60 protein-coding genes and 1 riboswitch (1 of these 61 only partly in view) are annotated in these 54,696 nt (G+C 66.1%); of the genes, 22 read left to right on the top strand and 38 right to left on the bottom strand.

Going from position 1 to position 54,696, the window contains the following annotated elements:
* Positions 1 to 398, top strand: the 3' portion of a protein-coding gene (locus A9W95_RS22110) for a VOC family protein (protein ID WP_067417913.1). The gene continues 61 nt to the left of window position 1, outside the view; only the last 398 of its 459 coding nucleotides appear in the window; the start codon falls outside the window, past its left edge; the stop codon is at positions 396 to 398.
* Here A9W95_RS22110 and A9W95_RS22105 read toward each other — a convergent pair.
* Positions 395 to 2,086 (bottom strand): FAD-dependent oxidoreductase, encoded by a 1,692-nt coding sequence (locus A9W95_RS22105; protein WP_067417794.1) that lies wholly within the window; start codon positions 2,084 to 2,086, stop codon positions 395 to 397. The two genes, A9W95_RS22110 and A9W95_RS22105, sit on opposite strands and share 4 nt — an antisense overlap.
* Before the next feature lie 6 nt (positions 2,087 to 2,092).
* Positions 2,093 to 3,115, bottom strand: coding sequence for a diiron oxygenase (locus A9W95_RS22100; protein ID WP_067417791.1), 1,023 nt, complete (start codon positions 3,113 to 3,115; stop codon positions 2,093 to 2,095).
* A 183-nt stretch (positions 3,116 to 3,298) separates the two neighbouring features.
* On the opposite strand from A9W95_RS22100, the gene serC reads away from it, so the two are divergent.
* Together serC and sepH are read left to right on the top strand one after the other, a co-directional pair.
* Positions 3,299 to 4,417: a phosphoserine transaminase gene (gene serC, locus A9W95_RS22095; protein WP_067417788.1), complete on the top strand. Its 1,119-nt coding sequence runs from the start codon at positions 3,299 to 3,301 to the stop codon at positions 4,415 to 4,417.
* A 115-nt stretch (positions 4,418 to 4,532) separates the two neighbouring features.
* Positions 4,533 to 5,285, top strand: a complete 753-nt coding sequence (gene sepH, locus A9W95_RS22090; protein ID WP_067417785.1) for a septation protein SepH — start codon at positions 4,533 to 4,535, stop codon at positions 5,283 to 5,285.
* Positions 5,286 to 5,288: 3 nt separating this feature from the next.
* Here sepH and A9W95_RS22085 read toward each other — a convergent pair whose 3' ends face one another.
* The 3 genes from A9W95_RS22085 to A9W95_RS22075 are packed head-to-tail and all read right to left on the bottom strand — an operon-like array spanning position 5,289 to position 6,827.
* Positions 5,289 to 5,555 (bottom strand): DUF2537 domain-containing protein, encoded by a 267-nt coding sequence (locus A9W95_RS22085; protein WP_067417782.1) that lies wholly within the window; start codon positions 5,553 to 5,555, stop codon positions 5,289 to 5,291.
* Positions 5,548 to 6,399: an RNA methyltransferase gene (locus A9W95_RS22080; protein WP_067417780.1), complete on the bottom strand. Its 852-nt coding sequence runs from the start codon at positions 6,397 to 6,399 to the stop codon at positions 5,548 to 5,550. The genes A9W95_RS22085 and A9W95_RS22080 overlap by 8 nt, the downstream gene beginning before the upstream one ends.
* The gene (locus tag A9W95_RS22075) at positions 6,396 to 6,827 is read right to left on the bottom strand and encodes a MarR family transcriptional regulator (protein WP_067417778.1); all 432 of its coding nucleotides are present in this window, start codon (positions 6,825 to 6,827) and stop codon (positions 6,396 to 6,398) included. The genes A9W95_RS22080 and A9W95_RS22075 overlap by 4 nt, the downstream gene beginning before the upstream one ends.
* A gap of 240 nt (positions 6,828 to 7,067) precedes the next feature.
* Here A9W95_RS22075 and A9W95_RS22070 point away from each other — a divergent pair, with 240 nt between their 5' ends.
* Both A9W95_RS22070 and A9W95_RS22065 read left to right on the top strand, forming a co-directional pair.
* Entirely contained in the window at positions 7,068 to 7,343 is a 276-nt protein-coding gene (locus A9W95_RS22070) for a DUF2530 domain-containing protein (protein ID WP_067417775.1), read from the top strand.
* Positions 7,344 to 7,366: 23 nt separating this feature from the next.
* Positions 7,367 to 7,822, top strand: a complete 456-nt coding sequence (locus tag A9W95_RS22065) for an SRPBCC family protein (protein WP_067417772.1) — start codon at positions 7,367 to 7,369, stop codon at positions 7,820 to 7,822.
* Here A9W95_RS22065 and A9W95_RS22060 read toward each other — a convergent pair.
* Positions 7,819 to 8,604, bottom strand: coding sequence for a DUF3027 domain-containing protein (locus A9W95_RS22060; RefSeq protein WP_067417769.1), 786 nt, complete (start codon positions 8,602 to 8,604; stop codon positions 7,819 to 7,821). The genes A9W95_RS22065 and A9W95_RS22060 overlap by 4 nt on opposite strands.
* Before the next feature lie 172 nt (positions 8,605 to 8,776).
* Between A9W95_RS22060 and A9W95_RS22055 the strand changes: the two genes are divergently transcribed.
* The gene (locus A9W95_RS22055) at positions 8,777 to 10,372 is read left to right on the top strand and encodes an MFS transporter (protein ID WP_156746344.1); all 1,596 of its coding nucleotides are present in this window, start codon (positions 8,777 to 8,779) and stop codon (positions 10,370 to 10,372) included.
* A gap of 50 nt (positions 10,373 to 10,422) precedes the next feature.
* Entirely contained in the window at positions 10,423 to 10,869 is a 447-nt protein-coding gene (locus tag A9W95_RS22050; protein WP_067417910.1) for a DUF2771 domain-containing protein, read from the top strand.
* Positions 10,870 to 10,872: 3 nt separating this feature from the next.
* On the opposite strand, the gene A9W95_RS22045 is transcribed toward A9W95_RS22050, so the two are convergent.
* From A9W95_RS22045 to A9W95_RS22035, 3 genes are all read right to left on the bottom strand, one after another.
* Complete coding sequence (locus A9W95_RS22045; protein WP_067417763.1) at positions 10,873 to 11,877, bottom strand: glutathione S-transferase family protein; 1,005 nt, start codon at positions 11,875 to 11,877, stop codon at positions 10,873 to 10,875.
* Between the two features lie 10 nt (positions 11,878 to 11,887).
* Positions 11,888 to 13,840: an acyl-CoA dehydrogenase family protein gene (locus A9W95_RS22040; RefSeq protein ID WP_067417907.1), complete on the bottom strand. Its 1,953-nt coding sequence runs from the start codon at positions 13,838 to 13,840 to the stop codon at positions 11,888 to 11,890.
* A gap of 143 nt (positions 13,841 to 13,983) precedes the next feature.
* Complete coding sequence (locus A9W95_RS22035; protein WP_067417760.1) at positions 13,984 to 14,394, bottom strand: cold-shock protein; 411 nt, start codon at positions 14,392 to 14,394, stop codon at positions 13,984 to 13,986.
* Positions 14,395 to 14,556: 162 nt separating this feature from the next.
* Between A9W95_RS22035 and A9W95_RS22030 the strand changes: the two genes are divergently transcribed.
* The 4 genes from A9W95_RS22030 (at position 14,557) to A9W95_RS22015 (ending at position 17,632) form a co-directional block, all read left to right on the top strand.
* The gene (locus tag A9W95_RS22030) at positions 14,557 to 14,964 is read left to right on the top strand and encodes a YccF domain-containing protein (RefSeq protein ID WP_067417758.1); all 408 of its coding nucleotides are present in this window, start codon (positions 14,557 to 14,559) and stop codon (positions 14,962 to 14,964) included.
* On the top strand, positions 14,961 to 16,055 hold the full coding sequence (moaA, locus tag A9W95_RS22025) for a GTP 3',8-cyclase MoaA (RefSeq protein ID WP_067417755.1): 1,095 nt from the start codon (positions 14,961 to 14,963) through the stop codon (positions 16,053 to 16,055). Before A9W95_RS22030 ends, moaA begins: the two co-directional genes overlap by 4 nt.
* On the top strand, positions 16,048 to 16,338 hold the full coding sequence (locus A9W95_RS22020) for a MoaD/ThiS family protein (RefSeq protein ID WP_082983261.1): 291 nt from the start codon (positions 16,048 to 16,050) through the stop codon (positions 16,336 to 16,338). The genes moaA and A9W95_RS22020 overlap by 8 nt, the downstream gene beginning before the upstream one ends.
* 213 nt (positions 16,339 to 16,551) lie before the next feature.
* A riboswitch (cyclic di-AMP (ydaO/yuaA leader) is annotated at positions 16,552 to 16,755 on the top strand.
* 10 nt (positions 16,756 to 16,765) lie between these two features.
* Positions 16,766 to 17,632 carry a transglycosylase family protein gene (locus tag A9W95_RS22015; RefSeq protein WP_067417752.1) on the top strand — a complete coding sequence of 289 codons (867 nt, stop codon included), beginning with the start codon at positions 16,766 to 16,768 and terminating at the stop codon, positions 17,630 to 17,632.
* 83 nt (positions 17,633 to 17,715) lie between these two features.
* On the opposite strand, the gene A9W95_RS22010 is transcribed toward A9W95_RS22015, so the two are convergent.
* The 4 genes from A9W95_RS22010 to A9W95_RS21995 are packed head-to-tail and all read right to left on the bottom strand — an operon-like array spanning position 17,716 to position 19,336.
* Positions 17,716 to 18,141 carry a molybdenum cofactor biosynthesis protein MoaE gene (locus A9W95_RS22010; RefSeq protein WP_067417749.1) on the bottom strand — a complete coding sequence of 142 codons (426 nt, stop codon included), beginning with the start codon at positions 18,139 to 18,141 and terminating at the stop codon, positions 17,716 to 17,718.
* The gene (locus A9W95_RS22005; protein ID WP_067417746.1) at positions 18,138 to 18,617 is read right to left on the bottom strand and encodes a molybdenum cofactor biosynthesis protein B; all 480 of its coding nucleotides are present in this window, start codon (positions 18,615 to 18,617) and stop codon (positions 18,138 to 18,140) included. The genes A9W95_RS22010 and A9W95_RS22005 overlap by 4 nt, the downstream gene beginning before the upstream one ends.
* On the bottom strand, positions 18,614 to 19,129 hold the full coding sequence (gene moaC / locus A9W95_RS22000; protein WP_067417743.1) for a cyclic pyranopterin monophosphate synthase MoaC: 516 nt from the start codon (positions 19,127 to 19,129) through the stop codon (positions 18,614 to 18,616). The genes A9W95_RS22005 and moaC overlap by 4 nt, the downstream gene beginning before the upstream one ends.
* Before the next feature lie 9 nt (positions 19,130 to 19,138).
* The gene (locus A9W95_RS21995) at positions 19,139 to 19,336 is read right to left on the bottom strand and encodes a hypothetical protein (protein ID WP_067417740.1); all 198 of its coding nucleotides are present in this window, start codon (positions 19,334 to 19,336) and stop codon (positions 19,139 to 19,141) included.
* A 70-nt stretch (positions 19,337 to 19,406) separates the two neighbouring features.
* Between A9W95_RS21995 and A9W95_RS21990 the strand changes: the two genes are divergently transcribed.
* Together A9W95_RS21990 and A9W95_RS21985 are read left to right on the top strand one after the other, a co-directional pair.
* Positions 19,407 to 21,668 carry a helicase-associated domain-containing protein gene (locus A9W95_RS21990; protein WP_067417738.1) on the top strand — a complete coding sequence of 754 codons (2,262 nt, stop codon included), beginning with the start codon at positions 19,407 to 19,409 and terminating at the stop codon, positions 21,666 to 21,668.
* Between the two features lie 8 nt (positions 21,669 to 21,676).
* Entirely contained in the window at positions 21,677 to 23,326 is a 1,650-nt protein-coding gene (locus A9W95_RS21985) for a DNA repair helicase XPB (RefSeq protein ID WP_067417901.1), read from the top strand.
* Positions 23,327 to 23,341: 15 nt separating this feature from the next.
* On the opposite strand, the gene A9W95_RS21980 is transcribed toward A9W95_RS21985, so the two are convergent.
* Together A9W95_RS21980 and A9W95_RS21975 are read right to left on the bottom strand one after the other, a co-directional pair.
* Positions 23,342 to 24,487, bottom strand: a complete 1,146-nt coding sequence (locus A9W95_RS21980) for a thiolase family protein (RefSeq protein WP_067417735.1) — start codon at positions 24,485 to 24,487, stop codon at positions 23,342 to 23,344.
* Positions 24,488 to 24,533: 46 nt separating this feature from the next.
* Complete coding sequence (locus A9W95_RS21975) at positions 24,534 to 24,947, bottom strand: Zn-ribbon domain-containing OB-fold protein (protein ID WP_067417732.1); 414 nt, start codon at positions 24,945 to 24,947, stop codon at positions 24,534 to 24,536.
* 132 nt (positions 24,948 to 25,079) lie between these two features.
* On the opposite strand from A9W95_RS21975, the gene A9W95_RS21970 reads away from it, so the two are divergent.
* From A9W95_RS21970 to A9W95_RS21960, 3 genes are all read left to right on the top strand, one after another.
* Positions 25,080 to 26,978: a serine/threonine-protein kinase gene (locus tag A9W95_RS21970; protein WP_067417729.1), complete on the top strand. Its 1,899-nt coding sequence runs from the start codon at positions 25,080 to 25,082 to the stop codon at positions 26,976 to 26,978.
* Positions 26,979 to 27,052: 74 nt separating this feature from the next.
* A complete protein-coding gene (locus A9W95_RS28330; protein WP_067417726.1) occupies positions 27,053 to 28,969 on the top strand; it encodes a serine/threonine-protein kinase in 1,917 nt (638 codons plus the stop codon).
* Positions 28,970 to 29,006: 37 nt separating this feature from the next.
* Positions 29,007 to 29,300 (top strand): putative quinol monooxygenase, encoded by a 294-nt coding sequence (locus A9W95_RS21960; protein ID WP_067417723.1) that lies wholly within the window; start codon positions 29,007 to 29,009, stop codon positions 29,298 to 29,300.
* A 115-nt stretch (positions 29,301 to 29,415) separates the two neighbouring features.
* On the opposite strand, the gene A9W95_RS21955 is transcribed toward A9W95_RS21960, so the two are convergent.
* The gene (locus A9W95_RS21955) at positions 29,416 to 30,405 is read right to left on the bottom strand and encodes an LLM class F420-dependent oxidoreductase (protein WP_067417719.1); all 990 of its coding nucleotides are present in this window, start codon (positions 30,403 to 30,405) and stop codon (positions 29,416 to 29,418) included.
* Between the two features lie 21 nt (positions 30,406 to 30,426).
* Positions 30,427 to 30,963 carry a TetR/AcrR family transcriptional regulator gene (locus tag A9W95_RS21950; protein WP_067417716.1) on the bottom strand — a complete coding sequence of 179 codons (537 nt, stop codon included), beginning with the start codon at positions 30,961 to 30,963 and terminating at the stop codon, positions 30,427 to 30,429.
* A gap of 74 nt (positions 30,964 to 31,037) precedes the next feature.
* Here A9W95_RS21950 and A9W95_RS21945 point away from each other — a divergent pair, with 74 nt between their 5' ends.
* Positions 31,038 to 32,246, top strand: coding sequence for an FAD-dependent monooxygenase (locus tag A9W95_RS21945; RefSeq protein WP_067417713.1), 1,209 nt, complete (start codon positions 31,038 to 31,040; stop codon positions 32,244 to 32,246).
* Between the two features lie 58 nt (positions 32,247 to 32,304).
* On the opposite strand, the gene A9W95_RS21940 is transcribed toward A9W95_RS21945, so the two are convergent.
* Both A9W95_RS21940 and A9W95_RS21935 read right to left on the bottom strand, forming a co-directional pair.
* Positions 32,305 to 34,449 (bottom strand): 3-hydroxyacyl-CoA dehydrogenase NAD-binding domain-containing protein, encoded by a 2,145-nt coding sequence (locus A9W95_RS21940; RefSeq protein ID WP_067417711.1) that lies wholly within the window; start codon positions 34,447 to 34,449, stop codon positions 32,305 to 32,307.
* A gap of 4 nt (positions 34,450 to 34,453) precedes the next feature.
* Complete coding sequence (locus tag A9W95_RS21935) at positions 34,454 to 35,665, bottom strand: acetyl-CoA C-acetyltransferase (RefSeq protein ID WP_067417708.1); 1,212 nt, start codon at positions 35,663 to 35,665, stop codon at positions 34,454 to 34,456.
* Positions 35,666 to 35,973: 308 nt separating this feature from the next.
* Between A9W95_RS21935 and A9W95_RS21930 the strand changes: the two genes are divergently transcribed.
* On the top strand, positions 35,974 to 37,149 hold the full coding sequence (locus tag A9W95_RS21930) for a pyridoxal phosphate-dependent aminotransferase (RefSeq protein ID WP_067417705.1): 1,176 nt from the start codon (positions 35,974 to 35,976) through the stop codon (positions 37,147 to 37,149).
* Here the strand turns inward: A9W95_RS21930 and A9W95_RS21925 are convergent.
* The 6 genes from A9W95_RS21925 to A9W95_RS21905 form a co-directional block, all read right to left on the bottom strand.
* Positions 37,142 to 37,582, bottom strand: a complete 441-nt coding sequence (locus tag A9W95_RS21925) for an SRPBCC family protein (RefSeq protein WP_067417702.1) — start codon at positions 37,580 to 37,582, stop codon at positions 37,142 to 37,144. The genes A9W95_RS21930 and A9W95_RS21925 overlap by 8 nt on opposite strands.
* An 83-nt stretch (positions 37,583 to 37,665) precedes the next feature.
* Positions 37,666 to 37,803 carry a hypothetical protein gene (locus A9W95_RS27355; protein ID WP_172826681.1) on the bottom strand — a complete coding sequence of 46 codons (138 nt, stop codon included), beginning with the start codon at positions 37,801 to 37,803 and terminating at the stop codon, positions 37,666 to 37,668.
* A gap of 61 nt (positions 37,804 to 37,864) precedes the next feature.
* Positions 37,865 to 38,206: a DUF3140 domain-containing protein gene (locus A9W95_RS21920; RefSeq protein WP_082983259.1), complete on the bottom strand. Its 342-nt coding sequence runs from the start codon at positions 38,204 to 38,206 to the stop codon at positions 37,865 to 37,867.
* 55 nt (positions 38,207 to 38,261) lie between these two features.
* Positions 38,262 to 38,717: an SRPBCC family protein gene (locus tag A9W95_RS21915; protein ID WP_082983258.1), complete on the bottom strand. Its 456-nt coding sequence runs from the start codon at positions 38,715 to 38,717 to the stop codon at positions 38,262 to 38,264.
* Between the two features lie 57 nt (positions 38,718 to 38,774).
* Positions 38,775 to 39,854, bottom strand: coding sequence for a CaiB/BaiF CoA-transferase family protein (locus tag A9W95_RS21910; RefSeq protein WP_067417699.1), 1,080 nt, complete (start codon positions 39,852 to 39,854; stop codon positions 38,775 to 38,777).
* Between the two features lie 4 nt (positions 39,855 to 39,858).
* On the bottom strand, positions 39,859 to 40,302 hold the full coding sequence (locus A9W95_RS21905) for an SRPBCC family protein (protein ID WP_067417892.1): 444 nt from the start codon (positions 40,300 to 40,302) through the stop codon (positions 39,859 to 39,861).
* Positions 40,303 to 40,364: 62 nt separating this feature from the next.
* Here A9W95_RS21905 and A9W95_RS21900 point away from each other — a divergent pair, with 62 nt between their 5' ends.
* Positions 40,365 to 42,059 carry an alpha-keto acid decarboxylase family protein gene (locus tag A9W95_RS21900; RefSeq protein ID WP_067417696.1) on the top strand — a complete coding sequence of 565 codons (1,695 nt, stop codon included), beginning with the start codon at positions 40,365 to 40,367 and terminating at the stop codon, positions 42,057 to 42,059.
* Positions 42,060 to 42,062: 3 nt separating this feature from the next.
* Here the strand turns inward: A9W95_RS21900 and A9W95_RS21895 are convergent, their stop codons facing one another.
* The 8 genes from A9W95_RS21895 to A9W95_RS21860 all read right to left on the bottom strand — a co-directional run bounded on the left by A9W95_RS21895 (position 42,063) and on the right by A9W95_RS21860 (position 48,757).
* On the bottom strand, positions 42,063 to 42,536 hold the full coding sequence (locus A9W95_RS21895) for a hypothetical protein (RefSeq protein ID WP_253851733.1): 474 nt from the start codon (positions 42,534 to 42,536) through the stop codon (positions 42,063 to 42,065).
* A 251-nt stretch (positions 42,537 to 42,787) separates the two neighbouring features.
* On the bottom strand, positions 42,788 to 42,967 hold the full coding sequence (locus tag A9W95_RS21890) for a bacterioferritin-associated ferredoxin (protein ID WP_067417692.1): 180 nt from the start codon (positions 42,965 to 42,967) through the stop codon (positions 42,788 to 42,790).
* A gap of 11 nt (positions 42,968 to 42,978) precedes the next feature.
* Entirely contained in the window at positions 42,979 to 43,608 is a 630-nt protein-coding gene (locus A9W95_RS21885; RefSeq protein ID WP_067417689.1) for a fatty-acid--CoA ligase, read from the bottom strand.
* Between the two features lie 22 nt (positions 43,609 to 43,630).
* Complete coding sequence (locus tag A9W95_RS21880) at positions 43,631 to 44,293, bottom strand: twin-arginine translocation pathway signal (RefSeq protein ID WP_253851732.1); 663 nt, start codon at positions 44,291 to 44,293, stop codon at positions 43,631 to 43,633.
* The gene (locus A9W95_RS21875) at positions 44,290 to 45,177 is read right to left on the bottom strand and encodes a hypothetical protein (protein ID WP_067417686.1); all 888 of its coding nucleotides are present in this window, start codon (positions 45,175 to 45,177) and stop codon (positions 44,290 to 44,292) included. Before A9W95_RS21875 ends, A9W95_RS21880 begins: the two co-directional genes overlap by 4 nt.
* A 425-nt stretch (positions 45,178 to 45,602) precedes the next feature.
* Complete coding sequence (locus A9W95_RS21870) at positions 45,603 to 47,051, bottom strand: FadD3 family acyl-CoA ligase (protein WP_256388925.1); 1,449 nt, start codon at positions 47,049 to 47,051, stop codon at positions 45,603 to 45,605.
* Positions 47,048 to 48,238 (bottom strand): amidohydrolase family protein, encoded by a 1,191-nt coding sequence (locus A9W95_RS21865; RefSeq protein ID WP_067417683.1) that lies wholly within the window; start codon positions 48,236 to 48,238, stop codon positions 47,048 to 47,050. Before A9W95_RS21865 ends, A9W95_RS21870 begins: the two co-directional genes overlap by 4 nt.
* 93 nt (positions 48,239 to 48,331) lie before the next feature.
* Complete coding sequence (locus tag A9W95_RS21860) at positions 48,332 to 48,757, bottom strand: lipoprotein LpqH (protein WP_067417681.1); 426 nt, start codon at positions 48,755 to 48,757, stop codon at positions 48,332 to 48,334.
* Between the two features lie 142 nt (positions 48,758 to 48,899).
* On the opposite strand from A9W95_RS21860, the gene A9W95_RS21855 reads away from it, so the two are divergent.
* The gene (locus tag A9W95_RS21855) at positions 48,900 to 49,655 is read left to right on the top strand and encodes an enoyl-CoA hydratase/isomerase family protein (RefSeq protein ID WP_067417678.1); all 756 of its coding nucleotides are present in this window, start codon (positions 48,900 to 48,902) and stop codon (positions 49,653 to 49,655) included.
* Positions 49,655 to 50,074, top strand: coding sequence for a hypothetical protein (locus A9W95_RS26550; protein WP_156746343.1), 420 nt, complete (start codon positions 49,655 to 49,657; stop codon positions 50,072 to 50,074). The genes A9W95_RS21855 and A9W95_RS26550 overlap by 1 nt, the downstream gene beginning before the upstream one ends.
* Here the strand turns inward: A9W95_RS26550 and A9W95_RS21850 are convergent.
* Positions 49,990 to 50,682 (bottom strand): TetR/AcrR family transcriptional regulator, encoded by a 693-nt coding sequence (locus A9W95_RS21850; RefSeq protein ID WP_067417676.1) that lies wholly within the window; start codon positions 50,680 to 50,682, stop codon positions 49,990 to 49,992. The genes A9W95_RS26550 and A9W95_RS21850 overlap by 85 nt on opposite strands.
* A gap of 233 nt (positions 50,683 to 50,915) precedes the next feature.
* On the opposite strand from A9W95_RS21850, the gene A9W95_RS21845 reads away from it, so the two are divergent.
* On the top strand, positions 50,916 to 52,199 hold the full coding sequence (locus A9W95_RS21845; protein ID WP_067417673.1) for a cytochrome P450: 1,284 nt from the start codon (positions 50,916 to 50,918) through the stop codon (positions 52,197 to 52,199).
* Between the two features lie 7 nt (positions 52,200 to 52,206).
* Here A9W95_RS21845 and A9W95_RS21840 read toward each other — a convergent pair whose 3' ends face one another.
* The 4 genes from A9W95_RS21840 to A9W95_RS21825 all read right to left on the bottom strand — a co-directional run bounded on the left by A9W95_RS21840 (position 52,207) and on the right by A9W95_RS21825 (position 54,565).
* Entirely contained in the window at positions 52,207 to 52,503 is a 297-nt protein-coding gene (locus A9W95_RS21840) for a cytochrome C oxidase subunit IV family protein (RefSeq protein ID WP_067417670.1), read from the bottom strand.
* Positions 52,504 to 52,506: 3 nt separating this feature from the next.
* Positions 52,507 to 53,037, bottom strand: a complete 531-nt coding sequence (locus A9W95_RS21835; protein WP_082983264.1) for a cytochrome c oxidase subunit 3 family protein — start codon at positions 53,035 to 53,037, stop codon at positions 52,507 to 52,509.
* Positions 53,038 to 53,114: 77 nt separating this feature from the next.
* Positions 53,115 to 53,903, bottom strand: a complete 789-nt coding sequence (locus A9W95_RS21830) for a hypothetical protein (RefSeq protein WP_067417664.1) — start codon at positions 53,901 to 53,903, stop codon at positions 53,115 to 53,117.
* On the bottom strand, positions 53,900 to 54,565 hold the full coding sequence (locus A9W95_RS21825) for a hypothetical protein (RefSeq protein ID WP_371328104.1): 666 nt from the start codon (positions 54,563 to 54,565) through the stop codon (positions 53,900 to 53,902). Before A9W95_RS21825 ends, A9W95_RS21830 begins: the two co-directional genes overlap by 4 nt.
* Positions 54,566 to 54,696: the final 131 nt, after the last annotated feature.

The following is a 54,696-nucleotide window of genomic DNA, read 5'->3' as shown; positions in this document are numbered from 1 at the left end:
CAATCGACTTCTACGTCAAGGCGTTCGACGCCGTCGAACTCGGCCGGGTCCCTGGTCCGCAGGGCAAGCTGGTCCATGCCGCACTGCGTATCAACGGCTTCATGGTGATGCTCAACGACGACTTCCCGGAAATGTGCGGCGGCAAGTCGATGACGCCGAAATCGCTGGGCGGCACGCCGGTCACCATTCACCTGACCGTCACCGACGTCGATGCCAAGTTCCAGCGAGCCCTCGACGCCGGCGCCACCGTGGTGGCCCCGCTCGGCGACCAATTCTGGGGTGACCGTTACGGAGTGGTGCAAGATCCGTTCGGCCACCACTGGTCGCTGGGCCAGCCCGTGCGTGAGGTCAGCATGGAGGAGTTGCAGGCCGCGATGTCGGCACAGGCCAACGGCTAGGCACGCAGCCGGGCCAGCAGGCGGCGCCCCAGCGGCGTCGCCTGCTGCGGCGCGCTCGCGGCCGCCGCGAGCAGGTCACCGATGTCGGTGAACTTCTTGCGGGGGCGGTCTTCGGTGCTGCCGGCGGCGATCTCGGCGGCGTCGATGGCCCGCCATCCGGCGGAGTCGACGGCGTCGGGCTGGCGGCTGTGTACCAGCTTGTCCAGCGCCGCGGGCCGAGCGTCCGGGTCGGCCAATCTGCCCGCGTTGAAGTCGGCGACCAACGCCTGCACGGTTTGCAGCGAGCAGGACTTGTTGGTGCCGATGAAGCCGGTGGGTCCCCGCTTGATCCAGCCCGCGACGTACGCGCCGGTCACCGTTTGCCCGGTGCGCGGATCGATCACTCGCCCGGCATCATTGGGGACGACGGCGGCCGCCTCGTCGAACGGCAGGTCGGCAATTGCCTTGCCGCGGTAGCCGATTGAGGTCAGGACGAGGCCGGCCTCCAGCTGGTACACATCGTCGCCGCCGGTGCGGGTGAACTCCACCCCGCTGGCGCGGTCTTGACCCACAACGCGCCGGGGCGTCAGTTGATAGGCCAACCGGATGCGTGGGCGCGACGGCGCAGCCGAACCGTCACCCAGCGTGCTGAGAACGTCGAGCTTCTGGCGCACCAGCGGGTCGGCGGCGGTGGCCAGCGCGTCGATCACCAGCTGCCGATCGGCGGCGTCGAGCACCACCTCGGATGCGGCGGTGAGCCCGATCAACTCCGGCAGGGTGAAGGCGGAGTGGGCGGGTCCGCGGCGGGCGGCGATCACCACCTCCCGGACCGACGACTTGCGGAATGCTTGCAGCGCATGGTCGGCGATATCGGTGCGCGCGAGTTCGTCGGGATCGGCCGTCAGTAGCCGGGCCACGTCCAGCGCGACGTTGCCGTTGCCGATGATGACCGCGCGCTCGTGACGCAAATCGATGGGCAACGCGGCGAAGTCGGGATGCCCGTTGATCCAGGCGACCAGTTCCGTCGCCGTCGCGGTGCCCGGCAGTCCCATGCCGTCGATATCCAGACGACGGTCATCAGGCGCGCCGACGGCATACAACACGGCGTGGTGGTGGGCCAACAGTTCGGCGTGGCTGAGGTGCTTGCCCACTTCGACGTTGAGGTAGAACCGGAACCGCCGGTGCCGGGTTACCCGGTCGAAGAGTCGGGTGACCCGTTTGGTGTTCTGATGATCCGGCGCAACCCCGGCGCGCACCAGCCCGTACGGCGTGGGCAGTTTCTCGAAGACGTTGACCCGCACCCCGTGTTGGGTCAGCAGTTCGTCGGCGGCATACATCGCCGCGGGCCCGGAACCGACGATGGCCACGGTGAGCGGCTGGCGCCGGGGCCGCACTTCCGGCGCCGGCAGCACCGGCGCGAGTTTCGAAGTGGGCGGCAGCTTTTCGTCGGCGGGCCGTTCGGGGTAGAACGACGCGTTGATTTCGATGAACGGCAACTGCTTGGCATCCAGGCGGCTGTCGGGCGCGATGGCTCCGACCGGGCAGGCGCTGACGCAGGCGCCGCAGTCGACGCAGGCCACCGGGTCGATATAGAGCATCTCCGAGGTCGCAAAACCCGGCTCATCCGGTGAAGGGTGAATGCAGTTGACGGGGCACGCGAAGACGCAGGACCCGTCGTTGCAACACGACTGAGTGATGACGTGCGGCATAGAGGCTTACGCGGCGGGGGCGGGCAGGTGCTGACGTTGCGGCTCGCTGCGGTAGCGCGACGGCTTGCCGTTGATCTTGCAGATCCGCCACATCAGCCGCGCCGACCGGGTTTCCATCAGCCCGGTGTCGTAAGCGAGCATTCGGACGTCGGCGAACATGTCGCGCAACCACTTTCGCGATTCCGGTGACCGGAAGAACAATTCCTTCTTGACTTCGCGCGGAATGTCGAACTCGCGCCAGAACTGCTTGGGCGGCACGGTAATGGCATTACACAGCAATCGCATGGTCAGCGGGTAATACAGAGACACCCAGAAGCGTTGCCGCTTGGTCAATTTCGGCAATCGCTTGCGCAGGAACTCGTGCGCGAACGAGATGTGGCGGGCTTCCTCGGCCACGTGAATGGCCATCACTCGCTCCATGATGGGGTGCAGCGACTTACCTTCGCGTAGAACGTTTTTCTGTGTGTGGTCGATCGGCTCCTCACCGGCGAGCACGCCGATGAAGAATGCCACCGGCAACGGGCCGGCGACCAGCGGCACCAAGGGCGAAACCCAGCGCAGCGCCCGAGGCATCCCCGGAACGTCGGCTCCGACGCGGTTGACCATTTCCTGGAACATCATGGTGTGGTTGCACTCTTCGACCGATTCGTGCAGGCAGTAGCGGTATTCCGGGGATCCGTTTGGCACCCAGAACGTGTAGTTCATCAGGCCGCGAATCAAGATGGACTCGAAGTGCAGGCCCACTTTGGCCACGTTGGCCTGCCGCCACATGCCGATCTGGATCTTGCGTTCCTGGGACTGCGCCTGATACCAGGGATGCCGTCCCAGCGGGTCGGTCGCCGGCAGAATCCACCGCGGGTCGTTGTCGGTGACCGCGAATTCCGGTGAATTCCAGTCGATGTCGGTGTAGGGGTTGAAGTTTCGCCGCACCGAGCCGTCGGACAGGGTGGCGAGCATCTCCACATACTCGGCGTCGTCGCGCACTTCCATGTTGTTGCGCCAACGCCGGACCATTCGCGTCCTTGCCATGAGCAGCCTCCTGACGAGGTATACATCGGACGAGTAAAGAACACGGTACCGCCGGTACTGGGAATTATCCAGGGCTGCCGAGCACACTGTGGCCTAGCCCGCAAGCAGCGCGGGGCTGTGACCGGACTCACACCCCTGGGCCGTTCAGCTGCACCGCAGGTTGGCTCACTACCCTTGACTGCCATGGCTGACCAGCTCGAGATTCCCGCAGACCTCAAACCCCGCGACGGCCGATTCGGTTCCGGTCCGTCCAAGGTGCGACCGGAGCAATTGCAGGCGCTGAGCACCACAGCGGCGGCCCTGTTCGGCACCTCGCACCGGCAGGCGCCGGTCAAGAACCTGGTGGGTCGGGTCCGATCCGGACTGGCCGAGCTGTTCTCGCTGCCCGACGGGTATGAGGTCATCCTGGGCAACGGCGGCGCGACGGCATTCTGGGACGCCGCGGCCTTCGGGCTGATCGACCAGCGCTCGTTGCACCTGGCCTACGGGGAGTTCAGCTCGAAATTCGCCTCCGCCGTCGCCAAGAACCCGTTCGTCGGCGACCCGATCATCGTCAAGTCGGACCCGGGCAGCGCGCCGGAACCGCAGACCGATCCGTCCGTCGATGTGATCGCGTGGGCCCACAACGAGACGTCGACCGGGGTGGCCGTGCCGGTGCGCCGTCCGGCCGACTCGGGTGAGGCACTGGTGGTCATCGACGCCACCTCCGGGGCCGGCGGACTGCCCGTCGACATCGCCGAGACCGACGCCTATTACTTCGCGCCGCAGAAGAACTTCGCCAGCGACGGCGGCCTGTGGCTGGCGATCATGAGCCCGGCCGCGCTCTCGCGGGTGGAGGCGATCGCCGGATCCGGCCGCTGGGTGCCCGATTTCCTGTCGCTGCCGATCGCGATCGAGAACAGCGTCAAGAACCAGACCTACAACACCCCGGCGATCGGCACCCTGGTGTTGCTGGCCGAGCAGATCGACTGGCTGCTGGGCAACGGCGGGCTGGACTGGGCGGTCAAGCGCACCGCCGATTCCTCGCAGCGGCTGTATTCCTGGGCCGAGGAGCGCCCTTACACCACCCCGTTTGTCAGCGATCCCGCGTTGCGCTCCCAGGTGGTGGGCACGATCGACTTCGCCGACGAGGTCGACGCCTCCGCCGTCGCCAAGACGCTGCGGGCAAACGGCATCGTCGACACCGAGCCCTACCGCAAACTGGGCCGCAACCAGTTGCGCGTGGCGATGTTCCCCGCGGTGGAACCCGATGACGTCAGTGCGCTGACCCAATGCATCGACTGGGTGGTCGAGCGGCTCTAGCGAAGCCGGGCGGGTCCTCGTCCCGCGTGTCAGCGAGGTTAACGGCGTTTGTCGGTCTAGAGTGCGCACGTATCGGCTCCAGTGCCGACCTGCACGGAGCCTGCGAGGAGAAGCCATGCGGGAACTCAAGGTGGTTGGGCTCGATGCCGACGGCAAATACCTCATCTGCGAGGACGCCGGCGCCGCAGAGCAGTTCAAGTTGCCCGCAAACGACCGACTGCGGTCCTTGCTGAAAGACGCGACAATGCCCGAACAGCCGCCGCTGGACATCAAGGTCACCAACATGCTCAGCCCCAAGGAGATCCAGGCCCGGATCCGTGCGGGCGCCTCGGTCGAGCAAGTGGCCGCCGCCTCCGGCTCGGACATAGCCCGCGTTGAGCGGTTCGCCCACCCGGTGTTGCTGGAACGTTCCCGCGCGGCCGAGCTGGCCTCCGCATCTCACCCAGTGCTGGCCGACGGCCCTTCGGTGCTCACCCTGCTCGAGACCGTCACCGCCGCCCTGGTGGCCCGGGGACTCAACCCGGACCACCTCAACTGGGACGCATGGCGCAACGAAGACGGCCGCTGGACGGTACAACTGGGGTGGCAGGCCGGCCGCTCGGACAACGTCGCGCATTTCCGGTTCACGCCCGGCGCGCACGGCGGCACCGCGACCGCCATCGACGACGCCGCCAGTGAGCTGATCGATCCGGAATTCAAATCTGCGCTACGCCCGCTGGCCCCAGTGGCCCACCTCGCCTTCGACGAGCCGGCGCCACCGACACCCGCCGCCCCGCCCGAGCCACCAACGAGCAGCCGCCGCGGTAAGCCGGCCATCCCGGCCTGGGAAGACGTGCTTCTCGGAGTTCGTTCCAGCGGCCAGCGTTAGTCGCTACACAACGAAGCTGAGCAGCGTCAGCCACGCGCCGGCCACGCCCACGCCGGCACCCAGCACGAACCAGCGCAGCACCGGAGTGCGCCGCCACCCCCACAACGTCGGCGCCAGGCCGCCGGCGGCCACGATGTTGAGACCTGCCGACAGCAGCGGATGCACGCGAATCAGGCCCAGGCTCAACATGACGATGCTGACGCCGGTGATAGCGGCCACGAATCCGGCCACCGCCAAACCCGTGCCCCAGGGAGCGGGCTCGTCAGTCACGGGGCGAGCCTAGCCGGACAGAGCGCTCGTAAAACGCCAGCGCCGCCGCGGTCGCGACATTGAGCGAGTCGGTGCCGCGCGACATCGGAATGCGTACGCGCATGTCGCTGGCCCGCAGGGCCGCCGGGCTCAGGCCCGGCCCCTCGGCTCCGACCAGCACCGCGACCCGCTCGTGTGGCGCGGCGGCCATCGCCTCGGGCAACGGCACTGCGTCGGATTGGGGTGTCATCGCCAGCAGCCGGATGCCCGCGCGCTTCAGCGAGAACAGGTCGACGGGCCATTCGGCGGCGCGGGCATAGGGCACCAACAGGGCATGACCCATTGAGACCCGCACCGCGCGACGATAGAGCGGATCGGCACAGCCGCTGCCGAAGATCACCGCGTCCACGGCCAGACCCGCCGCGTTGCGGAAGATCGAGCCCAGGTTTTCGTGGTCGTTGACGCCTTCGAGCACCGCGATCGTTCTGGCGCCGTCGATGACGTCGGCGACGGCTGGCTCTGGCACCCGGCGGGCAGCGGCCAGCACGCCCCGGTTGAGGTGGAATCCCACCACCTGGGCCATGACGTCGGCCGAGGCACGGTAGTAGGGCACCGCGATGCCGGCCAGGTCGCCTTTGAGCTCGTTCAATCGGCGGTCCGTGCCGAGCAGCGCGTGCGGGGCGAAGCGGGAAGCCAGCATCCGCTGGACCACCAGTACGCCCTCGGCGATCACCAAACCCTTGCCCGTCGGCAGGTCAGGCCGGCGATCGACGCTGTTCAGGTCGCGGAAATCGTCGACGCGGGGATCGTCGGGATCGGTGACATCGTGCACCTCGATGCCGGAAAGGGAGTCCGGAGCGCTCACGGGCTTTCGTCGACCAGCGCCGACATGAGGTCGGCGGCGTGGCGCAGGGTGTCGCGCTGTTCGCTGGTCAATGTCGCCAGGCGCTCGGCCAGCCACTCCTGGCGGGCCCGGCGGGCCGCCTTGACCAACTCGGCGCCGCGCTCTGAGACGGACACCAACACTTGCCGACCGTCGACGGGGTGCGGAGCGCGGTCCACGAAGCCCTCCTCAGCGAGGGAGGCGATGACCCGCGTCATCGAGGGCGGGCGGACCCGTTCCCGAATCGCCAACGCGCCGGGCGTCATCGCGCCCTCGTTGGCCAACGTGGTCAGCGCCGACAGTTGCGACAGCGAGACCGGCGCGGACGGGTTGCGGAACCGCAGTTGCCGAGCCAGCCGCATGACCGCCAATGACAAGTCAGCGGCCAGCCGCGCTTCGCTGTCAGGCACAGCGCGAGGTTACATCGGAACGTTAGCGCGGGTCATTAGAAACGCGAAGGAAAGCCGCTCGGCGACGCGCATACCTCATGCGTCACAGCCGTCTCTCTGGGAGGTGACCCACGTTGTGCCCACCTCCGAGCGACAATTCCCGTGCATTGAGCGGCTCCCTGCGACTTGTCGAGGCGGGCACAACGAACATGTCGAGGGTGCACCCCGGTCCGCCATCTGATCGGGCTAGGTTAAGACTCAATGAGCGCCGAACCACCCCAGCCGCCCGAACCGCCGCCGCTGCCCCCTGCCCTGTTGCAGGTCTGGCCGGTCATCGGCGTCGGAGCACTCGGTTGGGTCATCGCTGCGGTGGCGGCGTTTGTGGTGCCCAGCCTGCACACCTGGCGTCCGCTCACCGTGGCCGGGTTGGGCGTCTCCGCGCTGGGCACCAGCATCTTCTTGTGGCAGCTCGCGGCCGCCCGCCGCGGCTCACGCGGCGCCCAGTCGGGGCTGGAAGCTTATCTGAACCGCAATTAACCGCCGCCTATTTGGGAGGACCGATGGTAGCCCCGCTTCTGCAAGCTCACGTCGACATCAACGCGCCGGCCGCCAAGGTATGGTCACTGATCTCCGACTTCCGGCGCATGCCGCAGTGGAGTCTGCAGTGTCGCTTGATGAAGCCGTTGGGCCCGTTCCGCCAGGGCACCCGCACGCTGAACCTCAACCGGCGCAATCGCCTCATCTGGCCGACCACCTCGACGATCGTCGAGGTCATCCCTGAGAAGAAGTTGGCGTTTCGCGTCAACACCAACGGCACCATCTGGTCCTACGAGCTGGAAGACAACGGCCAGACCACCCGAGTGACCGAGAGCCGCCACGCCGAGAACGGGGTCAAGGCCTTCTCCAACATGACGGTCAACGCGCTGTTCGGCGGAACCGAGAACTTCGAACGGGAACTGGTCGAGGGGATGAACGCCTCGCTGGCCAAGATCAAAGCAGCCGCCGAAAGCGGTTAATCCGCCGGCTTCTCTGACACGTCGAGCACGCCGTCGTCGTACGGCTCATACGCCGGTGACCCACTACCGGCGGGAGCCGGTGTGTCGGAGTGCGCGCCGCAACCGTAGAACTTGTCCACCACGTGGCCGTCGGCCGACAGTTCGTTGCCGCACACCCCGAACATCGAGCCGAGCGATCCGGCCAGGGGCAGGAAGAAACCGCAGTCGCGGCAGACCCGTTTGGTCGACCGCGCCATCGGCGAGCCGGGCCCGAAGTCGCCGTCATGCCAGCGCTCGGCGGCCTCGGCGCGCCCCAGCGCGCTCATCACCCAGCGCCGGCCCAGCCCGACTTCGGCGGCGACCTCGTCGACCTGCGGGTCACCGCTGGCGGTGTACCCGGGCACCAGCCGCGGATCGTCCTTCGCCGGCGCCAGCAGGTCGCCCGGGCTCAGGTCTCCCGGCCGCACCCGCTGGTCCCAGGGCACCCAATGGGGCGCCAGCAGGGCGGTGGGCCCGGGGATCAGCACGACTTCGCTGATGGTGGCGTGATCGGCGCCCGGGTAGGTTGCCACGACGACGGCCCACTGCCAGCCCTGATAGCCGGGCAGCCGCGCCAGGAAGCGGTGGGTGGCGGTGTTGGGGTCTTCGTAGTCAACCCCGAGATACTCGCCGACCGTCTCGGCGCCGCTGTGCTCGGCGACCGCCTCCCGGGCCTGGTCAGCCGCACCCGTGAGCACCGCTGCCAGGTCATCGGGCCACTCGGCCACGCTCACCGCAGCGGAATCCTCGATGGGTCCGGTCACGCTCTCCCCTTTCTGCACTGCGTATCAATACTGCCGCAAGACACGGTGAGCCAGCCACCGCCGGTTGGCTACCCGGAGCGTCGGCATAGGCCAGAATTGAACCGTGTCTGGACGGCGGCGTGATCACCCGGGGCGCCCGGTCCCACCCGAGGACCGCCGTGAGCATCCCGGCATGGCCAACTATCCCGCCGATGACGCGGATTACCGCCGGTCTCGCCGTCCGCCGCCGATGCCCAGCGCCAATCGCTACCTTCCGCCGCTGGGCGAGCAGCGCGACCGCGCCCGCAACGGCCCGCCGCCACCACCGCGCGGCGCCAGTAACGGCGAACGGATCACCGTCACCCGGGCCGCGGCCATGCGTAGTCGCGAGATGGGTTCGCGGATGTACTGGATGGTACAGCGCGCCGCCACCGCCGACGGCGCGGACAAGTCCGGCCTGACCGCGCTGACTTGGCCGGTAATGGCCAACTTCGCTGTCGACTCGGCGATGGCGGTCGCGCTGGCCAACACGCTGTTCTTCGCTGCGGCCAGCGGGGAAAGCAAGTCCAAAGTCGCTCTGTACCTGTTGATTACCATCGCGCCGTTCGCGATCATCGCTCCGCTGATCGGCCCGGCACTGGACAAGCTGCAGCATGGCCGCCGGGTGGCGCTGGCGCTGTCTTTCGCGCTGCGGACCGTATTGGCGCTGGTGCTGATCATGAACTACGACGGCGCCTCCGGCAGCTTCCCGTCCTGGGTGCTCTACCCCTGCGCGCTGGCCATGATGGTGTTCTCCAAGTCGTTCAGCGTGCTGCGCAGCGCCGTGACGCCACGGGTCATGCCGCCCACCATCGACCTGGTGCGGGTCAACTCCCGGCTGACCGTGTTCGGTCTGCTCGGCGGCACCATTGCCGGCGGGGCAGTCGCGGCCGGTGTCGAATTCGCCTGCACGCATCTACTCAAGCTGCCCGGGGCGCTGTTCGTCGTCGTCGGGATCACCATCGCCGGCGCGCTGCTGTCTATGCGGATCCCACGCTGGGTCGAGGTGACCACCGGTGAGGTTCCTGCGACGTTGAGCTATCACCGCGACAGCGGACCGCTGCGCCGCAGTTGGCCGGACGAAGTAAAGAAGGTGGGCGGTACGCTGCGGCAGCCGTTGGGCCGCAACATCATCACTTCGCTCTGGGGCAACTGCACCATCAAGGTGATGGTCGGGTTCCTGTTTCTTTATCCGGCGTTTGTCGCCAAAGCACACGATGCCGACGGCTGGGTGCAACTAGCCATGCTGGGCATCATCGGCGCTGCTGCCGGCATCGGCAACTTCGCCGGCAACTTCGCCAGCGCGCGCCTGCAACTGGGCCGGCCGGCGGTACTGGTGGTGCGGTGCACGGTGCTGGTCACCGCGTTCGCACTGGCTGCCGCGATAGCCGGCAACCTGGTGGTGGCCGCGGTCGCCACCCTGATCACCTCGGGGTCCAGCGCCATCGCCAAGGCTTCACTGGACGCCTCGTTGCAAGACGATCTGCCGGAGGAGTCGCGGGCCTCGGGTTTCGGACGCTCGGAGTCGACGCTGCAGCTGGCGTGGGTGCTCGGCGGCGCGGTCGGCGTGCTGGTGTACACGGAGTTGTGGGTAGGCTTCACCGCCGTGAGCGCCCTGCTGATCCTCGGCTTGGCACAGACGATCGTCAGCTTCCGAGGTAACTCGTTGATCCCGGGCCTGGGCGGCAACCGGCCGGTCATGGTCGAGCAGGAGGGCACGCGCCGCAACGCTGCCATGGTGCCCGAGTGAAACTCGGCACCAAAAAACGGCTGACCTGGCTGGTCGTCGCCGTGGTGGTAATGCTGTCGATCGGGGCCGGTGTCGGCACCTGGCTGCTGGTGCGCCACCCCGGTCCGCGTCCACCGGTGATCAGCGCTTACTCCCACGGGCATCTGGTGCAAGTCGGACCCTACCTGTACTGCAACGCACTCAATCTCAACGACTGCCAAGAGCCGCAGGCTCAAGGCGAGTTGCCGGTCAGTGAACGCTATCCGGTGCAATTGTCCGTGCCCGAAGTGATTTCGCGAGCTCCCTGGCGGCTGCTGCAGGTCTACGAGGATCCCGCCAACACCACCACGACGCTGTTTCGACCGGAGAGCCGGCTGGCCGTCACCATTCCGACGGTCGATCCACACCGCGGCCGGATGACCGGTCTGGTGGTGCAGCTGTTGACGCTGGTCGTCGACCCCGCCGGTGAGCTGCACGACGTCCCCCACGCGGAATGGTCTGTGCGCCTGACTTATTGACGGCTATGCGCCGTGACCCGGTGGAACATGTTCGCCCTCCATCGGCGGCCCGGGCGGGGTGCCGTCCCCAAACGGCCTGCCGCCCAGATCTTCTCGCCCATGCTCAGTCAGCCAGCCGGACAAGTCCGGCCCTTTGGGAACGATGCGGGTCGGGTTGATGTCGGCCTGCACGATGTAATAGTGCTGCTTGATCTGCACGAAGTCGATCGTGTCGCCGAACCCGGGCGTCTGGAACAGATCACGGGCATAACCCCACAGCACCGGCATCTCGCTGAGCTTGGAGCGGTTGCATTTGAAGTGGCCGTTATAGACGGCGTCGAAGCGGGCCAAGGTGGTAAACAGCCGCACATCGGCTTCGGTGATCGTGTCCCCCACCAGATATCGCTGCTCGGCCAGCCGGTCGCTCACCCAGTCTAACGCGGTGAACAACCGGTCGTAGGCGGCGTCGTAGGCGTCTTGCGAGCCGGCGAATCCGCAGCGGTACACCCCGTTGTTGATCTCGGTGTAGATCTTGGTGCTCACCTCGTCGATCTCGTCGCGCAATTTCTCGGGATAGATCTGCGGCGCACCTTCGCGGTGGTATGCGGTCCACTCGGTCGAGAAGTCCAGCGTGATCTGGGGGAAGTCGTTGGTGACCACCGCACCGCTGGGGATATCGACGATCGCCGGGACGGTGATGCCCTTGTCGTAATCGGGGAACCGCTTGAAGAAGGCATCCTGCAGTCGCGGGATCTTCAACACCGGGTCGACGCCGCCGGGATCCAAGTCGAAGGTCCAGCTTCGCTCGTCGTGAGTCGGGCCGCAAAACCCAATGGACAGAGCGTCTTCCAGCCCCAGCAGACGCCGCACGATGATGGTGCGGTTCGCCCACGGACAGGCCCGGGCCACGATGAGCCGGTAGCGCCCCGGCTCCACCGGATAACCGTCGCGTCCGTCGGCGGTGATCCGGGTGGTGATGTAGTTGGTGTCTCGGTTGAACTCGCCGGTGCCGGCCACGTAGGCGCCCATCAGCGCCGCCTCACCGGCTCGCCGCAGCAGATGACGGTTCGGCCACGAAGCGCCGAGCCAGATTCGTCTGCGTAGACGGACCCGGTTCCCACGGCGCGATCCACGGTCCGGTGCCTTCCGACTGATCCATTATCCCGCCTTCCAACCAGATGTAGCGACCGTCCAGCACGGCATCGGTGACGCGGACGTCGCCGCTGTCGGTGTTGGTCCACAGCGCGCCGAACAGCGCCTCGACGCGCAATGTTGCTTGCTCACAGAACAATCCGGCCAACTCGTAGGCCTGGTTGCCGAGCTCGGGATTCGCGGCGCGCTGAGCTTCGGCCCGCACACACGCCGCCGCCATCGCGAAGAGTTCGGCGCCGATGTCGACGATTCGCCCCAGGAACCCCTGCTTCTGTTCCAGCTTGGCTTGCCAGCGAGCCATGCCATAGAAGGTGTTGCGGGCCAGCTTTCGGCTGGACCGTTCGACGAACCGCAGATGCGTTGCCAACGGACCGAATTCGCCGTAGGCCCTCGGCCGCTGGCCTTCACCGAATACCAACTTGGGCAGCCACTTTGCGTAGAAACCACTTGCGCCGACGGCGGCGGTCGCCTTCTGTCGCAGGTCGGCGTCCGGTTTGGCCAGATCCCCGGCGGCGGTCAGGTGCGCGTCGACGGCCTCCCGCGCGATGAGCAGACGCATGATTTCGCTGGATCCTTCGAAGATGCGGTTGATTCGTAGGTCGCGCAGCGACTGTTCCACCGGCGCGGCGCGCTCGCCCCGCGCCGCCAGGGACTCGGCCGTCTCGTAACCCCGACCGCCCCGGATCTGCATCAGGTCATCGGCGATGACGCAGGCCATCTCACTGCACCACAACTTGGCCAGCGCCGCCTCGATACGGATGTCGTTGCGGTCCTCGTCGGCCATCTGACCGGACAGCTCGACCACCGCGTCCAGGGCATAGGTGGTTGCGGCCATGAACCCGATCTTGCGGGCCACCGCTTCGTGTTTGCCGATCGGCTTGCCCCATTGCACGCGCTCACCGGACCACTCGCGGGCGATCTTCAGCGACCACTTGGCGGAGCCGGTCGCCATCGCCGGCAATGCCAACCGTCCGATATTGAGGGTGGTCAGTGCAATCCGCAGGCCGTCACCCTCGCGACCGATCAAGTTCTCGGCGGGCACGCGCACCCGATGCATGCGCGTGACGCCGTTCTCGATGCCGCGCAGACCCATGAAAGTGTTGCGCCGCTCCACGGTGATGCCAGGTGAATCCGCCTCCACCACAAAGGCGCTGATGCCGCCCCGGTGTCCGTCGCTGCGCGGTACCCGCGCCATGACCACCAACAGTTCGGCGACCACGCCATTGGTGGTCCACAGTTTCACGCCCTCGAGTTCGTAGGCCGCGCCGCCGTCGATCGGGGTCGCGGTGGATCCCAACCGCGCGGGATCGGAGCCCACGTCGGGTTCGGTGAGCAGGAAGGCCGACACCGCGCCGGCGGCGCAGCGTGGCAAGAACTTTCGCTTCTGTTCCTCGTTGCCGGCGAGAATGAGTGGCTCGGGCACGCCGATCGACTGATGTGCTGACAGCAGCGCGCCCAGGCTGGGATGCACCGTGGACACCATCATCAGTGCCCGGTTGTAAGCGACCTGCGACATGTTCAGGCCGCCGTACTCCGACGGGATTTTCATGCCGAAGCAACCCAACGCGGCCAACCCCGTCACGTATTCGTCGGGAATCTTGGCGTCGCGCTCGATGACGCTGCCGTCGACCGTCATCAGGAACTCACGCAGCTTGTCCAGGAACGCGGCGGTTCGGTCCTCGTCGGCGTCGGATGGTCGAGGGAAGGGGTGGATCAGCTCGAGCGGAAAACGCCCCAAGAACAATTCCTTGGCGAAGGATGGCTTATCCCAACCACTTTCGCGGGATTCCTCGGCGACGGCCCGGGCTTGTTCTTCGGTGACTTGCGCTTGCTCTGCCATCGCCGCCTCCTTGCTGACGAACCACAATGAGGGTGGAGTACCCAATTATGACTGGCAGCCGGTGCGGGTTGTCGCTCGTAGGCGGGCACACCGAACGTCACCCGAGCCGGAGCCACGCGTGGCCGCTGTGACACCAGCGTGCATCAGGCGTCGAGTTCTCGCGCCACCGCCCGGACCACTTCGGACACCCGGCGGGCCGTCTTGCGATCTGGGTACCGGCCCTTGCGCAGTTCGGGCTGCACCGCACTTTCCAGCAGCGTGATCATGTCCTCGACCATGCCGTGCAGCTCATCTGGGCTGTGCTTGTGCTCGGCCGGCGCCGCCTCGCGACGGGTCCGGGACAAGCTGGGCGGCGGATCGATCAGCTTCAGGCTCAGCGCCTGGGGTCCGCGCCGGCCCGAAGCGATGCCGAACTCCACCTTTTGACCGGCCTTGAGCCCCTCGACACCCGCGGGCAACGCCGAGGAGCGCACGTAGACGTCCTCGCCATCCTCCTGCGACAGGAAGCCGAACCCCTTCTCGGAGTCGTACCACTTCACCTTGCCGGTCGGCACTGCTCTCACCTGCTTGTCTGACTGGTCACTGGGATTACCAACAAAGACGCGTCCCGCCTGCGCAGGACGCGATGACGCTGTCAGATCCTACTCGGGTCCTTCCCCGCCGAGCACCCCTGCTGACCGGTGACTGGGTAGGCTGGCACTACCGCTGGAGGAGAGATGCGCCTGATTCTGAACGTCATCTGGCTGGTCTTCGGTGGCCTGTGGCTGGCCCTCGGATACCTGCTGGCAGCGCTTGTCTGTTTCCTGCTGATCATCACCATCCCGTTCGGCTTCGCCTCCCTGCGCATCGAGTCCTACGCGCTGTGGCCGTTCGGCCGCACGATCGTCGACAAACCTCGCGCCGGGACGGGCGCGCTGGTCGGCAACTTCATCTGGGTGCTGCTGTGCGGCATCTGGCTGGCCATCGGACACGTGGCGACCGCGGCGGCCATGGCGGTCACCATTGTCGGCATCCCGCTCGCGCTGGCAAACCTCAAACTGATTCCGGTCTCGCTGCTGCCGCTGGGCAAGGAGATCGTTCCCGCCGGCTCGGCGGGTGCGCCGACGGCTCGGGTGCCGGCATGACGCTGACCTCATTGGGCGTCCCCACGGTGCGCCGTAGCCAACAACACCCGGCAAACCTCCGGGGCTTCCCCGACACCGCGCCAACCGACGGTCCCCTGGTCGACACATACGGACGAGCCGCCACCGATCTGCGGGTCTCGCTGACCGACCGGTGCAATCTGCGCTGCAACTACTGCATGCCGGCCGAGGGCCTGGACTGGCTGCCCAATGAGCAACTACTGCGCGCCGACGAACTGGCCCGGCTGCTGCGGATCGCCGTCACGCGCCTGGGCATCACCAGCGTGCGCTTCACCGGCGGTGAGCCGCTGGTCGCCCGTCACCTCGACGAGGTGATCGCGGCGGCGGCCAGCCTCAATCCCCGCCCGGAGATCTCGCTGACCACCAACGGGGTGAGCTTGGCGCGGCGCGCCAACGCCTTGGCCCAAGCCGGCCTGAATCGGGTCAACGTCTCCTTGGACAGCGTCGACCGGGCGCACTTCGCCGCCATCACCCGGCGTGACCGCCTCACCGACGTGCTGGACGGTTTGGCGGCCGCCAAGCACGCCGGCTTGACGCCGGTCAAGGTGAACGCCGTCCTCGACCCGGTTACCGGTCGTGAGGACGTCGTCGAGCTCCTGCGGTTCTGCCTGGCGCACGGCTACCAGCTGCGGGTCATCGAGCAGATGCCCTTGGATGCGGGCCACCGCTGGAGCCGCAACGCCACGCTGAGCGCCGACGATGTCCTGGCGGAGCTGCGCCCCCACTTCCGGCTGCGGCCCGACCCAGCACCGCGCGGTTCGGCTCCGGCCGAACTCTGGCTCGTCGACACCGGCCCCGACACCCCGTCCGGGAAATTCGGCGTGATCGCCTCGGTCTCGCACGCCTTCTGTTCGTCCTGTGACCGCACTCGGCTCACCGCCGACGGCCAGATCCGCAGCTGTCTGTTCGCCACCGAGGAAACCGACCTGCGCGGGCTGCTGCGCAGCGGCGCCAGCGACGACGCGATCGAAGCGGCCTGGCGCGCCGCAATGTGGGCCAAACCCGCCGGGCACGGCATCAACGACCCGGACTTCATCCAGCCCGATCGCCCGATGAGTGCGATCGGTGGCTAGCCCAGCGATCCGCCCGGCCGACGAGCCGGACGCAATCGAAGTGACCGTCCGTTATTTCGCTGCGGCCCGCGCCGCTGCGGGACTCGAGAACGAGACGGTGACGGTGCCGCTCGGCACCAGCGTTGCCGGGCTGGTCGAGCGCTTGGCCGCCGGCAGTGACCGGCTGGCCACGGTCTTGCGCCGGTGCTCGTTCCTCCGGGACGGGATTGCCGTCCGAGACGACACCGCGGCGTTATCCGCCGGCGACACAGTTGACGTACTCCCGCCCTTCGCCGGCGGATGAAACTGTGAAATATCTCACGTAACGGAACGATAACGACACGGCCACGCCCCGATTGCGGGGTGTTATGAGCTGGGCAAACAGCAAGTGTTCCTGGCGTTTTCGGTTGCGGCTGTGAGGGAAACGCCCACTTTCGACACGCGTGACGAGACCGACTGAACCCGCTACCGTCTGCGATGGCTCGTCACATCGAACCCAAGCGACAAGCCCTCCCTCACCTGCAACACGCCGAGCTCCATCCGGTAGGCGAGGGATTCCGACCCACGGATGGAGGCGGGGGACCCACCAGGTCCACCGAGACCAGACGGGGCCCGAACGGGCTCCTTGGGGTGAAGCCGGCGTCAACGTCGACACCGGCCGGGTGACCTCTCAAACCCGAACCCGACAGCTGACCTCGTAGGCGTGTACACGAGAGGAATCGCATAACGGAATGAGTGGACGTCACCGTAAGCCCACTACTTCAAGCGTCAGCGTCGCCAAAATCGCCTTCACCGGTGCGGTACTCGGTGGCGGCAGCATCGCCATGGCCGCTCAGGCGTCCGCGGCGACAGATAGCGAATGGGACCAGGTTGCCCGTTGTGAGTCGGGTGGAAACTGGTCGATCAATACTGGCAATGGTTTCTACGGCGGCGTCCAGTTCGCCGCGGGCACCTGGGCCTCGCACGGGGGCGGCGAATTCGCCCCGTCGGCCCAGCTGGCCACCAAGGATCAACAGATCGCCGTCGCCGAGCGGGTGCTGGCCAGTCAGGGCCGTGGCGCCTGGCCGGTCTGCGGCACCGGGCTGTCGGGCCCGTCGCCGCGCAATGTGCTTCCGCAGCCGGCCGATCTGAACCAGCCCCTGGATGCACCCGGACTGAACGGTGAGCTCCCGGCTCCGGACGCGCCGCCGCCAGCGGACGGGCCGGCACCGGCTGAGCCCGCCCCAGCCGTGGAATTGGCCAGCAGCGACCTTCCGGCGCCCGACGCGATGCCGCCTGCGCCTCCGGTCGAACTACCGGCGCCGCCCGCGGATGCGCCGCCGCCCGCCGACGCCCCGCCGCCGGCTGACCAGGTGCCGCCGCCACCGCCGGGTGACCAGCCCGCTCCTGCCCCGGCAGTGATCGAGGCCGGCGTGCAGGTGCCCGAGGAGGCTCCGCAGCCCGCCGACGCGCCGCCGGCTCCCGGTGACGTCACCGAAGCACCCGCGCAGGTTCACGACGCATCGACCGTCGGCTACACCGCCAAGCTGTGGCAGGCGATCCGCGCCCAGGACGTCAGCGGTAACGACGCGCTCGACGCGCTCGCCCAGCCCCGCTGATCCGCGCTGGAACCATCAGTACGCCGGCCCCCGCAAGCGGTGACGAACCGCTGCTTGCGGGGGCCTGCGTGCTGGTCAGCTGATCAGGCCGAACCCACCCATTCTTCGGTTCCATCGTCGAAGAACTGGTGTTTCCATACCGGCAGCCGCTGCTTGATGGTGTCCACCAGCAAGGCGCAGGTAGCAAACGCGGCTTGGCGATGGTCGGCAGCCACCGCGGCCACCAGGGCAGCGTCCCCGATGCCCAATACGCCGATGCGGTGACTGGCCGCGACGGCTCGGACCCCGCTCGCGGACTCGGCCACCTCCCCGACCACCTCAGCAAAGACCTGCCCCGCCGACGGGTGCGCGGAGTACTCCAGCCGCAATACGCCACGGCCCCTATCGTGGTCGCGGATTACCCCGACGAAGCCGACGACGGCTCCAGCCGCCTGATGGCTGACCAGGTCTTCGTGTTCGGCCAGGGAAATGGGCCGCTCGGTGACCTCGGCCCGCACGATCAGCGTCATCGCCGGTGGTCTTGTCCGGCCAACTGGTCCAGGGCATGGTCCAAGACGTTTTCCAGCACTCCCAACCCGTCCCGAACACCGCCGGGCGATCCGGGCAGGTTGACCACCAGTGTTCGGCCGGCCACCCCGCACACCCCGCGGGACAGCACCGACGTCGGCACCTTGGGCAGGCCGGACCGGCGGATCTCGTCGGCCAGGCCCGGGATGATGAAATCCAGCACTGCGACGGTCTGTTCGGGAGTGGTGTCGGTCGGCGAGATCCCGGTGCCGCCCGAGGTGATGATCACGTCGACTTGCGCGTCGAGCGCATCATGCAACGCTTCCCCGACCGGGTTGCCGTCGGCCACCACCACCGGATCGCCGGCCGAAATCCCGTGCTGCTGCAGCAATTCGGCGATGATCGGCCCGCATTCGTCGGTATAGACACCGGCCGACGCCCGGGTTGAGGAGATGATCACTCGGCCAGATCGGGTCATCGTCGTGTCCAACTTCCGCTTCGTCCGCCTTCTTTGCGCAGCACCCGAATGTCGTCGATGCGCGCGCTCGGGTCGACCGCCTTGATCATGTCGTACAAGGTCAGGCCCGCCACGCTGACCGCGGTCAGGGCTTCCATTTCCACCCCGGTGCGGTCGGTGCTGCGCACCGTCGCGGTGATCTCGATGTCCGTGTCACCCACGGTGAAGTCGACGTCGACTCCGGTGAGCGCGAGCTGATGGCACAGCGGAATCAGGTCGCTGGTGTGTTTGGCGGCCAGGATGCCGGCCACCCGCGCGGTGGCCAGCGCATCGCCCTTGGGCAGGCCGCCGCTGGAGATCAACGCCACCACCTCGGCGGACGTGTGCAAGCTCCCGGCGGCGGTGGCGGTGCGTTTGGTGGCCGCCTTCTCGGTCACGTCGACCATGTGCGCTGCCCCCTGCTCGTCAAGGTGCGACAGCGCGTTCACCGGGGCGTCGGGGGAAACCCCGCTAGCCCCAGCCTGGCTGGTCATTCGAGAGGCCTACCAGTTGACGTCGGTCACCGGGTGCAGATACGGGAGGGTCTCGGCGTCCACCGGAAACACCACTTCGCCGAACGGCGACAACGCACCGGTGCGGTCGGTCACGAGTTCGCTCACCGCGTGGTCGTCGGGGTCTGTGGTCGGCCAGCCGTTGTCCACATACTTGCTTTTGCGCGCTTTGCCGTCTGTGTCAGCCACGGGACCATTCTGACAGGTCGCGCACCCGGGCGCGGCGCAAGGTTGCCGGTGCGGCCTACGCTGATCAGCAATGACCGAACAAACCCCGGATATACCGCTGGGGTCGTGGCTGGCCGACTTGTCCGACGAGCGGCTCATCCGGCTGCTCGAACTGCGGCCAGATCTAGCCCAACCCCCGCCAGGCAGCATCGCCGCGCTGGCCGCGCGGGCCCAGGCTCGTCAATCGGTCAAAGCCGCCACCGACGATCTGGACTTCCTGCGGCTGGCCGTCATCGACGCACTGCTGGTGTTGCAAGCCGATGCCGAGCCGGTGCCCGTGGCCAAATTGCTGGCTCTTCTCGCCGACCACGCGCCCGCAGGTGACCTGGAAAGCGGTGTCCTCAGCGCTCTCGAGGACCTGAAAGACCGGGCCCTGGCCTGGGGCGAGACGGCGGTGCGGGTGGCCGCCGACGCCGCCACCGCCCTGCCCTGGCATCCGGGTCAGGTCACCCTGGAAGATTCCGCGCGCAGCGGCGGGGAGATCGCCGCCTTGCTCGACGGGCTCGACGACGCGCAACGCGACGTGCTGGAACGCCTGCTGGAAGGCTCCCCGATGGGACGAACCCGCGACGCGGCCCCCGGCGCCCCGCCGGACCGGCCGGTGCCGCGCCTGCTGGCGACCGGACTGCTGCGCCGCATCGACGCCGACACGGTGATCTTGCCCCGCCACGTCGGGCAGGTGCTGCGCGGCGAGCGCCCCGGCCCAATGCGACTCACCGCTCCCGACCCGGTGGTGACCACCACCCGCCCGGCCGACGCCGATGCGGTGGCCGCCGGGGCGGTCATCGACCTGCTGCGCGAGGTCGACGTGCTGCTGGAGAACCTGGGCACCGCCCCGGTCGCCGAACTGCGCAGCGGCGGACTAGGAGTGCGCGAGGTCAAGCGCCTGGCCAAAGCGACCGGAATCGACGAGCCCCGGTTGGGCCTGATCCTCGAGATCAGCGCCGCGGCGAGTTTGATCGCCAGCGGCATACCCGACCCCGTCCCGACCTACGGGGAGGGACCGTACTGGGCGCCCACAGCGACCGCCGACCGGTTCACCGCGCTGCCCGCCGCCGAGCGATGGCACACCCTGGCCGCCACCTGGCTGGACCTGCCCGGTCGCCCGGCCTTGATCGGGACTCGCGGGCCCGACGGCAAACCTTATGGTGCGCTGTCGGATTCGCTGTTTTCGACCGCGGCGCCGCTGGATCGCCGACTACTACTGGACATGCTGGCCGAGTTGCCCGCCGGTGCGGGCGTCGATGCGGCCAGCGCATCGGAGGCCTTGCTGTGGCGCCGGCCGCGCTGGGCGCGGCGGTTGCAACCGGGGCCCGTCGCCGACCTGCTGAGTGAGGGGCACGCCGTCGGTCTGATCGGTCGCGGCGCCATCAGCACCCCGGCTCGCGCCCTGCTGGACTCCAACGACGCCGCGGCCGCGATCGACGCGATGACGCGAGCGTTGCCCAAACCGATCGACCACTTCCTGGTCCAGGCCGACCTGACCATCGTCGTGCCCGGCCCGCTGGAGCGTGATCTGGCCGAGGATCTCGCCACGGTAGCCACCGTCGAGTCGGCGGGAACCGCAATGGTGTACCGGGTCAGCGAGCCCTCCATCCGGCACGCGCTCGATATCGGCAAGACCCGCGACTGGATGCACAACTTCTTCCGAATCCATTCCAAAACGCCCGTGCCCCAAGGGCTTACTTATCTCATCGACGATGTGGCGCGGCGGCACGGGCAACTGCGGATCGGCATGGCCGCGTCGTTCGTGCGCTGCGAGGATCCCGCGTTGCTGGCGCAGGCCATATCGGCTGCCGAGGACTTGCAGCTGCGGGCCCTGGCCCCGACTGTGGCGGTGTCTCCCGCGCCGATCGCCGAGGTGCTCGCGGCGCTACGTAGTGCCGGTTTGGCGCCGGCGGCCGAAGACTCGACCGGCGCCATCGTGGATGTGCGCACCCGGGGCGCGCGGGTGGCCACGCCGCAGCGCCGCACCCCCTATCGGCCGCCGCCGCGACCCAGCAGCGACACCCTCAACGCCGTCGTGGCGGTTTTGCGCAAGGTGACCGCCGCCCCGTTCGGCAACATCCGCGTCGACCCAGCCGTGGCGATGTCGTTGCTGCAGCGCGCGGCCAAAGATCGAGACACGGTGCTGATCGGGTATCTCGACGCGGCGGGCGTGGCCACCCAACGGGTGGTATCGCCCATCCTCATCCGTGGGGGTCAGTTGACGGCCTTCGATTCTGCGTCCAGCCGGCTGCGTGAGTTTGCCATCCACCGCATCACCTCGGTGGTGTCGGCCGACTCGGGATAATGGGTGTCATGACTGACGGACCACTGATCGTGCAGTCGGACAAGACGGTGCTGCTGGAAGTCGATCACGAACTCGCCGACGCCGCACGCGCCGCCATTGCGCCGTTCGCCGAGCTGGAACGCGCACCTGAGCACGTGCACACCTACCGCATCACGCCCCTGGCGCTGTGGAACGCCCGCGCCGCCGGCCACGACGCCGAGCAGGTGGTCGACGCGCTGGTCAGCTTCTCCCGCTACGCGGTTCCCCAGCCGTTGCTGGTCGACATCGTCGACACCATGGCCCGCTACGGGCGCCTGCAACTGGTGAAGAACCCCGCCCACGGCCTGACCCTGGTCAGCCTGGACCGCGCGGTGCTCGAGGAGGTGCTGCGCAACAAGAAGATCGCCCCGATGTTGGGCAACCGCATCGATGACGACACCGTCGTCGTACACCCCAGCGAGCGCGGCCGGGTCAAACAGCTGCTACTCAAGATCGGTTGGCCGGCAGAGGATCTCGCCGGTTACGTCGACGGCGAGGCGCACCAGATCGAGCTGCAGCCCGACGGCTGGGAGCTGCGCGACTACCAGCAGATGGCCGCCGACTCATTCTGGGCCGGCGGCTCGGGGGTGGTGGTTCTGCCCTGCGGTGCCGGCAAGACGCTGGTCGGCGCGGCCGCGATGGCCAAAGCGCGAGCCACGACGCTGATCCTGGTCACCAATATCGTCGCGGCCCGGCAATGGAAACGCGAACTGGTCGCCCGCACCTCGCTGACCGAGGAGGAGATCGGTGAATACTCCGGCGAGCGCAAGGAGATCCGGCCCGTCACCATCTCGACGTACCAGATGATCACCCGCCGCACCAAGGGCGAATACCGGCATCTGGAACTGTTCGACAGCCGCGACTGGGGACTGATCATCTACGACGAGGTGCACCTGTTGCCGGCGCCGGTGTTCCGGATGACCGCCGATCTGCAGTCCAAGCGCCGCCTGGGGCTGACCGCGACGTTGATCCGTGAAGACGGCCGAGAAGGCGACGTGTTCTCCCTGATCGGGCCCAAGCGTTACGACGCGCCGTGGAAAGACATCGAAGCGCAGGGCTGGATCGCACCGGCCGAATGCGTCGAAGTCCGAGTCACCATGACCGACAACGAACGCATGATGTACGCCACCGCCGAACCCGAGGAACGCTACCGGCTGTGTTCGACGGTGCACACCAAGATCGCGGTGGTCAAGTCGATTCTGGACAAGCACCCCGGCGAGCAGACCTTGGTGATCGGCGCCTACCTCGACCAACTCGAGGAGCTCGGCGCCGAATTGAACGCACCGGTGATCCAGGGCTCGACCAGGACCAAAGAACGCGAAGCACTGTTCGACGGCTTTCGCCGTGGCGAGATCTCCACTTTGGTGGTGTCCAAGGTGGCTAACTTCTCCATCGACTTGCCGGAAGCGTCTGTGGCAGTGCAGGTTTCGGGAACCTTCGGCTCACGCCAGGAAGAGGCGCAGCGGCTGGGCCGGCTGCTGAGGCCCAAAGCCGACGGCGGGGGCGCGATCTTTTACTCCGTGGTGGCGCGGGACAGCTTGGACGCCGAGTACGCCGCGCACCGGCAGCGGTTCCTGGCCGAGCAGGGCTACGGCTACATCATCCGCGACGCCGACGACCTGCTGGGCCCGGCGATCTAGTCCTGACGGCGCGACTCAGAGCGACAGGATCGTCGCGGACGCGGTGCCCGGTGCGCCGTACACCTGCGCCAGTCCCACGCGCGGGTTGCCGGGCACCTGCCGCTCGCCCGCCTCACCGCGTAGCTGGCGCACCAGCTCGTGCACCTGGCGCAGCCCCGACGCGCCGATCGGTTCGCCGTTGGCGATCAGCCCGCCGTCGGTGTTGATCGGCAGCGATCCGCTGATCTCGGTGGCGCCGTCGGCGAGCAGCTTTTCTTGTTCACCGTCGGCGCACAGCCCGGTCTCGGCCATGTGGATGACCTCGGCACCGGCGTCGGTGTCCTGCAGTTGGGCCACGTCGACGTCTTCCGGTCCGATGCCGGCGGCTTCGTAGGCGGCCTTGGCCGCGTAGACCGTGGGTGAGGAGTCCTCGTCGAGCGGGGCGAAGGTGGCATGGACTTCGTAGGCGCCGTACCGACGGGTGCGGATTTCGCTGGCGCGCACATACACCGGCTTGTCGGTGTACTGGTGCGCCAGGTCGGCGCGGCACATCACCACCGCCGCGGCGCCCTCGTCGGGGGCGCAGAACATGTACTGCGTCAGCGGGTAGTTGAGCACGGTCGAGTTGAGGATCTCCTCTTCACCAAGCGCCTTGCGCCGGAACGCATTTGGATTCATTGATCCATTGCGGTAGTTCTTGGCGGCGACCTTGGCCAAGGTGACCGGGGAGATGTTGTGGTCGTGCAGGTACTTGTTGGCCTTCATTCCGAAGAACTTGGTGGTGACGAACTGGCCGTTCTGGGCATACCACTGTGGCAGCGCCAGCTTGGCGGGGTCGTCGGTGAACGCGCCGCGCGGATGCTTGTCCAAACCAATGGCGATGCCGATGTCGTACTTCCCCAACCGAATCGTGTCGGCCGTCTGCTGGATGGCGCTGGCCGCGGTGGCGCAGGCGTTGAACACATTGGTGAAGGTGATGCCCGTCAAGCCCACCAATCGGGTCACCGCGTCGGGGTTGGACACCTCGTGGCTGCCGCCGAAGCCGAACTGTATGTCTTTCCACTCCACACCGGCGTCGGCGAGCGCGGTTTGGATCGCCTCCGCACCCATCTGCATAGCGGTCTTCTCGAACCTGCCGAAAGGATGCAGGCCCACACCGACGATGGCTACGTCATTGGTCATTGATGGCATCTCCTGAATAGACGGTGGCGACCCGCTTCACTCGGCACTAGACCGGCTGGAATGCGAACGTGACAATTTCGTCGCCGTCGGCGTCGGTGGTCAACGGCACCATGGTCAGCTCGACCTCTTGCCCGAATTGCAGCTTGGCAGGGTCGTTTTCGGTGAGCCGACCCTCGACCCGGATCACATCGCCGAGCTGAATCAAGCCCACACCGAAGGGCACGAAATCTTTGCCGGCCGGACCGGCGTAGGGCGCTCCGGGCGGAAAACCCTGGGTGGTCCAGGCCACCACTGTGCCGCGGCGGGGCAACAACACCTCGCTCATGTCCGATCCGCTACAGCGCGGGCATAGCTGCTGGACCGGGAAAGTGGTGGCTCCACAGCCGCCGCACCGACTGCCGACCAGTTGGGGCTCGTCGTCCGGCCAGGTGGAGATGTGGGGGTCCAGCGCCTTCTGCATCGAGGGATCCTCCGTGGTAAAAGCGGCTCACCAAACGGTACAACAGCATTCCGCCAAAGTGGAAATCCCATTCTCCCTCCTGGTTGTCCACTGTCGGCGCTGCCGACACCGGCGAAGCTTTACGATTTGGCCATGTCGCTCGAGGCGGGCCAGGTCTTTGCCGGGTACACGATCTTGCGGGTGCTCGGTGCCGGTGGCATGGGTCGGGTGTATCTGGCCACTCATCCGCGGTTACCGCGTGAAGACGCCCTCAAGGTGTTGCCCGCGGAGTTCACCAGCGACGCCGAATACCGGGCCCGGTTCGCCCGCGAAGCCGACCTGGCCGCGGGCCTGTCCCACCCCCACATCGTGTCCATCCACGACCGCGGCGAACACGACGGACAGTTCTGGATCTCCATGGACTACGTCGCGGGCACCGACGCGGCCCGCCTACTCGCCGAGCGCTACCAAAGCGGCATGCCCGCCGACGAAGTCGCCGCCATCATCACCGCGGTGGCCTCCGCACTGGACTACGCCCACCACCGCGGCCTACTACACCGCGACGTCAAACCCGCCAACATCTTGCTCACCGACCCCGACGCCCACGCCCGCCGCATCTACCTGGCCGACTTCGGCATCGCCCGCCGCATCGACGACTCCGCCAAACTCACCGCCACCAACGTCGCCGTGGGCACCGTGGCCTACGCCGCCCCCGAACAACTACGCGGCCACACCATCGACGGCCGCGCCGACCAATACGCCCTGGCCTGCACCGCCTTTGAACTGCTGACCGGCACCCCGCCCTACACCGACCCCAACCCGACCGTGGTCATCGCCCAACACGTCAGCGCCCCACCACCATTCATCGGCACCCGCCGACCCGAACTCGCCCACCTCGACCCCATCTTCGCCACCGCACTCGCCAAAGACCCCAACCACCGCTACCCCACCTGCACCGACTTCGCCACCCAACTCACCACCCACCTCAACCCCGACCACCGCGACCTGGTCACCGCCCTGCACGCCAAAGACACCCAACCCGCCATTCCCATCCCGATCTCACATCCACCGACCACCCGACGCTCCGCCGTCGTCATCGGCGCCCTGATCGCCGTCGCCGTGCTCATCATCGCCGCCGTCATCACCGGGGTCACCCTCACCCAAAAACACCATCAAGCCTCGACCGCCCCGCCCCTGCGCAGCACCGCGACCGCCGCCGCGCCTCCGTCTAGCGCAGCGCCGAGCGTCGTCGGGCCGTTCACCGGCACCTACCGCGTGGACTTCGGCCAGCTCACCGATCTCGACGGGCAGCAAAAAGCCGGTGCCGCAACGTCATCCGGGACCTATGGACTGCGCTCGACCTGCGGCCCCGCCGGTTGCATTGCGACCGCATCCCGCCTGGGCGGCGGCGAACGGGCGTTCGCCTCGTCGTTGGTTTTCGACCAAGTCGAGGGGCGCTGGTTGGCCGTTGGCCTGACCACCAGCCCGTGCCGGGACTTCGCCGGCGAGATCTGGGAAGTCTTCACGCTGCAACCGCGTCCGGACGGCACGCTTGCCGGTGAACACACCCGGACCGCTCGCAACAACTGCCAGGAGAAGCGAACGGTCACCTTCACCCGCACCGGCGACCTCGACATCACGCTGCCCGATCCGGCGACGCTACCGCCGCGGGTGGTGTCACCGGCCGAAGCGTTCCACGGTCACTATCAGCTGACCCGGACGTTCGCCAACGGTGGCCCACAACAGCTGGGCAACTCCGGCATCACCACCAACTGCCTGCGCAACGGCGAACGGTGCATGAGCTACTTCCACGCCAAATCCGGTGACGTGCCACTGGTTTTCGCGGCCGGGACGTGGACGTGGGACGACTCGACCAACGGCAACTGCCCGGACGGGAGCCCGGCCAGCCTGAAAGCCACCGCGCAGCATCCACTGCCTGCGCCGGTCCAAGATCCGGTACCGGCGCTGAGCGGCCACGGACACTGGACCCAGATCGGCGCGTGTGCGGTCAGTATCGATTTTGACGAAACATTCACGCGCACAAGCGACTAGCGCGACGGCGTGCGCCTACCGATCCCAACTTTGTCGCTAGCCTGCGCTGGTCATCCCCGTTTAGCATTCACGCCATGTTGCTTGAAGTAGGCCAGGTCTTTGCCGGGTACACGATCTTGCGGGTGCTCGGTGCCGGTGGCATGGGTCGGGTGTATCTGGCCACTCATCCGCGGTTACCTCGCGAAGACGCCCTCAAGGTGTTGCCCGCGGAGTTCACCAGCGACGCCGAATACCGGGCCCGGTTCGCCCGCGAAGCCGACCTGGCCGCGGGCCTGTCCCACCCCCACATCGTGTCCATCCACGACCGCGGCGAACACGACGGACAGTTCTGGATCTCCATGGACTACGTCGCGGGCACCGACGCGGCCCGCCTACTCGCCGAGCGCTACCAAAGCGGCATGCCCGCCGACGAAGTCGCCGCCATCATCACCGCGGTGGCCTCCGCACTGGACTACGCCCACCACCGCGGCCTACTACACCGCGACGTCAAACCCGCCAACATCTTGCTCACCGACCCCGACGCCCACGCCCGCCGCATCTACCTGGCCGACTTCGGCATCGCCCGCCGCATCGACGACTCCGCCAAACTCACCGCCACCAACGTCGCCGTGGGCACCGTGGCCTACGCCGCCCCCGAACAACTACGCGGCCACACCATCGACGGCCGCGCCGACCAATACGCCCTGGCCTGCACCGCCTTTGAACTGCTGACCGGCACCCCGCCCTACACCGACCCCAACCCGACCGTGGTCATCGCCCAACACGTCAGCGCCCCACCACCATTCATCGGCACCCGCCGACCCGAACTCGCCCACCTCGACCCCATCTTCGCCACCGCACTCGCCAAAGACCCCAACCACCGCTACCCCACCTGCACCGACTTCGCCACCCAACTCACCACCCACCTGTACCCGGACACCCGAGCCACTCAGCCCGCCATTGCGATCACCGCGCCGGTCGGCCAATCATCGCCTCGCCGGCGGTTGATCCAGCGACCCGCCGTCGTGATCGGCGCGCTGGTCGCGGCGGCACTGATCGTCATCGGTGCTGTCTTTGCCGGCGTCACGCTCAGCCAGTCGCGCCGCCATGCGACCAACGCCGCGCCCAGCACGACCACCACCGCCGTTGCCGCCGCGCCGCCCACCACTACCGCGGTCGCAGCACCCGCCAGTCCGCCGCCCCCGCCGCTGCCGGCGTTCACCGGCACCTACCGCGTCGACTTCGGCCCGCTCACCGATCTCGACGGCAATCCCGGCGGCAACGGCAAATCGGTGATGGCCAGCTACGGCCTGCGCTCGTTCTGCGGGGGCAGCGGATGCGTGGCCACCGGCGCCCGCCTCGACGGAGACGCCACGCTGGCGGCAACCACGGTGTTCGACCAGGTCGACGGGGACTGGGTCGCGGTCTCGCTCGCGTCCGACCAATGCCACGGTGCTCCCGCCGAATTCTGGCAAGTGTTCGTGTTGCACCCGGCACCCGACGGCACCCTCACCGGTGAATTCAGCCGCACCAGCGCAAGCACCTGCCGAGACAAAAGGACCGTCACCTTCACGCGCACCGGTGACGTCGACGTCAAGACGCTCACCGATCCGGCCACCGTGCCACCGCGGGTGGCGTCTCCGGCCGCAGCACTGCACGGCCACTACCGCGTGCTGAGGTCGTTCAACACCGAGCAGCCTAAACAGTCGGGCGAGTCCGACGTCGTCACGCAGTGCCTTCGCACCGGCGAACGGTGCATCAGCTACTTCCACGGCCGCGCGGGCGACTCACCGTTGATCTTCGCCAACGGAATATGGACCCTGAATACCGAGCAGGACTACAAGTGCCCGGCCGGTGGCACAACGCATTTCAGTATCATCGCCCAGTTCCCGTTGCCGGCTCCCCCGGACGATCCGATAACGTCGCTGATCGGGCACGGCCACCAGGAACAAACGGGGGCCTGCGCGGTGAACACCGGCTTCGAGCAGACGTTCACTCGCACCGGTGATTAGCACCGATCGCTGATCACCCCGAAAGAAGGAGACGACCATTCCCGTCACTGTGATACTCGAACTCAAGATCAAGCCGGACTCGGTGTCCGCGGCGCGCGATGTCATGGGCCGCGCGCTGCAAGACACCCGCGCCTTCGACGGGAATCTTCGCACCGATGTACTCGTCGACGACGCCGACGACGGCCACTGGCTGATCTATGAGATCTGGGAGAGCGTCGAGCACGACGAGGCTTACCGCAAGTTCCGCGCCGGAGAGGGTCGGCTGACCGAGTTGCCCCCGCTGCTCGCCGCGCCGCCGGTCAAGACCCGGTACACCACAACCGACATCTGAGCAGCATCGAGGGTGCCACGACGGCGCCGAGTGTGCGCCGAGGGCGCTGATCCCGCGAGATTCGCGCCCCCACAACACGTTCGAAGCCCACAGCACACGCTCGACGTGTCAAGCTCTAGCTCAGCGCGGGAATGACCTCGCGTTCGAAGAGCTCGATACCGGACCGGTCGTAGGCCGCCTCGGGGAAGTAGCAGATCGCATACTCGCAACCGAGGTCGCGCACCTTCGCCAATCGCTCGATGATCTGCTCGGTGGTGCCGGTCGCCGAGTCGGGTCCACTGCCCCCGGCAATCATCGAATCCGCGACCGACTCAGGGACGTATCCGACCATGCGGTCCCGCACCCGCTGTAAACGGTCCTTGACGTCGGCATCCGAGGTGCCGACGAGCGCAGTGAAGTTCGCCGAGCGCACGATCGCCCCGAAATCGGTGCCCACGTCGCGGCAGTGCTCCGCGAGCACCTCGGATTTGTGGGCGAACCCCGCCGGTTCTCCGGTGAAGTTGGTGTACTGGGCGTACCGCGCCGCGATTCGCAGCGTCACCTTTTCGCCGCCGCCGGCGATCCACAGCGGGATCCCGTTGTCTTGCAGCGGCTTCGGCGCAACGATGGCGCCGTCTACTTGGTAGTGCTTGCCCTCGAAGCTCACCATGCCGTCGCGCCATGCGTCCCGCAAGATCTGCACGCCCTCGTCCAACCGGCCCAACCGCACCCCCGCCGACGGAAATCCGTAACCGTAGGCGCGCCACTCGTGTTCGTACCAACCGCCACCGATGCCCATCTGCACCCGGCCGCCGGAGATGATGTCGGTGGTAGCCGCGACCTTGGCCAGATACACCGGATTGCGGTAACTCATCGCCGTGCACATCTGGCCGAGTTTGATCCGTGTGGTGGTAGCCGCGTAGGCCGCCATCAGCGTCCACGCCTCATGGGTGGCTTGATCGGTCGGCACCGGCACGGTGTGGAAGTGGTCGTACACCCACAGCGAATCCCACGCGCTGCCGTCGGCATAGGTGGCCAGATCGCGCATCACCGTCCACTGTTGCTCGGGTGCGATGCCGACGAGATCCATTCGCCAACCCTGGGGGATGAAAAGACCGAAGCGCATAGCGCACTCTAACCCGGGCGGCTAGACACCCAATGCAGCCAGAGCGGCCTGCACCGACAGCTCGCGTAACTCCTCATGAGGCGCATCGGGGAACTGCATGCAGCAGTCCTGCAGGCCGCCGAAGGCGAGCACCGCGCGGGTGGCTTGGGCCAGGGTCGGTTTAGGACCGAACACCAGGTTGCCCAGCCGCGTGCGCCAGGCCAGCACGGTGTCGATCAAGCCCAGGTCGGCCAGCATCGTCAACTCGGTCAACACCAGGATGAGGTCTTGGCGGTGCCGATAGTGAAAGTCGAAATAGCCCTCGAGCAACTCACGCACGCAACGAAACCCGTGGCTTTCCTGTTCGGCGACGAATCGCTCCCCGTCCTCGATCAGCGGTACGACGATGCTGCGCACCAGGTCCTCGCGCGAGGTGTAGTGGTAGTACAACGCCGGCTTGGTGATACCGAGCTCATCGGCGATGTCCTGCAAGCTCGTTCGTTGCACGCCTTGGCGCAAGAAGAGCTCGCGTGCCACGTCCTGGATGCGCTGCCGGGTGTCGGACCGAGGTCGGGTCACCCGGCCAGCTTAACTGACTTAACGATCGGTAAGCACCGTGTTACGCTTACCGAACGTTAAGTAAGGAGCTGAGCATGCGCATCCTGATCTCCGGCGCCAGTATCTCCGGTCCGGTACTGGCTTATTGGCTGGCTCGCTATGGCTTTGAGGTCACCGTCGTCGAACGCGCACCGCAGTTGCGCAAGACCGGCGGGCACGCCGTCGATCTGTTTCGGCCGGCCATGGAGATCTCGGAGAAGATGGGTCTGCTGTCGCGGATTGAAGCGCTGGCCACTGGGACGACCAAGTTGACCGTCCATCGGCAAGGCGCCCGCCGACCCGTCCACGTCGACCTCACCAAACTCCTTGGAGCCATGTCGAGCCGGCATGTCGAGATCATGCGCGACGACCTCAGCGAGGCCTACTACGAGGCAAGCCGCGGTCATGCCGAGTACCTATTCGGTGACTCGATCACCGCGATCTCCCCCGACGGCGACGTGCGTTTCGAGCATGCCGCGCCCCGCACTTTCGATGTCGTGGTGGGCGCCGACGGCCTGCATTCGAACGTGCGACGGCTGGTTTTCGGCCCAGACGCCGGCCACACCGAGTTCCTGGGCGGCCATCTGGCCGTATTGTCGGTTCCCAAATCGCTTGCGCGCGAGGGAGAGTCGTCCGGTCATCTCGGCGCCGGCCGGATGGTGATGATTTACACGGCCGCACCACTGGACGACGCGCGGGTGGTGTGCCTGTTCCGCAGCCCCCAACTCGACTACCACTATCGGGATGTCAAGCGCCAGAAGGAATTGCTCCGCCAAGCCGTTGCCGGGATGCACCCGCAGGTAGACCTCTGGCTCGACGAGCTCGACCACACTCCGGCGTTCTATTTCGATTCGGTTACCCAACTGCAGCTCGACACCTGGTCGAAGGGCCGGGTCACGTTGGTAGGCGACGCCGGATATTGCCCGGGACCGGCAGTCGGCGGCAGTACCAGCCTGTCGGTGTTCGGCGCGTATGTCTTGGCCGGTGAACTGGCGCGGGCACGGGGAGATTACCCGCGGGCGTTCGCCGCCTACGAACGCCAACTCACCGAGCCGGTGCGCAACAGCCGCGCCGTGGCCCGCACCATGGCCAAGCGTCTGGTGCCGAAGACCGCCACCGGTGTCTGGGCGCTCACCCGTGGGGCACAACTGATTTCGGCCTTGCCGGGCACCGTCGGTCGAGCGATGGCGCAGGCCAATACCGCAGGTGTGCACGTGTTCGACCAGATGCGGTTCGTGGACTACGAGGCCATGGCCGCCAACTAGCGAAAGCCGAAAGCCCCCGAAACAACGTCGTTTCGGGGGCTTTCGTGCTTGCTCGCGACTAGGTCAGCGAGTCCGGGGGCAGGAACCGGTCGCCGTACTTCTGGGCCAGTTCCTTGGCCCGGGCGACGAATGCTTCCTTGCCGATGCCGGCCGGGCCCTCGTAGCCGACGATGTACTGCGCGCTACCACCGGTCCACGGCGGGAAACCGATGCCCATGATGGACCCGATGTTGGCGTCGGCGGTCGAGGTCAACACGCCTTCGTCGAGACACTTTTGCGTCTCCAGCGCCTCGGCGAACAGCATCCGATCGATCATGTCCTGCAGCGGCGGCGTCGAGGTGCCCGACTTGAACGTCTCATGCAGACCCGGCCACAACCCGGACCGCTTGCCGTCGGGATATTCGTAGAAGCCGGCGCCCTTGAGCCGTCCAGACCGTCCTAGTTCGATCATCTTCTCCACGACGGCCTCGGCCGGGTGCGGCTCGTAGGTGCCGCCGGCGTCCTCGACGCCCTTGCGGGTGGCGACGGCGATCTTGTGCATGAGCTCGAGGTTGAGCTCGTCGGACAGCTGCAGCGGCGGGGCCGGATAACCGGCCTGCGAACCGGCCTGCTCGATGGAAGCCGGTTCCACGCCCTCGCCCAGCATCGCCAGGGCCTCGTTGACGAAGGTGCCGATCACCCGGGAGGTGAAGAAGCCGCGGCTGTCGTTGACCACGATCGGGGTCTTGCCGATCGCCAGGGTGTAGTCGAACACCCGGGCCAGCGCCTCGTCAGATGTCTTCTCGCCCTTAATGATCTCGACCAGAGGCATCTTGTCCACCGGTGAGAAGAAGTGGATGCCGATGAAGTCCTCTTGGCGCTTGACGCCGCTCGCCAGACCGGTGATCGGAAGCGTCGAGGTGTTGGAGCCGAGCACCGCGTTGGGTTCGACGATGTCCTCGATCTCCTGGAACACCTTGTGCTTGAGGTCCTGGCTCTCGAACACCGCCTCGATCACGAAGTCGACGCCGGCAAAGTCCGAGGCGTCAGCCGTTGGAGTGATCTTGTCCAGCAGCGCTTTTGACTTCTCCTCGGTGGTGCGGCCGCGCTCCAGCGCCTTGGCCTCCAGCTTCTCGGAGTAGCCCTTCCCCTTCTGCGCGGCCTCGATGCTGACGTCCTTGAGCACCACGTCGTAGCCGGCCTTAGCCGACACGTAGGCGATCCCGGCGCCCATCATGCCGGCGCCCAACACACCGATCTTGTTGATCGGGGTCTTGCCGATTCCGTCCGGACGCGATGCACCGGAATTGATGGCCTGCAGGTCGAAGAAGAACGCCTGAATCATGTTCTTGGCGACCTGACCGGTGACCAGCTGAGTGAAGTAGCGGCTCTCGATGCGGCTGGCCGTGTCGAAGTCGACCTGCGCACCCTCGACCGCGGCGGCCAGGATGGCCTTCGGCGCCGGCATTGGCGCGCCCTTGATCTGCTTGCGCAGCAGCGACGGGAACGACGGCAGGATGGACGCCAGCCCGGGCGAGGACGGAGTGCCGCCGGGCATCTTGTAGCCCTTCTTGTCCCACGGCTGCTCGTGCGCGTCCGGATTGGCCTTGATCCACTCCTTGGCAGCGGGCACTAACTCCTCGACCGTGGGCAGCAGCTCGTCGATCAGGCCGAGCTCCTTGGCCTTGGCCGGCTTGAAGCGCGTCCCCTGCGACAGGATGTTGACGAACGCGTTCTGGATACCGAACATGCGCACCGTACGGGTGACACCACCCGCGCCGGGCAGCAAGCCCAAAGTCGCCTCGGGGAAGCCGAACTGCGAGCCCTTGACGTCGGCGGCGATGCGGTGATGACAGGCCAGCGCGATCTCCAGGCCGCCGCCGAGCGCGGCGCCGTTGAGGGCGGCCACCACCGGCTTGCCCAGCGTCTCGAGAGTGCGCAACTGCTTCTTGACGTCCTCGACCAGATCGAAAGCCTCACCGGCGTTTTCCGGACCGATCTGGATCATGCTCTTCACGTCGCCACCGGCGAAGAAGGTTTTCTTCGCGCTGGTGATGACCACGCCGGTGATCGAATCCTTTTCCGCGACAAGGCGATCGACCGCCTTGCCCATCGACTCGATGTAGGCGTCGTTCATCACGTTGGCCGACCCGGACGGGTCGTCCAAGGTCAGCGTGACGATGCCGTCGTCGTCCTTATCCCATTGAATGGTGTTCTCAGCCATGCGCTTAAACCCTCTCGATGATCGTGGCGACGCCCATGCCGCCGCCGATGCACAGCGTGACCACCGCGCGTCGGGCGTTGCGGCGCTCCAGCTCGTCGACCATGGTGCCCAGGATCATCGCGCCGGTGGCGCCCAGCGGGTGGCCCATCGCGATGGCGCCGCCGTTGACGTTGAGCTTCTCGTCGGGGATGTTCAGGTCCTTCTGGAACTTCAGCACCACCGAAGCGAAGGCCTCGTTGAGCTCGAACAGGTCGATGTCGTCGACGGTCAGACCCGCGCGGTCAAGCACCTTCTGCGTGGCCGGGGTCGGGCCGGTCAGCATGATCGTGGGCTCGGCGCCGGTGGTGGCGGTGGCCACGATGCGCGCCCGCGGGGTCAGACCCTGCGACTTGCCGGCCGCTTCGGTGCCAATCAGCACCAGCGCAGCACCGTCGACGATGCCGGAGCTGTTGCCGCCGGTGTGCACGTGGTTGACCTTCTCGACCCAGTGGTACTTCTGCAGCGCCACGTCGTCGAAGCCGCCCAGTGCGGCCAGGCCCTCGAAGGCCGGCTTCAGCTTGGCCAGACCCTCCATGGTGGTGTCGGGGCGCATGTGCTCGTCGTGGTCGAGGATCAGCAGACCGTTCTGGTCGCGGACCGGCACGACGGACTTGGCGAAGTAGCCACCCGACCATGCCTCGGCCGCCTTCTGCTGACTGCGCAGCGCGTAGGCGTCGACGTCCTCACGGGAGAAGCCCTCGATGGTGGCGATCAGGTCAGCGCCGATGCCCTGAGGCACGAAGCCGACGTCGTAGTTGGTGGCCGGGTCCAGCGCCATCGCGCCACCGTCGGAGCCCATCGGCACCCGGCTCATCGACTCCACGCCGCCCGCGAGCACCAGGTCGTCCCAGCCCGAGCGCACCTTCTGCGCGGCGGTGTTGACAGCCTCGAGCCCGGAGGCGCAGAAGCGGTTGAGTTGAACACCGCCGACGGTGTCAGGCATACCGGCTGCCAGCACCGCGGCACGGGCAATGTCGCCGCCCTGGTCACCGACCGGCGACACGACACCCAGGATGACGTCGCTGATCAGGTTCTCGTCCAGGTCGGGAAAACGCTTGCGCAATTCCTCGATCAGGCCGACGACCAGGCTCAAGGGCTTGACCTCGTTCAGCGAACCGTTGCGTTGCTTGCCACGGGGGGTACGGATGGCCTCGTAGACAAAGGCTTCTTCGGACATGTCTATTTCCTGTTCACAAATGTGGGGTTCGGATCCGTATTCAAGGGTAGGTCCGGTACCCGCACCCTAACAGGATCCCCGGCCAACCTGTTGGTTGGGCCGTGGGCGGCAGCTCTCCCGCAAGCCGCATCTGCCTCATCAGCCACACCAGCCTCCAATCGGATGGGCACCCGGTGTGCGCGCCTCAGCGCGACAATCCTCAGTTCGGCAGTCGACTGCCGAAATTGTCGCTGTGAGGTGCGCAAAAGGGCGCCGTCACCCGGAGAGGCAGCTGTGACCAACGTGACCACGTCGTAAGCTCGACCGACATGACGGTGTCGCGCCTGCAGCCCTACGCGACCACGATCTTCGCCGAGATGTCGGCGTTGGCCGCCCGCATCGGCGCGGTCAACCTGGGACAGGGCTTTCCCGACGAGGACGGACCTCCGGCGATGCTCGCGGCGGCCCAGGAAGCCATCGCCGACGGCGTCAACCAATACCCGCCGGGTCTGGGCATCGCGCCGCTGCGCCATGCCATCGCCGCCCAACGCCGACGCAAATTCGGCATCGAGTACGACCCCGAGACCGAAGTGCTGGTGACCGTCGGCGCCACCGAGGCGATCGCCGCGGCGGTGATCGGCTTGGTGGAACCGGGCTCTGAGGTGGTGCTGATCGAGCCGTTCTACGACTCCTACTCACCGGTGGTCGCCATGGCCGGCGCAAAGCGGGTGACCGTACCGCTGGTTCCGCACGGGCGTGGCTTCGCTCTGGACGCCGATGCCCTGCGCCGCGCGGTGACACCGCAGACCCACATGCTGATCGTCAACACACCACACAACCCGACGGGCGCGGTGTTGAGCGCCACCGAGTTGGCGGCCATCGCCGAGATCGCGGTGGCCACAGACCTGCTGGTAATCACCGACGAGGTCTACGAACACTTGGTCTACGACGGCTACCGTCACCAGCCGCTGGCCGGCTTCCCGGGCATGGCTGAGCGCACGGTGACCATCTCCAGTGCGGCCAAGATGTTCAACTGCACCGGCTGGAAGATCGGATGGGCTTGCGGGCCGGCGCATCTCATCACCGGCCTGCGTGCCGCCAAGCAATACCTCAGCTACGTGGGCGGTGCACCGTTTCAGCCGGCAGTGGCGCTTGCCCTGGAGACGCAGGACGCCTGGGTGGCCGAACTGCGCAACACGTTTGAGCGGCGACGCGACCGACTGGCGGCGGGATTAACCGACATCGGCTTCGCGGTTCACGACAGCCACGGCACTTATTTCCTGTGCGCCGATCCGCGTCCGCTGGGTTATGACGACGGGACCGCGTTCTGCGCAATGCTGCCCGAGCAGGTGGGCGTGGCCGCCATCCCGATGTCGGCGTTCTGCGCTGCCTCGGCCCAGCAGTCATCCTCACTGAATCACTTGGTGCGCTTCACTTTCTGTAAGCGCGAAGGCACCCTCGACGAGGCGATCCGGCGATTGAGTCTGCTGCCAGGCGCTAACTAGCCGGTCCCAGCACGCGCCGGCGTAATCCTTCGGTGGCCGCGTCGAGGATCTTTTTGCGGGCCCGGTTGACCCAGAATTCGGGCAGCGGGGCATTCGGCTCGACGGTCAGGGTGAATCGCACCCGGGTCTTGTCGTCACCTTCTCGGATCAAGTTGTATTCGCCGTGCTGGCCGCGTTGCTGGGCGGTTTTGCGCGCATCCCAGACCACCCAGTCCGGTCCCCAGTGGTATTCGACCAATTCCGTGTCCACGATGCCGGTGACTTTGATGGTGACTTTGACGTGGAACGGACGTCCATCGGGATGGGTGTCGATAACCTGGCATTTCTTGTGCACCGACGACCACGACGGCACCGCGTCCATGTCGGCCAGCGCCTCCACTATGACCTCAGGAGGCGCTTCAATGACGATCTCGCGGGACGCTTGGACGGCCATTACTACCAAGTTAACCCCGGGCGGGGCCGCGCCTAAAACCTATAGCGGTGTCGAATCAACGCCGCGAAAGCTGCCCTCAACGATCACCGCAGCGTCGGGCCGGCGGTCGGAACGTCGGGATCGTCGTCGGCCGGCGGCTCCGGGTCGCGCCACTCCTCGGCGCGGCTGGACCGGTTTCCCCGCAGGGTGCCTTCCAGTTCGTGCTTGAGTTCATCGTCCACACGGGGATTCAACTTCGAGTTTCCGCGTTCCATCACGTTCCCTTTCTCGGATGCGGGTTCCTCAGCGGGTCCCCTTCAGCGGGTCGTGACCCAGGGTCATCAACCGGTGCCGCCAGTCCTCGGATCCGGCGGTCGCTTCCATTTCGTCGCTGCGTTCGGCGTGAACACGGTCGACGACCTTGCGCATGATCCGCTCGTCTTCCTCGTCGAGGTCGACGCGCCGCTTCTGCAGGACCTTCAACACGCCTCGCCCAGTCTTCGTCCCGGCCCGATCGGGTAGTTCTTCGGCGTCCTCGTCGGCAGATCGGGTGCGCAGCCACTCGGAGAGCTCACGCGACGACATGTTCACCACGCGGTGGAATTCCTCCCACAACGCCGGGTCCACCTCGACATGCCCGCTCACCGGTCCGCCCTCCCATTAGCCGCTTGAAATGTCGGCTACCCGGCCACCGGAGCGGCTAATCAGATACCGCTGGACCGGTGTCCTTTTCGACCCATTGCCGCAATCCTTCGGTGGCCGCGTCGAGGACGGCTCTGCTGGCGCGCTTGACGATGAAGCCGGGAATGGGCCCGGAGGGTTCGACGGTGATGTCGAACCGCACCCGCGATTTGTCCAGACCCTCGGGTCTGACGGTGTATTCGATGTGCTGTCCGTGTTGCTGAAAGGTCTTTTCGGCGTCCCAGCACACCCAATCCGGACCCCAGTGGTATTCCAATATCTCGTTGTCGACGATGCCGAGAATCTTGACGGTCGCCTTCACGTGATGCGGCCGACCGTCGGGATAGCAATCGAGGACTTCCACCCGCTTGTGCACGGGGGACAACTGGGGCAAGGCGTCGACGTCTTGCAGCGCCTGCATGATCTTCTCCGGCGGCGCATTGATCACAATTTCCCGCGATGCCTGGACTGCCATCCCAGTCAAGCTAGCAATGCCGGCCCCCAGCTGTGCAGGCTTGGGGCAAATACATTGTCACCAGCCAACTTCGGCGAGCGGTGTGGTGTCCGCAGGCGGGCGTCCCACCGGTGTTGTCGGGGTGCGGGAGAACCTCGGCGCCGGTGCGGCCTGCTCGACACCGTGCGCGATGATCACCGTCGAACGGGCGGTCAGATGCTCGTCCGTGGCGGCCTCGGCCCACGTCAGTACCGGCGTCACACAGGCGTCGGTGCCGGCGAAGATCTCGGTCCACTCGTCTCGGGTCTGGCTGGCGAACCGCTCGGCGAAGATGTCTCGCATGCGCGAATACGACGCGACGTCAAGCTGATTGGGCACTTCGGCGGCGTCCAGGCCGAGACCGTCGAGCAATGCGGCGAAAAATTGCGGCTCGATGGCGCCGACGGCCAGGTACTTCCCGTCCGAAGTCTCATAGCAGCGGTAGAACGGAGCGCCGCCGTCGAGCAAGAAGGACTCGCGCCGGTCGCGCAGCGCGCCAGTGGACTTCATCGTCCACATCATCTGTGCCAACACACTGACTCCGTCGACCATCGCCGCGTCCACCACTTGACCCAGCCCGGAGCGTTCCCTCTCGTAGAGGGCTACTGCGATCCCCAGCAGCACCAGCATCGAACCGCCACCGAAATCGGCGACCAGGTTCAGCGGCGGCAACGGCGGACGGTCGGCGTAACCGAGCGACGACAGCAGACCGGTACGGGACAGGTAGTTAATGTCATGGCCTGCCGTCGAGGCCAACGGTCCATCCTGGCCCCAACCGGTGATGCGGGCAAAGATCAGGCGCGGGTTGACCGCCGCGCAGTCCTGGGGCCCGACGCCGAGGCGTTCGCAGGTGCCCGGCCGGAAGCAGTCCAGCAGCACATCGGCCTTGGCGGCCAGCTCCAGCAATGCCTGTGGCTGCGTCTTGATGTCCAGCTCCACGATCCGCTTACCCCGGTGCAGCAGGTCACGGTCTTCGGCAGGCACCACGAACCCACCCAACCGCCGCACCCGCACCACATCGGCACCGAGGTCGGCCAGCATCATCCCGGCATGCGGGCCCGGTCCGATGCCGCCGAGTTCGATGACCTTCACCCCGGCTAGTGGACCCCCGCTCGTCACGCGGCTACTCGCCCGTCTTCACCTTCAGCACCCGCTCGCGCAACGCCTTGGTCGCCGAGTCGATGGTCCCCTTCACCGCCCGCTTGAGCACGAAGCCGGGCAGCGGCACGTTGGGGTCGATGCTGATCTCCATCTTCACCAATGTGTTGTCACCTTGGGGGACCAGCGTGTACTTGCCGTCTTGGGACTTCTGCTGGCTCGAACGGACCAGTGTCCAGGTCACCTCGTTGTCGCGCCAGGTGTAGGCCACCACTTGCTCGTCGGTGATGCCGGCGGTCTTGACCTTCATCTTGACTTGGCGGGGTCGCCCGTCGTCTCCGGTGTCGAGGATTTCGGCGCTCTGGTGTGGCTCCGACCACTCCGGCATCGCTTCGAAATCGGCGATGACATCGAGGATCTCCTCAGGACTGGCTTCGATGACGATGTCACGGGACTCTTTGATTGCCATGGCCCGCACCATAGCGAAACAGCGTCGCGGCCGGAATAGGTTTGAGGCGTACCGTCATCATCGTGACCGATGCTGCCGCTGCGCTGCCCGAACCCCTTTATACCGTCGGCGACTACCTGCTCGACCGCCTCGTCGAACTCGGCGTCTCGGAGATCTTCGGGGTTCCCGGTGACTACAACCTGGCTTTCCTCGACCACATCGTCGCCCATCCGCGGCTGCGCTGGGTAGGCAGCGCCAACGAACTCAACGCCGGCTATGCCGCCGACGGCTACGGGCGCCTGCGCGGAATGTCCGCTGTGGTAACCACTTTCGGCGTCGGGGAGCTGTCGGCGGCGAACGCCATCGCCGGAAGCTACGCCGAACATGTGCCGGTGGTGCACATCGTGGGCGGGCCGTCCAAAGACGCGCAGGGCACCCGGCGGGCACTACATCATTCGCTCGGCGACGGAGACTTCGAACACTTCTTTCGCATTAGCCGGGAAATCACCTGCGCGCAAACCAATCTCATGCCCGCCACGGCGTGCCGGGAGATCGACCGAGTGTTGTCGGAGGTGCGCGAGCAGAAGCGGCCCGGTTACATCCTGCTGTCCAGTGACGTCGCGCGCTTCCCCACCGAACCGCCGGAGGCCCCGCTTCCCCGCTACACCGGCGGCACCAGCCCGCGGGCGCTGGCACTGTTCACACAGGCGGCGAACGAGCTCATCGGCGATCATCGGGTGACGGTGCTGGCCGACTTGCTGGTGCATCGCCTGCACGCCGTCAAGGAGTTGGAGGCATTGTTGACCGCGGACGTGGTGCCGCACGCCACCCTCATGTGGGGCAAGAGCTTGCTCGATGAAAGCTCACCGAACTTCCTGGGCATTTATGCCGGGGCGGCGAGCGCCGAACACGTGCGCACGGCGATCGAGCAGGCCGCCGTGTTGGTGATGGCCGGGGTGGTCTTCACCGACATGGTCAGCGGCTTCTTCAGCCAGCACATCGACACCGCCCGCACCATCGACATCGGCCAATATCAGAGCAGCGTGGGCGACCAGGTGTACGCCCCGCTGGAGATGGGTGCCGCGTTGGCAGCGCTGGCCGAGATCCTGACCCGGCGCCAGGTCAGTTCGCCACCGGTCGCGACGCCACCCGCCGAGCCCGCCCCGCCAACCCCCGCGCGAGACGATCCACTGACACAGGAGATGCTGTGGGATCGACTCTGCGCGGCGTTGACGCCCGGCAATATCGTGCTCGCCGATCAGGGCACATCGTTCTATGGCATGGCCGATCACCGGCTGCCTCAGGGCGTCACCTTCATCGGCCAACCGCTCTGGGGCTCAATCGGTTACACCCTGCCCGCCGCGGTCGGTGCGGCGGTGGCCCACCCGGATCGCCGGGCGGTGTTGCTGATCGGTGACGGAGCTGCCCAACTGACCGTGCAGGAACTCGGCGTCTTCCCCCGCGAAGGGCTGTCGCCGGTCATCGTGGTGGTCAACAACGACGGTTACACCGTGGAACGAGCGATTCACGGAGAAGCCGCGCCCTACAACGACATTGTGCGCTGGAAGTGGACCGAGGTGCCCGCTGCGCTGGGAGTCACCGAACACGATGCATACCGGGCGCGCACCTATGGTGAACTCGACGACGCGCTGACCGCCGCGGCGCAACGGCAGGACCGTATGGTGTTGGTCGAGGTGGTGCTGCCTCGTCTCGAGGTGCCTCCGCTGCTCGGTCAACTCGTCGGATCCTTGTCGCCTCCGGCAGGCGACTCCCGCTGACGCTCAGAGCACCGGATCGACTTTTGCCATCTTCAGTCGCTCTCCGTCGCGCGTCATGGTGACCACGAGGCGGAACTTGCGCGGCCCCTGTTTGGCGCCGTCCGCGTTGACGACCTCCGACGTCGAGGCCACCAGCACCACCGCGGAATCGCTTGTCATCGTGTTCAGATCCACCACGGCGGCCTGCACCGTGCCCCGCTCGACTAGCTGAGATTCCGCCACTGTCTTCGTGAAATCTCCTGCGTTTCTGGTCATCTCGTCTCGGAATGTACCGGTGGAGTCGTCGAGGATGCGTTGCACACTGCGCTCGGGGTTGGTGGCGTCCAAAGACGTCAACGTCACGACACTCCGTCTGGCCGCCGCAGCGAACTCGTCCGCCAGTTGACGCTGATGGCTCGCACCCTGGTGGATGCGCATCATCTGCACGCTGGCACCTACAAAGGCAAGCACCAGGCCGGCGCAGACCGCTGCGGCCATGATCGACACTTTCCGACGGCGCGGCGAAGGCCGTCGTTCGGCTTGTCCACCAGGGTCGCTTGCGGGAGCGTTGTCGGCCTGGCGCCGGAGCCGACTTGCCCTGGCGCGCGCTCCTGCGGCGGCCTTGGCGAGCGCTTCGGCTTTGGCGGACTCCGCCTGCGCTCGTTGCGCCAACTTGCGCATCTCGTCGGCAGTGCTGACCTCGTTGGGGTCCACCGCATCCGCCGCACTTCGTTCGGCGTCCCTTGAGCTCACGGCGCCGTGTGGTCCGCGTTCGTTGTGGACATGATGGAGCGGATGGTGCGCCGGCAACGTCCGCAGTCGGCTCCGGCACCACAAGCGGCCGCGACCTCGTTGGTCGTCGTCGCCCCGGCCGCGATGACGTCGGCCACCGTCTGGCTGGTGATTCCGTTACACAGGCACACGAACATCAGACGATCGCTTACTCCGCCGCCGCCTCGATCCGCATCATCTCCAGGAATCGGCCGACGAACACCGGCGGGTAGGCGCCCACACCGGCACCGGTCAGCCACGGCGCCGCGGCGTCGGGATGGTCGATCCATTGCCGCGCACCGTCCTCGTCTGGGAACTCCTGCAGGATCAGCACCTCGTCGGCGTTGTCGAAAGCCTGGAATATCCATGTCTTCCGAATACCCGCGGCGGTGAACCTATCCATCGCATATCGAACTTCTGCGGTCAGCGTGGAGATGTTGTCCACCGAGGCAAACGCCGCCACCACGACCCCGGGCGCGCGGGAAGCCCCGGTGGGTGCCGCGATGAACCTTTCGACGATTTCTCCGGCGAAGACGGCAGGAATGTCGTCCACGCCGACCGCGTCGAACCAGTCGAAGAAGACCCGCGAGCGCAGCAGTTCGACGATCGGCTCCCGACTGTGCACACCGATCATCACCAGGACCCGGCCATAGTCGTGTGTCGACCCGTAGACCAGAACATGGTGGGCGCCGATATCGGCCAATGCCGCCTTATTGCGCTCGAGCAGGGGCCACACTCGAGTCGGATCGGCGACACGGTAATCCGAGGCGATCACCATCGAGTGCATGTCGTTGCTCATCTGCGCAGCCCCCTACACCCGGCTAGATCGGATTGAACGACGAAATCAACCATTTCTTATCGGCTTTGGTCAGCTTGACCTCGACGCTGCTGGACGCCAACGTCGGCTCAGGCCGATCCTTGCTCTGGGTCGTCTGGTTGACGAACAACAGCACGACCGCCGAGTCAGGGTGGAATTCGGAGAGTGCCGCGCGGAGCACCACCGCGGTTGTCTTGACCGACTTCATCTTCGCCGCTGGCGCAACGATCTGTTGCGTGAACTGGTCATAGTAGGACAAGAAGTCGCCGGTGAGATGCGATCTCGCCGTCGCGAAGTCTTGGTCGAGGGTTTCCGGGGCATACGACAGCACGGCGACGGTTCCCTCACTGGCAGCCGCGATCGCAACCTTGGCGGCGGCGTCGTTGACTCTGCGGTCCGGGAGGTAGGTGAAGTACAGCAGTGAGCCGAGCAGGGCAAGCGAACCAACGAGCGACAACGCCACGAGAATGACGGGTAAACGCCCGGACGACAGCGCTTTTGCCCGCGCCGCAAAGCGCTTGCGCCGGCTGGGGCGCGGGTCGTCCTCCTCGACCCGATCGGCGGACTCGCTCTCCGACGTTTCGTCGGCGGCCGCGACGTCCTCGGCTGGTGCGGCCTGATCGACTTTTTCGGTCTCGTCGACGATCGAGGCTTCCTCTGCGCTCACGGTACGAACTCGACCTTCGACATCTTGAGTTGACCGCCATCTCGGGTCATGGTCACGATCAGCCGATAGTTGCGCGGATCCTGTTTGGCGCCAGCGGAGTTGGTGACTTCCGAGGTCGACGCGACGTACACCACCGCCGAATCATTGGTCAGCGAGTCCAGGTCCACCGCGGCGAGCTGTACGGTGCCTTGCTCGACCACTTTTGACTCCTGCACCACTTTGCCGAAGTCGTCGGCCGTCTTCACCAGATCGTCCCGGAAGGAGCCGGTGGAGTTGTCCACGATGCGCTGAATATCGTTCTTGGCGTTCTGGAAATTCAGCGACGTCAGCGTGATGACACCTTGTCGAGCCGCGGCCGCGAATTCGGCGACGAGATGGCGGCGCCGAACGGCGTCTTCGTGGTGCTTGATCATGTAGACGCTGCCCGCTACGGCGGCGGCGACGACCAGGATGGCGAGGCTGGTGAATACGGTGGACCAGTTCGGACGTCGACGCAGCCGGGTCAGCCTGCGCGCCTGCGAACTCGGTTCCGGCGTCACCTCGGCGGCGTCATCGGCGTCGCGCGCGTCGGCGTCGGCGGCCTCGTCGGCTACGGTCTCTCCCTGCTCGGTTTCGGTCGCATCGGCCTCGAGACCTGACTCGGCCGCGGCTACCGGCGTGGCGGCCTGTTGGGTCGCGTCCAGATCCTCGGTCGGTCCCACCTTTTCCGCCGCAACGTCTTTCTCCGCGGCGGCGGCTCGGTCGGCTTGGCGGCGCAAGGCAAGGGCGCGCGCCCGGGCGCGCGCGGCCGCGGCCAGAGCTTCGGCTTCCGCAGCCTCTGCCTCGGCCTGTTCGGCCAAGGCCCGGATTTCTGCTGCAGTGCTGGGGTCTTCGTCCCGGCTCACCGGAACCGATTTCGTTTCAGCAGTGTTCTGGCGGACATCGGGACTCACAACTCGGCGGCCCAGGAATGCGGCTGCTCGTGACTCAATGTGAAACTCCTCTGCCCCTTGCCCGTCCTCTTGCTCATCTGCCGATTCAGTCGCGGTCCGTGGCTGCCACGGCGGTCGCCGTTGCGCCACCCTACCCGGCACGTGCGATGAGGCGACCGAATACACCCGAGATTCATTTGTTCTCGACGGCGATCACTCGACCAGGCCGCCAAGTACCGACCGGCACGCGACATCCGACTCCCCCAAATCGCCAGCCGCGGAGAACCACGTTATCACTTGATGCTGTGAGCTGGCCGCGGCATCTGTCCGGTGACCCGGCAAAATCGGCACGAGCAGTGAGAGCGCCATTCTCCCGCCACGAGAATAGTGGCCACGACTCAGTGCAGCAGGTCTTTGACCACCTTGCCGGTGGCGTTGAGCGGTAGCGCGTCGAGAAACTGCACCGACCGCGGCACCTTGAAGTTCGCCATGCGATTTCGACACCAGTCGATCAGCTCGGGCGCCTCGACGGCGCCGTTGCGGACAACGAATGCCTTCGCCACTTGGCCCAACCGCTCGTCGGGCACGCCGATCACGGCCGCTTGCCCGACCGCCGGGTGACTGAGCAAGAACCCCTCGATCTCAGCCGGGTAGGCGTTGAAGCCGCCGACGACGAACATGTCCTTCTTCCGGCCGACAATGCGTAGGCGGCCGGTGCCGGTGAAATTTCCCAGGTCCCCGGTGTGCAGCCAGCCGTCGTCGTCGATGGCTTGCGCGGTGGCCGCGGGGTCGTCCAGGTAGCCCTGCATGACGCCGTAACCGCGAACAAGCACCTCGCCGTCGTCGGCGATGCGCACGTCGACTCCGTCGCAGGGCAGTCCGGCGGTGGCGGCCACGTCCTCGAAGGAATCACCGGGCCGCGACAGCGTCACATTGCCGGCTTCGGTCAGCCCGTACCCGGTCATCAAGGTCTGGAACGGAAGTTCGCCGTGGATGCGGCGAACCAATTCAACGGGGATGTCGGCCGCTCCGGTAACCCCCGCCCGCAACGTCGAGAGTTTGGACTTGTCGGGAACCGTCAGCAGCGAATAGTAAAGCGTCGGAGGACCGGGCAGCATCGAAATACGTTCGCGTTCAATGAGGTTCACTACCGTGTCAAGGTCGAAGACGGCGACCGGCAACATCGTCGCCCCCCGCAAAAAGGACGCGATGAGACCGGCCTTCAACCCGAAAGTATGGAAGTACGGATTGATCTGCAGGTAGCGATCGCCCTCGCGCAGATCGGCCAGAGTCGCCCACTCCTCGTACATCCGCAGGGTTTGCTGGTGATTCAGCATCGCCCCCTTGGGGCGGCCGGTGGTACCGGAGGTGAAAATGATGTCTGAGACATCGGTGCCGCTCACGGCGCGCTCGAACGGTGCGCCGCTGGAAAGGAAATCGGACTTCACGTCGATGACCGGCACACCGGCAGGCGCGGCGTAATACTGCCCCAGGAACCCCTGCTGCGTCAGGACAGCCTTGACTCTACTGCGGGCGATGATGTCGCCCGCTTCCTCGGCCTTGAATCGGGTGTTGACCGGGACCAGCACACCACCGGCGGTGAGCAGACCGAACGCCGCGATGATCCACTCGGCCGAGTTCGGAGCCCAGACCGCGACCCGATCGCCCTTGCCGACCCCCAGTTCGGCGAACGCGCCTGCAGCGCAGCGTATTCGTCCGATCAACTCGGTAAAGGTTAAGCGCAGCGGACCGTCGACAACCGCTTCAGCGTCGCCGAAACGATCCGCCGCGCTCAAGACCATCTCGGGGATGGTCTGCCATAACAGTTTGGTCGTCGGATCCGTCACACCGTGACGAGTCGACCGAGGTTGCCGCCCATGATCTTCGCTTGGTCGTCAATGGGAAGGTGCGACAGCGCGTTGATGTAGTAGGTCGGCTCCGCCAGTCCCTCCGGGTGCGGCCAGTCCGAGCCGTACAGCACCTGGTCTACACCCACCAGGCCGATCAGATCGTCGATGCCCTCCTCGAAGAAGGGGCTGACGTAGATCCGATTCTTGACCGTCTCGACGGGGTCGCTGGGGAAAGCTTCCGGGGCCTTGCGGAAGACCTCGGCCAGGCCGTCCAGCAATGGGGTCATCCACTTGGATCCAGCCTCGACGATCGCCACCTTCAACTTGGGGTGGCGATAGAGCGCGCCGTGGATCACCCACGAGCCCACGGCGTCCTGAATCGGTCGCCACTCGTTGAGGATGCCCATCGCGTTGGTCTGGAACGGCAGCATCTCCTGGTCGGCGCCGTCCCACTCGGAGGTGTACCGCGAGTAGCCGCTGTCGCTGGAGTGCATGCCGACCAGCAGGTCGTGCTCGACGACCCGCTCCCAGAACGGGTCGAACTCCGGCAGCGCAAACGACCGGGGGCCGCGGAAGCCCGGGACGGGAGCGGGGCGGATGAGGATGGCGCGGGCACCGCGCTTGACCACCCACTCCAGCTCCTCGATCGCCTTCTCGACGATCGGCAGGGTGATGACGGGCGTGGTGAAGATGCGGTTCTGGTAGTTGAAGCCCCAGACTTCGTCGAGCCACTGGTTCAGCGCATGGATCAGGACGTGGATGGCGACCGGGTCGTCGCGCAGACGCTCCTCGATCAGGCTGGCCAACGTGGGAAACATGAGCGTACGGTCCAGGCCCAGTTCGTCCATCTTCTCCAAGCGCGGGCCGGGCTCGAAGAACGCCGGGATCGCGCGCATCGGCTCGCCGAACAGCTCGCGCTTGCTCTTGCCTTCCGGGTTGCCGTACTTGAAGTACTCCTCCCAGGCACCCGGCCGGGCGACGACCTCGAACGTCGGGTTGGGAATGTAATTGCTGATCACGCCGCGCAGCGCGATTTTGGTGCGCCCGTTGATCTGGACGTACTGGACGAAGTCCTTGTACTCCTTGGGCAAGAACTTGGTGAGCGCTTCCGGCGGCTCGTAGAGATGGTTGTCCGCGTCAAAGAGCGGGAACGGGACGTCCTCCCGGTGCGACAGCTGCCCCATGAAATCCTCCTTCGCAATTTGCGAGAATACTATTCTCTTTAGTCGATGGCCCGCAACAACCAGCCCCCCAGCGGGGTTGCGCCCAAGGCGCCGTTAGCACCTGACGGTGATCTTGAAGGTGGCGGTCATCGGCTCGTTCGGTTTCTCCGAATTCGAACCGTTGGCGGTACCGGCGATCGTGTACGTGTCGTTGCTGAAGTGGGTGGTGGCGACGCTGTCGCCGCCTTGCGAATACATCCCGGTGAAGCTGCCCACGTTGCGGATGCGCACCGACCGCGTGGTGGGCAAGTCCGCATGCTGGTCGACGACGACGGTGGCGCCGGAGAACTTGGTACCGATGTCAATTGTTCGGACCCACTCCAGCTGCGAGCAGCTGACCTGTGCCGTCCGGGACTCGGCCTGATTCACCGCGATCGAGGCCGTACTGGCGATCTGCGCTTGGGACGGCGCCCCTCCGCCGCACCCGGCGAGAACCACCGCAAGCGCCGCGGCGGTAGCGCCCGCGAATCGTTCCCGCACTCGCCCACCTCTTGTATTCCGGTTGAGCGCGTTCCACGGTCCTGGGGCGCGCCGGTAGACCTGCACCGATGATGCTATTCTCCGCGAAAGAGAATGCCAATATCGGCGAGCTCGTGGTGACCTCCGAGGAACTGACACTCACATGGTCGACGTGGAATTCGATGACGGGCTCGCGGTGCTCACCATCGACCGCCCCCACGCGCGCAACGCCATCGCGCTGCAGACCATGGACCAGTTGGAGAAGGCGCTCGATGCCGCCGCGGGTGCCCGCGCGCTGGTGATCCGGGGCGCGGGCGATCGCGCCTTCGTATCCGGCGGTGACCTCAAGGAGCTCAGCGCGCTGCGCACCGAGGAAGACGCCGCGGCGATGGCACGACGGATGCGCGCGATCTGTGATCAGCTGGCGAACTTCCCGGCTCCGGTGATCGCCGCACTCAACGGGCACGCCTTCGGCGGCGGCGCCGAGGTCGCCGTGGCGGCAGACATTCGGATAGCCGCTGACGACGTCAAGATCGCGTTCAACCAGGTGCAGCTTGAGATCATGCCGGCGTGGGGCGGCGCCGAACGACTCGCGGCGCTGGTCGGCAGGGGCCGGGCGCTGCTGTTGTCCGGCACCGGCACCGCGCTCGACGCCATGGAGGCCCATCGCATCGGACTGGTCGACCTGGTCCTGCCCCGCTCGGCCTTCGACTCACCCGGTGACGGCTGGCGATCGGTTGCCCGCTCGCTGGCCCGCCGGCCGGCGACCGAGATAAAACGCGTGATCAGCGGAGTTTCCGCAGAGGAAGCGATAGCATCCTTTGCACGGCTGTGGGTAGCCGACGCCCACTGGCAGGCCGCGGAGCGGGTAATGAACCGCACTGCCAGTCCGCGCCCGGTAACGGGAGGAGCGCCATGATGACTGTGCAGCGCATGTTCGGTGCCGCGCTAGCGACATCGCTGGTCGCCGCGGGGCTAGTCCTGAACGGTGGGCGGGCACACGCCGACCCGGACTTCCATCAGGTCACTTACACCGTGTCGGTGCAGAATGCGACCTACGCCGACATCTACTACCAGGATCAGGACCCCACGGTCTTCTCCGACTACAGCCACAACCCGTATTCGTTCACTCCGAACATCAAGACCGATATCGCACCGGGTAAGCCGTGGGTGCAGCAGGTACCGCTAGTGAACCCCGATCAATGGGCGATGGTGACGGTGACGAGCGGCAGGGAACCGGGGACGCCGAATTTTCACTGCGATTTGGCCGTTGACGGCCGGGTGGTGGTGTCCAAGGACGGCGCCAAAGGGGTGCTCTGCTCGTTGCGAACCTGGTGAACCGGCGCTGCGTCCGCGACCGGAGGGGGATCACCCTCCAGTCGGCGCAGGTAATCCTCAACCAACTCAATGGTTTCCGCGTGCCCGCCGGTGACGCCGAGCGCCTGCTCGAGCACCAGGAACCGGGACACGCTGCTCATCAGCAACGTCCATACCACCGCCGGCAGCTCCACGGTGCCCACGTCGTAGCGGCGCAGCGCGGTGGTCACCACCTGACGTTGTTCCTCCCGGAATCGCTCGGCGTAGTAGGCGATTTCGGCGCGCATCTCTTTGCGGTGATTCGCCAACGCCATGAACTCCATCGAGATCCGCACGAAGCCGGGGTCGGTGCCGAAGCGCCACAACGCCCACAGCGGCTGCGGCGACTCCAACAACCGTGCCTGCATCTGCAGACCTTCCTCCGCGCGGCGCCGGAAGACGGCGAGGAAGAGCTCTTCCATCGTGCGGAAGTAGTAATGCACCAGTTGCGGTTTGAGGCCGGCCTTGCTGGCGAGCCGTCGGGACGTCACCGCGGCATAGCCCTCATCGAGCATCAGCTGTTCGGCCGCGTCGAGCAGCAGACCCCGGTTCTTCGCGTCCGGCGTTCCGATCCTGCGCGCCGATGTCATGCCCAAACTCCGTACTTTCGACCGTCAACGCCCTCATGCCGATGGTATCCAGGTCCGGGTGGTAGCCCGGCTCGCCGACCTGAGCGCCTTCTTGACCCTGACATTACCGCCATGCTAAGCAAGTGCTCAGCTTAGTAGGGACTCGGATCGCCCGGTGACATCAACTCTCAACGGCAACGCGTGAATTCGAGCGCTACTCCAACGGGTTAGGTCTGGCTTCGGGAGGTACGCACATGACCACCGCTTACGATTCGATCGACTTCTTCACCGATCCGTCCCTGGTACCGGATCCGCATCCCTACTTCGACTACTTACGCAGTCAGAGCCCGGTGCTGCGGCTGCCGCATTACGGGGTCATCGCGGTTACCGGTTACGAAGAAGCCACCGCCGTTTACAAAGACACGGAGTCCTTCTCCAATTGCGTCGCGTTGGGTGGCCCCTTTCCGCCGTTGCCGTTTCAGCCCGATGGCGACGACATCAACGCCCAGATCGACCAGCATCGCGAGAAGTTTCCGATGTACGAGCACATGGTGACCATGGACCCGCCGGACCACAGTCGCGCCCGGTCGATTCTGAGCCGGCTGCTGACGCCCAGTCGCCTTCGGCAGAACGAAGAATTCATGTGGCGTCTCGCCGATCGCCAACTCGACGAGTTCCTGGCCAACGGCCAGTGCGAATTCATCAGCGAGTACGCGAAACCGTTTGCCACACTGGTAATTGCCGACCTGCTCGGCGTGCCGGAAGCCGACCGCAATGACTTCCGCGTCGTCCTGGGTGCCGATCGGCCAGGCCGCGTCGGAGCGCTGGATCATCAGTCGGTGGGTGTCAATCCGCTGGAGTGGCTGGACGAGAAGTTCTGCTCTTACATCGAGGACCGGCGCAGCAGGCCGCGTGACGACGTGCTGACGTCGCTGGCGACGGCCAAGTACCCGGACGGCTCTACCCCGGAGGTCATCGAAGTGGTCCGGTCGGCCACCTTCTTGTTCGCCGCCGGCCAGGAAACCACCGCCAAGCTGCTGACCGCGGCCATGCGGGTGCTCGGCGATCGGCCTGATCTGCAACAGCTGCTGCGGGACAACCGCAGCCTGATCCCGAATTTCATCGAGGAATCACTGCGGATGGACAGTCCCGTCAAGAGTGACTCCCGGTTGGCTCGCAAGTCCGCCACCTTGGGAGGTGTCGACATTCCCGCCGGCACGGTGGTGATGGTGCTGCCCGGTGCGGCCAACCGCGATCCGCGTCGTTTCGACGACCCGCACGAATTCCGCATCGACCGACCAAACGTGCGCGAGCACATGGCTTTTGCCCGCGGTGTGCATTCCTGTCCCGGAGGTCCCCTGGCTCGGGTGGAAGGCCGGGTATCCCTGGAACGCATTCTTGACCGGATGGGCGATATCGCCATCAACGAAGGCAAGCACGGACCGGTGAACGATCGCCGCTACATCTACGAGCCGACGTACATCCTGCGCGGTCTGACCGAACTGCACATCACCTTCACACCTCAGCAAGCGCCGTAGGCCTGCGCTAAGCCAGCGCCATTCCGGTGAAGTAGCTGCCGAGCATCCCGGCGGCCATGAGCAGTACCCATGCATCGGTGAGCCGCGACAGCAGCGGGGGCGCCTGCCGCACCTCCATGAACTCGCGAAAGATGATGCGCACCTTTATCAGTGCGATCACGATCACGGCCGCAGTGACCACGGCGCTAGACCGCGGCGCGCCGGCTTCATCGCCAACGGAGTGGTCGATCCATAGATAGCCCACAGTAAGCGCGCAGAGGATGAGCCAGACGACCAAGAGCCTGCGGTCGAACTTGAGGTGCACCGTTCACCTCACCACGTAGAGCAATGCGAAGATGAGCACCCACAGGAAGTCGACGGTGTGCCAGTAGGTGGCACAGGTCTCGACCAGCTCTTGAGAACCCTCGGACCTTGGCGCCGGCGCTTTGAGTTGGTAGACCACGACGCCGAGCACAACAAACCCGATGAGCAGATGGATGAAGTGGATGCCGGTCAGAAAGTAGTAATAAGTGAAGAAGTCGTTGCTGGCCAAGCCGTTTCCCGAGCGCATCTGCTTGACCCACTCGAAGATTTTGGTAGCCAGAAAGATCAGACCGCACAACCCAGTACACGCGACGTCTCTGCGGGCCTGCCGGTAGGCACCGGCGCGCGCGGCCTGCACACATCGTGCCACCGCCCACGAACTCAGCAGCAAGACAATGGTGTTGAACACCCCGATGCGTAAGTCCAGCTGCGCCTGCGAGCGCAAGAAGAGCTCGGGACTCTGGGTCCGGTAGAACAAGTAGAAGCCGAAATAGCCGGTGAAGACCAGCGTTTCGAACAGGACGAACGCCCACATGTCCGGTTGTCCGGGCACGAATCTGTCGGGTCTGTCCGGTCGTGCCGCTACCTGCGCCGGCGGGACGGTGTGCTCGGTCACCGGACTACACCCGCTGTGGTCGAGCCACTGGGCACCACGCCATCACCGAAGTCCTCGCGTTGAATCAGTCGCCGAAGCAAGAAGATGAAAACCCCTGTGTAGATGCCGAATACGACCATGTCCAGCCACCACGCGATCTGGCCGTTCCAGGCCAACACTCCGCGCCGGAATATCCACGCCGGTGACACCACGATCTCGGTGAGCCCGTTACACAGGTTGAGATAACCGAACCATTTGGGGAAGACGCGATTCTTGTCGATGAGGATGGCCAGCATCCATACCAGTGAGCCGATCAGAAACACACCCATAGTTCCCACGAACGACAGAAAGGCGAAGTCGTAGATCCAGCTGATCAGTCGGGGGTCGCGGTCGGGTCTCATCGCTCCTACGGTGAGCGCGACGCACATCAGCAGCATGCCGGGAATGGCACTCAGCGAATACAGGATCAGATACGAGTATGCGAACGCCGGGCTCACCGACATCCGCCGCATGGAGTAGGCGATCAGTGCATTGCTCATCGTCGTCATGCCGGTGATGACAAACATGATGGCGAATCCGACCTGTATGCCGAATCGGTTGTCGGCGAACCATTGCACCACTTTGGCGGTGTCCCACGCAGGGCTCGGCGGCGGCTGCGAGCGAGTGAGCACAAAAAACACCAGACCGAACAAGTTGTAGAACACCACCAGCGTCCACCAGGCCAGCCACAGCTCGCGCTTGGGCTTGATTGCGGCGGTCCCGGCGACCCCGGACGGTGGTTGGGTGTGCGCGACCGTTGAACTCATGGGCGTCGGCCGCGTTCGGAGTGCAGGGCCCTGCCTAAGACAACCCCCATGACGACGATCCATACGCCGATGGCGATGTTCTTGAGCCAGAACGACAACAAGCCGTTCCATGCCAGCGGCCCGGACAACGCCAGGCCGACGAACGCGGCCGGTACCAGGGCCGCTGCCACCACGAGGTTGAAGTGCGCCACCCACCGGTTCAGCACCGGTTCGGATCGATCGTCGAAATATATTGCCAGCGCCAGGATCACGCTCTGGGCGATCAGGAATGGCACTTGGCTGGTGAATGTGACCCACGCGAAATCGTTGTACAACTGCGTCAGTTCGGGGTCGCGTTCCGGACGGAAGGCGGCCAGCAGCCAGCAGACGTTGGCGATGAGAAACAGCGTCGGACCGCCGGCCACGCAACCGAGCATGCAATAAGAAAAGATGGGCGTTCGATGAGCCATCCGGCGGATCTGCATGACCAGCAGGATGAGAATCGGAATGAGGCACACCCCGAACCAGTTGAACAGGATCATGCTGCATCGGATGCGCGAAAGGTTATGCGGATCGCGATAGAAGGCTGCTACCTGTTCAGCGGACAACGTCGGTGACAGCGGTGGCGTGAAACCGGGGAACAACACGAACGCCGATACCCAGGCGCCCGTGGTCGAGCGCAACCGCACCGACGGTGAGCGGATCCTGTTCTGGACGTTGCCGGTCGCGGCGCTCATCTGGGTATCGGCGTTCGTGTTGTTCCCCGGTTTCACGCCACCGCTGTCACCGACGTTGTCCGCTGAACAGGTAGCAG

This window comes from Mycobacterium sp. 1423905.2, assembly GCF_001673155.1.
GTDB lineage: Bacteria > Actinomycetota > Actinomycetes > Mycobacteriales > Mycobacteriaceae > Mycobacterium.
The sequence above is the reverse complement of the archived record's forward strand: the minus strand, read 5'-3'. Positions and strand labels throughout refer to the sequence as shown.

What these genes read in the sequence shown, in the direction of transcription:
- A9W95_RS22105 (WP_067417794.1), bottom strand. Translation starts at nt 2,086, where the DNA reads ATGCCGCACGTCATCACTCAGTCGTGTTGCAACGACGGGTCCTGCGTC.
- A9W95_RS22100 (WP_067417791.1), bottom strand. Translation starts at nt 3,115, where the DNA reads ATGGCAAGGACGCGAATGGTCCGGCGTTGGCGCAACAACATGGAAGTG.
- serC (WP_067417788.1), top strand. Translation starts at nt 3,299, where the DNA reads ATGGCTGACCAGCTCGAGATTCCCGCAGACCTCAAACCCCGCGACGGC.
- sepH (WP_067417785.1), top strand. Translation starts at nt 4,533, where the DNA reads ATGCGGGAACTCAAGGTGGTTGGGCTCGATGCCGACGGCAAATACCTC.
- A9W95_RS22070 (WP_067417775.1), top strand. Translation starts at nt 7,068, where the DNA reads ATGAGCGCCGAACCACCCCAGCCGCCCGAACCGCCGCCGCTGCCCCCT.
- A9W95_RS22065 (WP_067417772.1), top strand. Translation starts at nt 7,367, where the DNA reads ATGGTAGCCCCGCTTCTGCAAGCTCACGTCGACATCAACGCGCCGGCC.
- A9W95_RS22055 (WP_156746344.1), top strand. Translation starts at nt 8,777, where the DNA reads ATGGCCAACTATCCCGCCGATGACGCGGATTACCGCCGGTCTCGCCGT.
- A9W95_RS22050 (WP_067417910.1), top strand. Translation starts at nt 10,423, where the DNA reads ATGCTGTCGATCGGGGCCGGTGTCGGCACCTGGCTGCTGGTGCGCCAC.
- A9W95_RS22045 (WP_067417763.1), bottom strand. Translation starts at nt 11,877, where the DNA reads ATGGGCGCCTACGTGGCCGGCACCGGCGAGTTCAACCGAGACACCAAC.
- A9W95_RS22040 (WP_067417907.1), bottom strand. Translation starts at nt 13,840, where the DNA reads ATGGCAGAGCAAGCGCAAGTCACCGAAGAACAAGCCCGGGCCGTCGCC.
- A9W95_RS22030 (WP_067417758.1), top strand. Translation starts at nt 14,557, where the DNA reads ATGCGCCTGATTCTGAACGTCATCTGGCTGGTCTTCGGTGGCCTGTGG.
- moaA (WP_067417755.1), top strand. Translation starts at nt 14,961, where the DNA reads ATGACGCTGACCTCATTGGGCGTCCCCACGGTGCGCCGTAGCCAACAA.
- A9W95_RS22015 (WP_067417752.1), top strand. Translation starts at nt 16,766, where the DNA reads ATGAGTGGACGTCACCGTAAGCCCACTACTTCAAGCGTCAGCGTCGCC.
- A9W95_RS22010 (WP_067417749.1), bottom strand. Translation starts at nt 18,141, where the DNA reads ATGACGCTGATCGTGCGGGCCGAGGTCACCGAGCGGCCCATTTCCCTG.
- A9W95_RS22005 (WP_067417746.1), bottom strand. Translation starts at nt 18,617, where the DNA reads ATGACCCGATCTGGCCGAGTGATCATCTCCTCAACCCGGGCGTCGGCC.
- moaC (WP_067417743.1), bottom strand. Translation starts at nt 19,129, where the DNA reads ATGACCAGCCAGGCTGGGGCTAGCGGGGTTTCCCCCGACGCCCCGGTG.
- A9W95_RS21990 (WP_067417738.1), top strand. Translation starts at nt 19,407, where the DNA reads ATGACCGAACAAACCCCGGATATACCGCTGGGGTCGTGGCTGGCCGAC.
- A9W95_RS21985 (WP_067417901.1), top strand. Translation starts at nt 21,677, where the DNA reads ATGACTGACGGACCACTGATCGTGCAGTCGGACAAGACGGTGCTGCTG.
- A9W95_RS21980 (WP_067417735.1), bottom strand. Translation starts at nt 24,487, where the DNA reads ATGACCAATGACGTAGCCATCGTCGGTGTGGGCCTGCATCCTTTCGGC.
- A9W95_RS21975 (WP_067417732.1), bottom strand. Translation starts at nt 24,947, where the DNA reads ATGCAGAAGGCGCTGGACCCCCACATCTCCACCTGGCCGGACGACGAG.
- A9W95_RS21970 (WP_067417729.1), top strand. Translation starts at nt 25,080, where the DNA reads ATGTCGCTCGAGGCGGGCCAGGTCTTTGCCGGGTACACGATCTTGCGG.
- A9W95_RS28330 (WP_067417726.1), top strand. Translation starts at nt 27,053, where the DNA reads ATGTTGCTTGAAGTAGGCCAGGTCTTTGCCGGGTACACGATCTTGCGG.
- A9W95_RS21955 (WP_067417719.1), bottom strand. Translation starts at nt 30,405, where the DNA reads ATGCGCTTCGGTCTTTTCATCCCCCAGGGTTGGCGAATGGATCTCGTC.
- A9W95_RS21945 (WP_067417713.1), top strand. Translation starts at nt 31,038, where the DNA reads ATGCGCATCCTGATCTCCGGCGCCAGTATCTCCGGTCCGGTACTGGCT.
- A9W95_RS21940 (WP_067417711.1), bottom strand. Translation starts at nt 34,449, where the DNA reads ATGGCTGAGAACACCATTCAATGGGATAAGGACGACGACGGCATCGTC.
- A9W95_RS21935 (WP_067417708.1), bottom strand. Translation starts at nt 35,665, where the DNA reads ATGTCCGAAGAAGCCTTTGTCTACGAGGCCATCCGTACCCCCCGTGGC.
- A9W95_RS21930 (WP_067417705.1), top strand. Translation starts at nt 35,974, where the DNA reads ATGACGGTGTCGCGCCTGCAGCCCTACGCGACCACGATCTTCGCCGAG.
- A9W95_RS21925 (WP_067417702.1), bottom strand. Translation starts at nt 37,582, where the DNA reads ATGGCCGTCCAAGCGTCCCGCGAGATCGTCATTGAAGCGCCTCCTGAG.
- A9W95_RS21915 (WP_082983258.1), bottom strand. Translation starts at nt 38,717, where the DNA reads ATGGCAGTCCAGGCATCGCGGGAAATTGTGATCAATGCGCCGCCGGAG.
- A9W95_RS21905 (WP_067417892.1), bottom strand. Translation starts at nt 40,302, where the DNA reads ATGGCAATCAAAGAGTCCCGTGACATCGTCATCGAAGCCAGTCCTGAG.
- A9W95_RS21895 (WP_253851733.1), bottom strand. Translation starts at nt 42,536, where the DNA reads ATGGCCGCAGCGGTCTGCGCCGGCCTGGTGCTTGCCTTTGTAGGTGCC.
- A9W95_RS21890 (WP_067417692.1), bottom strand. Translation starts at nt 42,967, where the DNA reads ATGTTCGTGTGCCTGTGTAACGGAATCACCAGCCAGACGGTGGCCGAC.
- A9W95_RS21885 (WP_067417689.1), bottom strand. Translation starts at nt 43,608, where the DNA reads ATGAGCAACGACATGCACTCGATGGTGATCGCCTCGGATTACCGTGTC.
- A9W95_RS21865 (WP_067417683.1), bottom strand. Translation starts at nt 48,238, where the DNA reads ATGGGGCAGCTGTCGCACCGGGAGGACGTCCCGTTCCCGCTCTTTGAC.
- A9W95_RS21855 (WP_067417678.1), top strand. Translation starts at nt 48,900, where the DNA reads ATGGTCGACGTGGAATTCGATGACGGGCTCGCGGTGCTCACCATCGAC.
- A9W95_RS26550 (WP_156746343.1), top strand. Translation starts at nt 49,655, where the DNA reads ATGACTGTGCAGCGCATGTTCGGTGCCGCGCTAGCGACATCGCTGGTC.
- A9W95_RS21850 (WP_067417676.1), bottom strand. Translation starts at nt 50,682, where the DNA reads ATGACATCGGCGCGCAGGATCGGAACGCCGGACGCGAAGAACCGGGGT.
- A9W95_RS21845 (WP_067417673.1), top strand. Translation starts at nt 50,916, where the DNA reads ATGACCACCGCTTACGATTCGATCGACTTCTTCACCGATCCGTCCCTG.
- A9W95_RS21835 (WP_082983264.1), bottom strand. Translation starts at nt 53,037, where the DNA reads ATGTGGGCGTTCGTCCTGTTCGAAACGCTGGTCTTCACCGGCTATTTC.
- A9W95_RS21830 (WP_067417664.1), bottom strand. Translation starts at nt 53,903, where the DNA reads ATGAGTTCAACGGTCGCGCACACCCAACCACCGTCCGGGGTCGCCGGG.